55 protein-coding genes, 1 tRNA gene and 1 pseudogene (2 of these 57 only partly in view) are annotated in these 57671 nt (G+C 42.1%); 25 read left to right on the top strand and 32 right to left on the bottom strand.

What is annotated here, in order from left to right:
- Window positions 1-393, top strand: partial view of a bifunctional glutamate N-acetyltransferase/amino-acid acetyltransferase ArgJ gene (argJ, locus tag ID165_RS19445; protein ID WP_192347088.1) — the 3' portion only. 819 nt of this gene lie to the left of the window's left edge; 393 of the gene's 1212 nt are visible here — the last part of the coding sequence; its start codon lies off the left edge, out of view; the stop codon is at window positions 391-393.
- 108 nt (window positions 394-501) lie between these two features.
- On the opposite strand, the gene ID165_RS19440 is transcribed toward argJ, so the two are convergent.
- The 5 genes from ID165_RS19440 to ID165_RS19420 all read right to left on the bottom strand — a co-directional run bounded on the left by ID165_RS19440 (window position 502) and on the right by ID165_RS19420 (window position 6225).
- Complete coding sequence (locus ID165_RS19440; protein WP_192347087.1) at window positions 502-1110, bottom strand: Uma2 family endonuclease; 609 nt, start codon at window positions 1108-1110, stop codon at window positions 502-504.
- A gap of 192 nt (window positions 1111-1302) precedes the next feature.
- Window positions 1303-2550 carry an FAD-binding oxidoreductase gene (locus tag ID165_RS19435; protein ID WP_192347086.1) on the bottom strand — a complete coding sequence of 416 codons (1248 nt, stop codon included), beginning with the start codon at window positions 2548-2550 and terminating at the stop codon, window positions 1303-1305.
- 81 nt (window positions 2551-2631) lie between these two features.
- Window positions 2632-3636: a 4-hydroxyproline epimerase gene (locus ID165_RS19430; protein ID WP_192347085.1), complete on the bottom strand. Its 1005-nt coding sequence runs from the start codon at window positions 3634-3636 to the stop codon at window positions 2632-2634.
- 170 nt (window positions 3637-3806) lie between these two features.
- Entirely contained in the window at window positions 3807-5258 is a 1452-nt protein-coding gene (locus ID165_RS19425) for an aldehyde dehydrogenase (NADP(+)) (RefSeq protein ID WP_192347084.1), read from the bottom strand.
- Window positions 5259-5334: 76 nt separating this feature from the next.
- Window positions 5335-6225, bottom strand: a complete 891-nt coding sequence (locus tag ID165_RS19420; RefSeq protein ID WP_192347083.1) for a dihydrodipicolinate synthase family protein — start codon at window positions 6223-6225, stop codon at window positions 5335-5337.
- A 131-nt stretch (window positions 6226-6356) separates the two neighbouring features.
- On the opposite strand from ID165_RS19420, the gene ID165_RS19415 reads away from it, so the two are divergent.
- From ID165_RS19415 to ID165_RS19400, 4 genes are all read left to right on the top strand, one after another.
- Window positions 6357-7223 carry an AraC family transcriptional regulator gene (locus ID165_RS19415; RefSeq protein ID WP_192347082.1) on the top strand — a complete coding sequence of 289 codons (867 nt, stop codon included), beginning with the start codon at window positions 6357-6359 and terminating at the stop codon, window positions 7221-7223.
- Window positions 7224-7431: 208 nt separating this feature from the next.
- On the top strand, window positions 7432-7956 hold the full coding sequence (locus ID165_RS19410) for a hypothetical protein (protein ID WP_192347081.1): 525 nt from the start codon (window positions 7432-7434) through the stop codon (window positions 7954-7956).
- 13 nt (window positions 7957-7969) lie between these two features.
- Window positions 7970-8179: a hypothetical protein gene (locus ID165_RS19405; protein WP_192347080.1), complete on the top strand. Its 210-nt coding sequence runs from the start codon at window positions 7970-7972 to the stop codon at window positions 8177-8179.
- A gap of 376 nt (window positions 8180-8555) precedes the next feature.
- Window positions 8556-9116, top strand: coding sequence for a type 1 glutamine amidotransferase domain-containing protein (locus ID165_RS19400; protein ID WP_192347079.1), 561 nt, complete (start codon window positions 8556-8558; stop codon window positions 9114-9116).
- An 84-nt stretch (window positions 9117-9200) separates the two neighbouring features.
- Here ID165_RS19400 and ID165_RS19395 read toward each other — a convergent pair whose 3' ends face one another.
- The gene (locus tag ID165_RS19395; protein ID WP_192347078.1) at window positions 9201-9983 is read right to left on the bottom strand and encodes an undecaprenyl-diphosphate phosphatase; all 783 of its coding nucleotides are present in this window, start codon (window positions 9981-9983) and stop codon (window positions 9201-9203) included.
- A gap of 412 nt (window positions 9984-10395) precedes the next feature.
- On the opposite strand from ID165_RS19395, the gene ID165_RS19390 reads away from it, so the two are divergent.
- Window positions 10396-12279, top strand: coding sequence for a mucoidy inhibitor MuiA family protein (locus ID165_RS19390; RefSeq protein ID WP_192347077.1), 1884 nt, complete (start codon window positions 10396-10398; stop codon window positions 12277-12279).
- 133 nt (window positions 12280-12412) lie between these two features.
- Entirely contained in the window at window positions 12413-13126 is a 714-nt protein-coding gene (locus ID165_RS19385; protein ID WP_192347076.1) for a DUF4328 domain-containing protein, read from the top strand.
- Window positions 13127-13367: 241 nt separating this feature from the next.
- Here ID165_RS19385 and ID165_RS19380 read toward each other — a convergent pair whose 3' ends face one another.
- The 6 genes and pseudogenes from ID165_RS19380 to ID165_RS19360 form a co-directional block, all read right to left on the bottom strand.
- The gene (locus tag ID165_RS19380) at window positions 13368-14417 is read right to left on the bottom strand and encodes an IS110 family transposase (protein ID WP_192347075.1); all 1050 of its coding nucleotides are present in this window, start codon (window positions 14415-14417) and stop codon (window positions 13368-13370) included.
- A gap of 541 nt (window positions 14418-14958) precedes the next feature.
- Entirely contained in the window at window positions 14959-16185 is a 1227-nt protein-coding gene (locus ID165_RS19375) for an alkaline phosphatase family protein (RefSeq protein WP_192347074.1), read from the bottom strand.
- Window positions 16186-16265: 80 nt separating this feature from the next.
- Window positions 16266-16349: pseudogene (locus ID165_RS27160) on the bottom strand (hypothetical protein); the annotation flags it as partial.
- 189 nt (window positions 16350-16538) lie between these two features.
- On the bottom strand, window positions 16539-17798 hold the full coding sequence (locus tag ID165_RS19370) for a sulfatase-like hydrolase/transferase (RefSeq protein ID WP_192347073.1): 1260 nt from the start codon (window positions 17796-17798) through the stop codon (window positions 16539-16541).
- 535 nt (window positions 17799-18333) lie between these two features.
- A complete protein-coding gene (locus ID165_RS19365) occupies window positions 18334-18933 on the bottom strand; it encodes a hypothetical protein (RefSeq protein ID WP_192347072.1) in 600 nt (199 codons plus the stop codon).
- Window positions 18934-19582: 649 nt separating this feature from the next.
- Complete coding sequence (locus ID165_RS19360; RefSeq protein ID WP_192347071.1) at window positions 19583-19804, bottom strand: hypothetical protein; 222 nt, start codon at window positions 19802-19804, stop codon at window positions 19583-19585.
- Between the two features lie 368 nt (window positions 19805-20172).
- On the opposite strand from ID165_RS19360, the gene ID165_RS19355 reads away from it, so the two are divergent.
- The gene (locus tag ID165_RS19355) at window positions 20173-20775 is read left to right on the top strand and encodes a TetR family transcriptional regulator (protein ID WP_192347070.1); all 603 of its coding nucleotides are present in this window, start codon (window positions 20173-20175) and stop codon (window positions 20773-20775) included.
- Window positions 20776-21263: 488 nt separating this feature from the next.
- On the opposite strand, the gene ID165_RS19350 is transcribed toward ID165_RS19355, so the two are convergent.
- The 3 genes from ID165_RS19350 to ID165_RS19340 are packed head-to-tail and all read right to left on the bottom strand — an operon-like array spanning window position 21264 to window position 22661.
- Window positions 21264-21767: a hypothetical protein gene (locus tag ID165_RS19350; protein WP_192347069.1), complete on the bottom strand. Its 504-nt coding sequence runs from the start codon at window positions 21765-21767 to the stop codon at window positions 21264-21266.
- 44 nt (window positions 21768-21811) lie between these two features.
- The gene (locus ID165_RS19345; RefSeq protein WP_192347068.1) at window positions 21812-22099 is read right to left on the bottom strand and encodes a transcriptional regulator; all 288 of its coding nucleotides are present in this window, start codon (window positions 22097-22099) and stop codon (window positions 21812-21814) included.
- A complete protein-coding gene (locus ID165_RS19340) occupies window positions 22086-22661 on the bottom strand; it encodes a hypothetical protein (protein ID WP_192347067.1) in 576 nt (191 codons plus the stop codon). Before ID165_RS19340 ends, ID165_RS19345 begins: the two co-directional genes overlap by 14 nt.
- A gap of 119 nt (window positions 22662-22780) precedes the next feature.
- Here ID165_RS19340 and ID165_RS19335 point away from each other — a divergent pair, with 119 nt between their 5' ends.
- From ID165_RS19335 to ID165_RS19320, 4 genes are all read left to right on the top strand, one after another.
- Window positions 22781-23233, top strand: a complete 453-nt coding sequence (locus ID165_RS19335) for a DUF1569 domain-containing protein (RefSeq protein ID WP_192347066.1) — start codon at window positions 22781-22783, stop codon at window positions 23231-23233.
- Window positions 23230-23598 (top strand): glyoxalase, encoded by a 369-nt coding sequence (locus ID165_RS19330; protein WP_192347065.1) that lies wholly within the window; start codon window positions 23230-23232, stop codon window positions 23596-23598. Before ID165_RS19335 ends, ID165_RS19330 begins: the two co-directional genes overlap by 4 nt.
- Window positions 23599-23708: 110 nt before the next feature.
- Window positions 23709-24323: an energy transducer TonB gene (locus ID165_RS19325; RefSeq protein ID WP_192347064.1), complete on the top strand. Its 615-nt coding sequence runs from the start codon at window positions 23709-23711 to the stop codon at window positions 24321-24323.
- 168 nt (window positions 24324-24491) lie between these two features.
- On the top strand, window positions 24492-24950 hold the full coding sequence (locus ID165_RS19320) for a copper resistance protein NlpE (protein WP_192347063.1): 459 nt from the start codon (window positions 24492-24494) through the stop codon (window positions 24948-24950).
- A gap of 2 nt (window positions 24951-24952) precedes the next feature.
- Here the strand turns inward: ID165_RS19320 and ID165_RS19315 are convergent, their stop codons facing one another.
- Window positions 24953-25885 (bottom strand): hydrogen peroxide-inducible genes activator, encoded by a 933-nt coding sequence (locus tag ID165_RS19315; RefSeq protein WP_192347062.1) that lies wholly within the window; start codon window positions 25883-25885, stop codon window positions 24953-24955.
- 265 nt (window positions 25886-26150) lie between these two features.
- Here ID165_RS19315 and ID165_RS19310 point away from each other — a divergent pair, with 265 nt between their 5' ends.
- The 5 genes from ID165_RS19310 to ID165_RS19290 all read left to right on the top strand — a co-directional run bounded on the left by ID165_RS19310 (window position 26151) and on the right by ID165_RS19290 (window position 32177).
- Window positions 26151-27368: a redoxin domain-containing protein gene (locus ID165_RS19310; RefSeq protein WP_192347061.1), complete on the top strand. Its 1218-nt coding sequence runs from the start codon at window positions 26151-26153 to the stop codon at window positions 27366-27368.
- A 62-nt stretch (window positions 27369-27430) separates the two neighbouring features.
- Window positions 27431-27865: a MarR family winged helix-turn-helix transcriptional regulator gene (locus tag ID165_RS19305; protein ID WP_192347060.1), complete on the top strand. Its 435-nt coding sequence runs from the start codon at window positions 27431-27433 to the stop codon at window positions 27863-27865.
- Window position 27866: 1 nt separating this feature from the next.
- Window positions 27867-28289, top strand: coding sequence for an organic hydroperoxide resistance protein (locus ID165_RS19300; RefSeq protein ID WP_192347059.1), 423 nt, complete (start codon window positions 27867-27869; stop codon window positions 28287-28289).
- Between the two features lie 309 nt (window positions 28290-28598).
- Window positions 28599-29987, top strand: a complete 1389-nt coding sequence (locus tag ID165_RS19295) for a dipeptidase (protein WP_192347058.1) — start codon at window positions 28599-28601, stop codon at window positions 29985-29987.
- A 42-nt stretch (window positions 29988-30029) separates the two neighbouring features.
- Complete coding sequence (locus tag ID165_RS19290; protein WP_192347057.1) at window positions 30030-32177, top strand: protein-disulfide reductase DsbD; 2148 nt, start codon at window positions 30030-30032, stop codon at window positions 32175-32177.
- Here ID165_RS19290 and ID165_RS19285 read toward each other — a convergent pair.
- From ID165_RS19285 to ID165_RS19240, 11 genes are all read right to left on the bottom strand, one after another.
- The gene (locus ID165_RS19285; RefSeq protein ID WP_192347056.1) at window positions 32174-33451 is read right to left on the bottom strand and encodes an alginate export family protein; all 1278 of its coding nucleotides are present in this window, start codon (window positions 33449-33451) and stop codon (window positions 32174-32176) included. The genes ID165_RS19290 and ID165_RS19285 overlap by 4 nt on opposite strands.
- Before the next feature lie 104 nt (window positions 33452-33555).
- The gene (locus tag ID165_RS26960) at window positions 33556-33690 is read right to left on the bottom strand and encodes a hypothetical protein (protein ID WP_255505061.1); all 135 of its coding nucleotides are present in this window, start codon (window positions 33688-33690) and stop codon (window positions 33556-33558) included.
- A 140-nt stretch (window positions 33691-33830) separates the two neighbouring features.
- A complete protein-coding gene (locus ID165_RS19280) occupies window positions 33831-35273 on the bottom strand; it encodes a rubredoxin (protein WP_192347055.1) in 1443 nt (480 codons plus the stop codon).
- Between the two features lie 61 nt (window positions 35274-35334).
- Window positions 35335-38865 (bottom strand): molybdopterin-dependent oxidoreductase, encoded by a 3531-nt coding sequence (locus ID165_RS19275; protein ID WP_370539764.1) that lies wholly within the window; start codon window positions 38863-38865, stop codon window positions 35335-35337.
- A 95-nt stretch (window positions 38866-38960) separates the two neighbouring features.
- Window positions 38961-40385, bottom strand: coding sequence for an MFS transporter (locus ID165_RS19270; RefSeq protein ID WP_192347054.1), 1425 nt, complete (start codon window positions 40383-40385; stop codon window positions 38961-38963).
- A 256-nt stretch (window positions 40386-40641) separates the two neighbouring features.
- Window positions 40642-41304 (bottom strand): response regulator transcription factor, encoded by a 663-nt coding sequence (locus ID165_RS19265; protein ID WP_192347053.1) that lies wholly within the window; start codon window positions 41302-41304, stop codon window positions 40642-40644.
- A 59-nt stretch (window positions 41305-41363) separates the two neighbouring features.
- Window positions 41364-43175, bottom strand: a complete 1812-nt coding sequence (locus ID165_RS19260) for an ATP-binding protein (protein ID WP_192347052.1) — start codon at window positions 43173-43175, stop codon at window positions 41364-41366.
- Between the two features lie 4 nt (window positions 43176-43179).
- The gene (locus tag ID165_RS19255) at window positions 43180-43758 is read right to left on the bottom strand and encodes a DUF4202 domain-containing protein (RefSeq protein ID WP_225586839.1); all 579 of its coding nucleotides are present in this window, start codon (window positions 43756-43758) and stop codon (window positions 43180-43182) included.
- A 13-nt stretch (window positions 43759-43771) separates the two neighbouring features.
- Entirely contained in the window at window positions 43772-44149 is a 378-nt protein-coding gene (gene nirD / locus ID165_RS19250; RefSeq protein WP_192347051.1) for a nitrite reductase small subunit NirD, read from the bottom strand.
- Between the two features lie 18 nt (window positions 44150-44167).
- Window positions 44168-46678 carry a nitrite reductase large subunit NirB gene (nirB, locus tag ID165_RS19245; protein ID WP_192347050.1) on the bottom strand — a complete coding sequence of 837 codons (2511 nt, stop codon included), beginning with the start codon at window positions 46676-46678 and terminating at the stop codon, window positions 44168-44170.
- Between the two features lie 502 nt (window positions 46679-47180).
- Entirely contained in the window at window positions 47181-47603 is a 423-nt protein-coding gene (locus ID165_RS19240; protein ID WP_192347049.1) for a nucleoside-diphosphate kinase, read from the bottom strand.
- Between the two features lie 183 nt (window positions 47604-47786).
- Between ID165_RS19240 and ID165_RS19235 the strand changes: the two genes are divergently transcribed.
- The 4 genes from ID165_RS19235 to ID165_RS19220 all read left to right on the top strand — a co-directional run bounded on the left by ID165_RS19235 (window position 47787) and on the right by ID165_RS19220 (window position 51086).
- A complete protein-coding gene (locus tag ID165_RS19235) occupies window positions 47787-48821 on the top strand; it encodes a bifunctional oligoribonuclease/PAP phosphatase NrnA (protein WP_192351671.1) in 1035 nt (344 codons plus the stop codon).
- A 182-nt stretch (window positions 48822-49003) separates the two neighbouring features.
- Window positions 49004-49927: an FKBP-type peptidyl-prolyl cis-trans isomerase gene (locus ID165_RS19230; RefSeq protein ID WP_192347048.1), complete on the top strand. Its 924-nt coding sequence runs from the start codon at window positions 49004-49006 to the stop codon at window positions 49925-49927.
- Window positions 49928-49975: 48 nt separating this feature from the next.
- Window positions 49976-50533, top strand: a complete 558-nt coding sequence (locus ID165_RS19225; protein ID WP_192347047.1) for an FKBP-type peptidyl-prolyl cis-trans isomerase — start codon at window positions 49976-49978, stop codon at window positions 50531-50533.
- Between the two features lies 1 nt (window position 50534).
- Complete coding sequence (locus tag ID165_RS19220; protein ID WP_225586837.1) at window positions 50535-51086, top strand: FKBP-type peptidyl-prolyl cis-trans isomerase; 552 nt, start codon at window positions 50535-50537, stop codon at window positions 51084-51086.
- Between the two features lie 387 nt (window positions 51087-51473).
- On the opposite strand, the gene ID165_RS19215 is transcribed toward ID165_RS19220, so the two are convergent.
- The 5 genes from ID165_RS19215 to ID165_RS19195 form a co-directional block, all read right to left on the bottom strand.
- Window positions 51474-51788, bottom strand: a complete 315-nt coding sequence (locus ID165_RS19215) for a hypothetical protein (RefSeq protein WP_192347046.1) — start codon at window positions 51786-51788, stop codon at window positions 51474-51476.
- A 257-nt stretch (window positions 51789-52045) separates the two neighbouring features.
- On the bottom strand, window positions 52046-52411 hold the full coding sequence (gene rplS / locus ID165_RS19210; protein ID WP_091692379.1) for a 50S ribosomal protein L19: 366 nt from the start codon (window positions 52409-52411) through the stop codon (window positions 52046-52048).
- A gap of 50 nt (window positions 52412-52461) precedes the next feature.
- On the bottom strand, window positions 52462-53178 hold the full coding sequence (gene trmD / locus ID165_RS19205; RefSeq protein ID WP_192347045.1) for a tRNA (guanosine(37)-N1)-methyltransferase TrmD: 717 nt from the start codon (window positions 53176-53178) through the stop codon (window positions 52462-52464).
- 3 nt (window positions 53179-53181) lie between these two features.
- Window positions 53182-53712, bottom strand: a complete 531-nt coding sequence (gene rimM, locus ID165_RS19200; protein WP_192347044.1) for a ribosome maturation factor RimM — start codon at window positions 53710-53712, stop codon at window positions 53182-53184.
- Window positions 53713-53723: 11 nt separating this feature from the next.
- Complete coding sequence (locus ID165_RS19195; RefSeq protein ID WP_192347043.1) at window positions 53724-54326, bottom strand: 30S ribosomal protein S16; 603 nt, start codon at window positions 54324-54326, stop codon at window positions 53724-53726.
- A gap of 151 nt (window positions 54327-54477) precedes the next feature.
- Here ID165_RS19195 and ID165_RS19190 point away from each other — a divergent pair.
- From ID165_RS19190 to ID165_RS19175, 4 genes are all read left to right on the top strand, one after another.
- Window positions 54478-54549, top strand: a tRNA-Arg gene (locus ID165_RS19190).
- An 881-nt stretch (window positions 54550-55430) separates the two neighbouring features.
- On the top strand, window positions 55431-56162 hold the full coding sequence (locus tag ID165_RS19185) for a hypothetical protein (protein ID WP_192347042.1): 732 nt from the start codon (window positions 55431-55433) through the stop codon (window positions 56160-56162).
- A gap of 449 nt (window positions 56163-56611) precedes the next feature.
- Window positions 56612-57436 carry a helix-turn-helix domain-containing protein gene (locus tag ID165_RS19180; RefSeq protein ID WP_192347041.1) on the top strand — a complete coding sequence of 275 codons (825 nt, stop codon included), beginning with the start codon at window positions 56612-56614 and terminating at the stop codon, window positions 57434-57436.
- A 208-nt stretch (window positions 57437-57644) separates the two neighbouring features.
- Window positions 57645-57671, top strand: the 5' end (the start) of a protein-coding gene (locus ID165_RS19175; RefSeq protein ID WP_192347040.1) for an alpha/beta fold hydrolase. It continues 795 nt past the right edge of the window; the window shows 27 of its 822 coding nt (coding positions 1-27); it begins with the start codon at window positions 57645-57647; the stop codon falls past the right edge of the window.

The raw sequence follows: 57671 nt of genomic DNA, 5'->3' as shown, positions 1-57671 counted from the left end.
GCGTCAAAGTTTATAGAATACAGAGTAACCAATGCGAGGACGGAGGCCATTGCAAGAACACTTATCCGTGCGATTTCGGATTCTACACTAGTGAAAACAGCTATGTTTGGCCGTGATCCAAATTGGGGACGGATTATCGCTGCGGCAGGTAATGCAGGGGTTTCTTTTAATTATAAGAAAGTCAACCTTTTTATTGGGGATCAGAAACATCTTGTTCAGGTTTTAGAAAAAGGAAATCCGGTGGAATTCGAGAAGTCTTACATGAAAAAATTACTTCGAGAATCCCATATCAGGGTAAAACTCGAACTCAATACAGGAGATGAAGAAGGCGTAGGTTGGGGATCGGATCTAACTACGGATTATGTGATGTTCAATTCGGTCTATACGACTTAGCCGATTGGGATTTTGTGCCGAACTGTTATCCTGCTTCTCCTGAAGCGGGATTTTTTTATCTCTGGATTGATTTGTTTTCTGCTTAGAACCAACACTATGGAACTGCACTCAATCTATTTTCTCAAAAAATTCTTCCAGATCAATCTCAAAACCGGCGATACAATCTGACTTTACAATGTCACCGTGTGTGAAAAGCCGGGAGGGAACATAGTTGCCATCTATCAGTTTATTGATAACCAACGTTTCCTCATCCGGGTGAATTACCCAATATTCGGTTACTCCGGACTCTTCATAAACTTCATATTTGTTCCTTAATTCCTTCTTATTGTTCCCGGGAGAAAGCACTTCTACTATTAAATCCGGTGCTCCGACGCATCCGGCATCATCCAATTTGGACCGGTCACAAACTACGCAGATATCCGGCTGAACGACTGTGAATATCTCTTCGTTCTTTTTGGATTTAATTGGTAACCTCACATCAAACGGAGCGATAAATACCTTGCAGTTTTTTCCTTCCAGATGAATCAAAAATCTAGAATATAGTAATCCGCCTACTTCCTGATGCTTTCTTCTAGGGGCAGCTGCGGCAGAACGAAACACTTTGCCCTTGATTAGCTCGACCATTTCATCGATCTCCCAAGTCAGATAGTCCGCATAAGAATACATCCCATATTCTGTAAATGGCTCTTGTACAGTGTCTTTATCTTCAGGTTTCATCTGTTTATAATTTGACTTTCAATGGCCACATGGAATCTCGCATATATTAATTATTCCAGTGTGTGACTTTTGAGTCATGCTCGATTTCATAATAGCAATTTAATGAAATGGTTTAGGATTTATACAAAAAAATAAGTCCTTCAAGGTTTTCTAAACCTCGAAGGACTCAATTTCAGATGTCCTAGTTTATGCTCAGTTATATCGGCCTACTTCAAATCCGGTCAATTCCAATGTAGTGTCTTTTTGCCGGTGCAGTTCACTGATGATTTTGCCGGAGGCAGGAGCAAGACTGATCCCCATCATGGAATGCCCGCTGTTTACCAACACATTGGAATAACCGGGAGCAAATCCAATGTAAGGAAGACCATCTGGGGAGCAGGGTCTCAAGCCTTTCCAGATGTTTTTTTCTTCAGGGAATTTGGCTTCAAATTCCGGGTAATAGCGGTTGATAGCTTCGAAAATCCCTTTTACGCGATTAATATTTACCCTTTGATTGACCCCTGCAATTTCCATTGTTCCTCCAAAGCGGATTTGCGGGCCATATGGGCTTACGGCCACCTTCATTTCTGTCAGAATCGAGGATTGCATAATTTCAGGATTATTTTCCTGAAGAAATGAATAGCCCTTTCCCCCCATCATAGGAAGTGAGAAATTCAGCATTTCAGCCAATTCCCCAGACCAAGATCCTCCACATAGAATGACCTTGTCCACATCGATTTTCTGCTTGTCCGTGATTACGGCATTTACTACGCTTCCTTTTTTCTCAAAGCCAGTCACTTGGGTATTTGGATGGAATTTCACTCCTTTTTCCAGTAAGTAGCTCTTCAGAAAAGCGTATAGTTTTCCCGGGTCCAAGTGCGCATCTCCCGGGAATCTTACCGCTCCACGGGCTTTCACTTCCAGATTTGGCTCGAAGGTGCGGATATCATTGGGAGTAAGAATATCCGCCTGTAGGCCGTTTGTATTAGCAAGATGAGCGAATTCGATTTCTTCCTTTTCCACTGCCTCCGTCTGATAGATCATCATCAGTCCTTTTTCTTGAAGCGTGATAAGAGATTCCGGATGCTCATCCCTGAATTCCGTATAAAGAGCTTTACTTAGCAAACTCAGATTTTTCAATACGGGCACACTTCGCTTCACATGGGCAGGGGTGGCGGCTTTATAGAATTGGTAGCACCATTTCAACAGCTTGGCATCCAATCGGGGATGGATGTAAAAAGGACTTTTGGACGAAAACATCCAAGAAATCCCTTTGCTGATCATGCCGGGAGCTGCCAGGGGGATAATGTGGCTGGGCACAATCATGCCGGCATTGCCCGTGGAGCAATTTATCTGCATATCGCCTTGATCGATTACCTGAACTTCTATCCCTTCTTTTTGAAGAAAATATGCGGAAAACAGGCCGATTATTCCGCCGCCGATGATGAGGGTTGGTTTCATGAATAAGTATCAAGTAGCTAGTATCAAGATGCAAGACAATGCACTTAGTCTTGATACTTATGTCTTGTGTCTAAAGTCTTTTTAAATCACTTGGAATCCATGCACATACGGATCGTCGTCGTCGAGAATTATTGTATTGTAGCCGTAGACTTTTGCCCAACCTTCTATACTTGGAATGATGGCAGGTTTGCCGGCTATCTCTGTTTCTTTTACTATCCTGCCGACGAATTTAGACCCGATGAAGCTCTCATGGATGAAGTCTTCTCCCGGTTTCAACAGCCCTTTGGCATACCACTGTGCAAGTCTGGCCGAAGTTCCTGTTCCGCAGGGAGACCGGTCGATTGCCTTGTCACCATAGAATACTGCATTTCTGGCAGTGCTGGTAGGATCAAGCGTTTTACCTGTCCAAAGTACATGTGAAAGTCCTTTGATCTCAGGATGCTCAGGATGCACAAACTCATATTTCTCGTTCATTTTTTGACGAAGCGAACGGGCCATGGTAATTAATTGCTCAGCTTTATAATGCTCTAACCCTGGAAAATTTTCCTGTGGGTCAACGATGCAATAGAAGTTGCCACCATAGGCCACGTCCACTGTCAGTTTTCCCAATTCATCAGATTCTATTTCCAATCCTTCCTCAGCCAGAAAGCTTTTTACATTCGTCAGCTTTACGGATTTCACCTTTTTTCCTTCTTGTTTGTATTCCACTAGAACCAATCCGGCCGGCGTCTCCAGTCTCAGCTTTCCGGGAACCTTTGGGTATATCAATCCTTCCTCGATTGCTATGGTTACTGTTCCAATCGTCCCATGTCCACACATAGCCAAGCATCCGCTGGTTTCGATAAACAGCACCGCCACATCATTCTCAGGATTATGTGGGGGAAAAAGCATTGAGCCGGACATCATATCGTGACCCCGTGGCTCAAACATCAATCCCGTCCTAATCCAGTCTAAATTGTCCAAGAAGTATTGGCGCTTTTCCAGCATGTTTTTTCCCTGTAAAAAGGGAACTCCGCCCGAAACTACCCGCACAGGATTGCCACAAGTATGGGCATCAATGCAGGAGAAAGTGTGTCTTGTTGACATAAACTAATTCAAGATTGGAATTACTTGTCCGCCGTGGCGGATTGAAATATTGGAAAATTAAGTTCTACCGTGGCAGATTATCCGCCGTTTGAAACTGGGACGTATTCTTGATCAATTGTGATTAAAGTGCATTAAAATCCCGTAAATCGCCATTTGTAAACCGTACATCACTAGATTTTATCTGCAGTAAACTTTCCGTTTACCTGTCTTACAATCTTCATTGGGTTTTCATTCTTCAAAGCGTCCGGAAGTAAATCAGGGTGCATGTCTTGAAAGGCAATTGGACGGGCAAAGCGCTTGATTGCACCTGCACCCACTGAAGTGGATTTGGAGTCTGTAGTAGACGGATATGGCCCGCCATGCTGCATGGCATAGCCCACCTCTACACCGGTAGGTACTCCTTGGAAAAGCAGTCTGCCACATTTTTCTTCCAGAAGATTGATCAGCGCTGCGTTTTTCTTAAGTTCGGGGACATCCCCCCAGATTGTGATTGTCAATTGACCATGAAGTTTTTTGGCGACCTCGACCAATTCATTGGGGGAATCATATACTACCATCAGGGCAAATGCACCGAAGACCTCTTTTTGGAATATGTCATCAGCAAGCCAATCCGAGGCTTTGATCTCTGCCAAGGCAGGACTGCCATTGATCAGATGCTTAGGGTCGGCCACTTTGATCCACTTTAGCTCTTCACGTGTCTGATAGTATTCGACAGATTCATAGTAAGCCTTGGCAATGCCGGGATGCAGCATTGGAGAGCCTGCGATGTCCTTGATTTCTTGAGTTATTGCTGTTTCAAATGCTTTAGCGTGCGTGCTTGGCACAAAGATCAACCCCGGATTGGTGCAGAACTGGCCTGCTCCCATGGTAAGAGAACTTACATAAGATTGGGCTAGTGGTACCAATTCATTTTCAAGTTTGGCAGGGAATGTAAACACTGGATTTACTGAACCCATTTCTGCGTATACAGGGATAGGTTCTTCGCGCTTGCTTGCAAGATCGAAAAGCGCTTTTCCTCCGGCATGAGAACCGGTGAATGCTACGGCTTTTGCCAAAGGATGCTTAACTAATGCTTGACCTATTTCGATTCCTCCTTCTACGTGGATGAACACTCCTTCGGGCAAATCTGAACTGATCACAGCTTTATGAATACATTCTGCCACCAATCTTGAAGTTTCCGGATGGGCAGGATGACCTTTATAGACAACAGGACAGCCTGCAGCCAAAGCCGAAATCGTATCCCCTCCAGCGGTAGAAAATGCCAGGGGGAAATTGCTTGCACCGAATACAACTACAGGCCCTATGGGAATCAGCATTTTTCTGATATCTGCTTTTGGTAAAGGTGATCTTTGAGGATCTCCCGGATCTATAGTCGCTTCCAGCCAGCTGCCCTCTCTTACCATAGTGGCGAAAAGTTTGATCTGGCCGGTTGTTCTTCCTAATTCCCCATTGATTCTTCCTTCGGGAAGATTTGATTCTCTTACAGCCACAGGTACTATTTGAGATCTATTTGTTTCCAGTATCTCCGCGATTTTATCTAAAAAGTCTGCTTTGAGATTTGCAGGCATATTTTTGTACTGAAGGAAAGCCTCGGTTGCTGCAGTGAAAATTTGATCTATCATAGGATATGTGAGTTTAAAAGGTTTATAATATGAATATAGGAAAAAGGTGCAAGACCGATGCCATTAGTCCCAATTCTTACAGTTTAGGCCTATTGGCAATTCCCTCGGTAATGATTTTCTCAACACGGTCGCGCTCTTCCCCAATCAAAGTAAGTCGCGGAGCTCTCACGTGCTCAGACCCAATACCGCAGTGTTGCTCGGCAAGTTTGATGTATTGAACCAACTTAGGGTGAATATCAAGTTCCAAAAGTGGTAAGAACCAGCGATAGATCTCTCTAGCTTCTTCGTTTTTGCCTTCATTCACTAAGTTGAAAATTGTAACGGTTTCCTTAGGGAAAGCACATACCAACCCAGCTACCCAGCCATCTGCACCCATTACCAATTCTTCCATGGCCAGAGTGTCTACACCGCAAAGAAGTTTGAATCGATCGCCAAATCGATTGCGCATACGGGTCACATTAGATATATCACGGGTTGATTCTTTGATCGCTTGGATATTTTCACATTCTACCAGCTCGGCAAACATGTCCAACGTCACCAATGTCTTGTAGTCAATAGGATTGTTGTAGATCATGATTGGAAGATCAGTGCTATTGGCGACAGTTTTGAAGTAAGCGACCACTTCTCTGGCATCAGCGGCATATCTCATTGGAGGCAAAATCATCAAGCCTGCAGCTCCGAGTTCCTTGGCCTTGGCAGCCCAAAATAATGCGTCTTGAGTGGCTCCTTCAGCGATATTCAAAATCACAGGAACTTTACCGTCCAGATACTTCACAGTTTCACGGGTCAAAGTGATTTTTTCTTCCTGGGAAAGTACAGAGCTTTCGCCTAGCGTACCGCCCAAGATTATCCCGTGAACTCCGGATTCCAATTGGAAGTCAATGTTTTTGAAAAATAGATCCATGTCCAAACTTCCGTCAGCATGGAATTTAGTTGTCACAGCGGGGAATACACCTTTCCAGTTCATAGTTTTTTTTCTTTCAAAATTAGACGATGGATCAGGCGCATGAAAGTTTTCTTTTAGTAAATAGTGACTGTATTTTGACCATAAAATGATAATAATTGGGTTTATTTAATAATTCTAGCCTATTTTAATCTATGAGTAAAGTAATATCGTTTCAGATCCCCAAATCTGAAAAAACGTTCATTCAGTACCAAGAGGATAAAGGGAGGCATTTTTACAATAAGCTTCATCAGCATCCTCAGGCTCAGCTGACGCTGATTAAGGAAGGTAGGGGACAAATTCTCGTGGGAGATTATGTAGGTAGATTTGAGCCCGGTGAGGTATATCTTTTAGGCGAAAATATTCCGCATGTTTTTCGTAGCGATGGTGACTACTTCAAGGAGGAAAGTGGACTGAATGTCATGGGGAAAACCATATTCTTTGATTTTCAGGCGTTGGGGAGCGCACTTGAAGAGGTGGAGGAATTTCACGAACTGGCAAAGATCAGTGAGAAAATCAATGGATGCTTTCAGTTGAAGGGATGCCTTAGGGAGGAAATTGCCGATTTGATTAGTGGGTTTGAGGATTCTTCAGGAATAACTAAACTTCAGCAAAGTTTGGCTATTTTGAGTTTGCTGGATTTTAGCTCAGAAGAATTGCAAGGATTGAATCGGATTCCTGTGAACCGGACGATGACTGAGCGGGATGGGCGAAGAATGGATCAGGTGATGCGATTTATCCTTGACAATAGTACTCGACAGATTACTTTAGAGGAAGTAGCAGCCCAAGCATTTATGAGCAAAGAGGCCTTTTGCAGATTTTTTAAGTTGAGGACTAGAAGGACTTTTACCCAGTATGTACAGCAATTGAGAATCACCGAAGCAAAGAAACTACTTCTGGAGACTGATATGGGAATATCCGAGATTTCTTACCAAGTGGGGTTCCAAACCCTATCGCATTTCAACAAAACGTTTAAAAGCCTGACTGAAATGACTCCAAAAGATTGGAGGAAATTAGAGTAAGTGGCCGGCGTGCTTGGCTGCATTGGGGATAATGTTCCCCGGGATCGGGTACCGTTGGAGTTCTTGTTTGGTTTTTGGATCTCAGGCTAGCGGATGTGAAAAGCTGTTAAAATGCATTCTGGTAGTGGTTTGGGTAAGCCAATAGCGAGTAGGCACTTCGTGGCATTGGCTTTGGCTGTGGTAGACGAATATAAAAACCAATTATGACATGAAAAAACTACTCGTATCACTAACTTTAATGATGGCAGTTTTTGCCTCTTATGCTCAGGCCACCCGGGATATTGAGGATATTAACGAAGACAATTCGTGGTTGAAGCTAGGTCTTAACTTGGGAGTTCCTATGGGAGACATCGGGGATTATTCATCTTTTGCAGTTGGACTGGATGCCGCAGGACAGTTTATGAGGACTGATAATTTCGGTCTGGGTGTAGCGACAGGTTATACACAGTATTTTGGGAAAGACGGATTTGAAAATTTCGGTGCAATACCCTTGGGTTTAATGCTTAGATATTATCCTGAGCCTTCAGGGTTCTTTGTGGGAACTGATGTGGGGTACACTTTTCTGACAGGCGATATTGGAGGTAACGGAGGATTTTATATCCGTCCGCAAGTAGGTTATCACAATTATGACTGGAATATTTTCGCTTTTTACAACCAAGTCTTCACTTCTGACAACGCGGCAGATATTCAGACTGTTGGTGTAGCGGCGACTTATAATATCAGATTCAAATAAAAACAAACTAATTATGAAAGATCAACTGAAAAAGTATCGGCAAAGTGTATTTTTATTTTTAATGACTATGTTTTTTTCAGTCTCCGCTTTTGCGCAAGATGGAGGATTGGATATAGATGTCAATATCGGTAAAAAAGAATGGTATCAGCAACCATGGGCTTGGGTAGTCGGAGGAGCATTGTTTGTCCTGATCTTGGTAGCGTTATTGCGCAAAAAAAAGTAATACATCAACTTAAAAGTATAAGGCCGTTTCTGAAAGGAGCGGCTTTTTTTATTTTCTAACCTGCTTGTCGAGTGTAGGGAACAAAAGTAAGTGTACTACTTATAAGGCATCGAAGGGGTATCCTTGTCTTCTTCCGTGTTGATCTGTCAGCGGTCTACTCAAGAGCCTTTCAAAAGAACCGCTTTCCTTTTCCCGATATCGAGCGCAGAATTCTCATATTGTGGAAATAATGTAGACCACCTAAGGCTTCAATGCTGTTATATCGGTATTGTGGTAGGTTTTATTGTTTGGAATAGAGTTGGTGAATTAATCAGTGCTTCCGGAGTGAAGCTGCTTTCTTACTGGGAGAGCAATAACCAACTTAACCACTAGTATCATGAGTTTATTAAAAGATGTTCGTGTAGCTATACTTGCTACCAATGGATTTGAGGAATCGGAACTTGTAGAACCAAGACGGGCACTTGAAAAAGAAGGTGCAGAAGTCTTTGTAATCTCTCCGGAGAATGATCATATCAAAGGCTGGAAGAGCGGTGATTGGAGTGAAGAAATCAAAGTGGACGCACGTGTAGATCAAGTGAGTCCCAAAGATTTTGATTCTTTATTATTGCCGGGTGGGGTGATCAACCCTGACCTATTGAGGAGAGATCTGGCTTCGGTGGATTTTGTACGGAGTTTTTTCGAAGACCACAAGCCTGTTGCGGCGATTTGTCATGGACCTCAGATGCTGATAGAAGCGGAAGTCACTAAGGGGCGTACTATGACTTCATTTGCATCAATAAGGAAAGATCTGGAAAATTCCGGAGCGCATTGGGTGGATGAAGAGGTCGTCGTAGACAGTGGATTGGTCACTTCCCGAAGTCCCAAAGACTTGCCCGCATTCAATAAGAAGATGGTAGAAGAGTTCAGGGAAGGAAAACATGCTGGTCAAACGGCATAGTCTTAAAGCACAAAAAGCCTGATTACTAATCGGGCTTTTTGTTTTTAAATACATTTTATCAACCAACCAGTACTGATTGGTTGATTATCCCAAGTCCGTCCCCCACATAAAGATTAGAAACAGGATGCCGATCACAATCCTGTAGTAACCAAAAGCGGTGAATCCGTGGTTTGAGACAAATTTTAAGAATACTTTCACGGCAAACCAAGCAGAGACAAATGCCACCAATGTCCCAATTCCCAAAAGAGATAATTGATGGTTGGTGAAAGCTAGTTCGGTTTTCAATAAATCATAACCTGAAGCTGCCATCATGGTAGGTACGGCCAAAAGAAAGGAAAATTCAGTTGCCTGTTTTTTGTCCAGGCCATTGAACACCCCTCCAATGATAGTCGCTGCTGCCCTGGAAGTACCGGGAACCATGGAAAGACACTGGAAAAGCCCGATAAAAAAAGCGTTTTTATAAGTCATTTCTTCTACTTCGACCACCTCAGTTTTGGAATTAACCACTTTTTTGTCAATAAAAATCAAAATTATACCCCCTACAATCAGGGACACGGATACGACAATTGGGTTGAATAAATAAGCTTTGATGTAATCGTAAGCCAGCAATCCAATGAGTGCAGTCGGAACAAAGGCTGTGAATAATTTGAGGTAGATATTGATACCTTGAAAAAACCGTTTGATATACATCAGCGCGATTGCCAGTATAGCGCCAAGTTGGATGAAGATTTCGAAGGTTTTTACAAATTCATCGTCATGGATATTCATGGCAGCAGATGCCAAAATCATATGGCCTGTGGAAGAAACCGGCAAAAATTCAGTTAAGCCTTCGATGATAGCAATAATTATACTTTGTGTAATCGTCATTCAGCAAATGGGAAGAAGCAGTTGATACCTAAGCGTGCAAAGTTAATAATGCTGCTTACACTCATGCGAAAAAAATGAATCCCGCAGGAAAATCGCGTTTAAAATTTATTTCACCTCACGATTCTCTTGACAGGTTCTTTGGGGCTTACTTGAAACCAAAATCCAACATTTTCTATAGCTATCTCAGAATTTCAGGCTTTTAAATCCCGAAGAGCTTGCACGCCGTGGGGGATAATAAGATTATAGCTTAAAACGTCTTTATCTTGTTTAATAACGGCATTATTTCTATCTAGAAAGTTAAAAGTGATTTCCCCGGCGAATCCCGTAGAAAAATTTCAAATTTTAGATTCTTTAAGAACAAGTCATTTTCTTAGACGTTAAATTTTTTACTTATCGACCTAGCTCTCAATACATGGAAAAATGTTCTCTTTTACTCACTTTATTTTTGGTTTCTTTTTTCAGCTTTTCCCAAGAAATCAAAGAGTCCACTTTCAAGTCAGAGATCCAAGAAGTAACAGTTTTTCTCTCCGGAGCTCAAGTCTTTGAAACTTCCACGGGGCAAATATCGGCGGGGGAGTCATTTATCGTAATCAAAGGACTTTCACCTTATGTCGATGAAAAGAGCATTCAGGTGAAAGGAATGGGTGATTTTACAATCCAGGCGGTAAATAAGCGCTTGGACTATCTGTCTGAGCAGAAGTATGGAGAAAAAGTCAAAGCACTGCAGGATTCTATTTTGGCTATTCAGCATAATCAACAAAAAGAATCTGCCAGACTCGAAGTGTTGAAGGAAAAGACAGGCTTGCTGAATGCGAATAAAAATATAGGAGGAACTCAGAATGGCTCAAGTCTCACAGAATTGAAGCAGGCTATGGATTTTTACGATGCTGAACTGATGAAGATCAAAGCAGAAGAGTTGAAAATCCAGGCGAATATGCAGGAGGAAAATAGCGAAATGAATAAGCTAAGCAATCAAATCACTGCGATGCAAGCCTCTTCCAATGAATCTACCTCTGAAATCCGGATCCGGGTGAAGGCAGACCGGACGGGCAGTGCAAATTTTGAAATCAACTACCTAGTCGCCAATGCAGGCTGGTATCCCAAATATGACGTTAGAGTGAAAGATGTGAGTTCTCCACTTTCCTTGACTTATAAGGCAGAAGTCTACCAGAACACGGGCGTGGATTGGACGAATGTCAAACTGAGATTTTCCAATGGAAATCCCAATCAGGGAGGACAGATTCCTGATCTGGAAAAGTGGGAGTTGAATTTTGCCAGATTGACCACCTTCAATCCCAGAACCCAAGCTTTTGGATCGGTTTCCGGTCGTGTTACGGGCAGTTCTGATGGCACTCCTATTCCGGGAGCTAATATTATGGTAGTGGGAACCACTATAGGAACGGTGTCTGATATGGAAGGGAATTATTCCCTGACGTTGCCCTCCGGCGCTAGCCGATTGAGCGCATCCTTCATTGGTTTTCAACCTAAAGATGTTGCCATTAATTCACCCAAAGTAAATATTTCACTTGACGAGGACAATCAGGCTCTAGAAGAGGTTGCAGTGGTAGCGTATGGAGTACAAACAAAAAATGCTTTGCAGGGAAGGATGCCTGGAATTAATGTAAGAGGAAAAAGCTCGTTGGATGCTGTGGCAGCAAGCCCCTTGCAAACAACGCTGGTAGAAAACCAAACTACCGTGGAAATCGAAGTTGCCGAACCCTATTCAATCAAATCCAACGGTGAGAAAACCTTGGTAGATCTGAAAAACTATCAGGTGGAAGCTTCCTACAGGTATTCGGTTGTTCCCAAACTTGACAATGATGCGTTTTTGATAGCTGAAATAGCGGATTGGAGTCAATACAGTTTGCTGGAAGGAGAGAGCAATTTGTACTTTGAAGACGGTTTTGTCGGCAGATCAATTTTGAATGCATCTTCCTTTCAAGACACACTGGGGATTTCTATGGGGAGAGACAGAAGCATAGTGATCAAGCGGGAGAAAAATGATGAATTCTCAAAAAAACGGGCAATCGGCTCAAATATCACAGAAAGCCGAGAGTATAAGATCACAGTGAAAAACAACAAGTCTCAGGCAGTCATGGTCAATGTAGAGGATCAGATCCCTGTTTCGGTGAATTCCGAAATCACTGTAGGGGCATTGGCGCTTTCCGGAGGGAAACTGGACCCACAAACAGGAAAAGTAACTTGGACCATAACACTACAGCCCGGTGCCCAGCAAGAACTCAAACTCCAGTATGAGGTGAAGTATCCGAAGCGGGAAAAAGTGATTTTGGATTAGTTAACGCTACACTTTTTTTAATGGGAATTTTCTGATTAATTACAGCTGATTTCTTATTGGGAATAATGAATATTTTTTCCGTACATAAAATTTTGACTAGGCAAAAACAATCACTTTTATTAGAGGTAACAGAATGAAAAAATTTCGTGACAACCAAGAGCGTGGCAAATGGGCTAAAATAGGACTATCGCTAGCAATTACTCTTACCGTTATTTTGACTGTCTCAAATATATTCCAGCTGGAGTTACTATTGAGATGGAGTAGTGGAGCAGAGGTGGATATGTTTGAAGCAGAGATGAATGACACCAGACAAGAAATTATTGTCATAGTGTATTTTTTATGCATGATACTGGCTGCTATCTCATTTTTGTTTTGGTTTAGAAGGGCTTATTTTAATCTCCATCAGAAACTAAAAACTCTAGAATTTAATGAAGGATGGGCAGTTGGTTCTTGGTTTGTTCCTTTCTTGAATCTAGTTAGACCTTATAAGATCATGAAGGAACTCTACTCAGAGAGTGCATTCTGGTTGAAAATGAAAGGTATAGATGTGGAAAGAGATCATGATAGATACTTGCTTGCGTGGTGGATCCTTTGGATTATTTCCACAGTTGTTGGAAGAATCGTCAGTAAAATGGCAGAGGATACGTTAGATGATATGATAGAACTGACTCAGGTGGCTATTGGCGCAGGAATATTGGAAATCATTGTAGGGTTGTTGGCATTCAAGGTCATTAGCGATTACTTTAAAAGAGAGCAGATTATGATGGAAGTCGAAAATAGACTTCCCGAAATGTTAGATTTACCAATAACACCAAATTCCAATTTCGACGAGCCACAAGGGATTTAACATTTTTATGGTTTTTTTGATGAAATCGAGCCTGCCTGCCATCAGGCAGGTCAGGAGGCTTGAATTAGGTGGTGTTTTTTTTAACCACAAAGAGTCCACCAAGGAGCACAAAGGTTAGAGTTGGCTTTTCCTTGACCATTAAATTTGAAAATTGATCATTTTTTTGAACCACATAGATTCTGTGTTAAAACCCTATTAGAAATCGATATTTTCTTAAATTTAATTTCCAAGTCAGCATAAGCTAGACTGTTAAAGGAGTAGCAGCATCAGGTTGTTGCTCCTTTTTTAGTTCATACTCCAGCTCAAAGACTGTTTTGGTTTTATACAGGATGTACATCAACTCTAGGATTTTTCGCTGAACAGCCACGACAGCTTTCATTTTTATACCGTGTCTTCCGACTAGTCTCGCAAAGTTATTCTTGTATAACGAACAATTCTTGATGGCACAGAGAGCTGGTAAATGCACTGATTTGCGAAGGTGTCTATTTCCTTTTTTAGAGATTTTGGGTTTCCCTTTGACGGAAGTTCCGGACTGTTTTTCTCTTATATCCAAGCCTGCGTAGCTGACTAGCTGCCGTTTGTTCATGACCAGCTCAAACCCGTTTGTTTCTGCTAAAGCAATTACTGCTGTTAATTCCCCCACACCTGGAATTGAAGTCATATAACTGATGTTCTCCTCCAGATTTGGATCGGACTTAACCAATAAATGGATTTCCTTCTTGATTTCCTTTTCCTGTTTATGAAGTAATGCTTTTCGGGCCTTTAGTCGTTTTAGGCTATTGGCATTCGAAAAAGCCTCTGCATTTTGGGCATGCAGTTGATTGGCGACAACAACCCTTTCACAGACGGTCTGGTCTCTTTCCCGGGTAAGCTGTTTAAGTTTTCTAAAGATGGGTTTTGGTGGAGTCCAGGTCTCTAGTTTACTTTCAAGACCAAACTGGGCGATGGCTTCAGCGGCGGTATTGTCTGTAATGGTCTTGATGGATAACGTCCGCATGTAATTACTGATTTTGTTGGGCAGAACGATGGCAACCTGCTGCTCTTGTCCCACCAACCAGTGGACGAATTTCTCATGGTAAACTCCCGTTGCTTCTAATACTGCTGTTAGGTCTAGGGATGCTTCGGTAAATGACTTTGCCCACTTGAGAAAAGCCTTAAATCCTGACATGTTGTTTGCGAACGCTTTTCTGGCTTTCAGAGATACACTAAAATCATCAAGAAGGACCCCAACTACACAGACCAATTCCTTCTGGGCTACATCTACTCCAACGGTTTGTTTGATCACATTCATAAAATAAATGGTTAGAACTAAAGAAAGTGAAAGTGGATGTCTCCCTTCCGTTTTGTCTCCTTGTCGACATTCAAGCTGTTACCAAACGCAAAAAAGCTTACCGGCACGCTTTACATTCTGTTTAAACTCCAAGAGAAAGAAGAGGATGAGGCAATATCTATGTGCGAATATATCTTGAGATTATTTAGTCACATATAGGCTCTCATCCCCCACCACTTTACAATAAATATAATCAGTTAAAGAGGTGCTTTTTTATACTTTTGCTAACATAGGAGAAGCATAGCAAACATTGAGTTGCCCGTATTTCAACAAGTCCAAGCCTGTCTACCTGTCAGACAGGCATGACGCAAACGACACACACTGGGGTGATTATAACGCATGCGGGATTCCATAGCCTGCTCCGACTAATCGGGATGGCCGTTGAAGAACAAATGTCGTGACAGGCTCTCGCCCTCCGCCGCGGCAGAGGGAATTGCCAAATTTGAACTTCTAGCATTAACTCAAAATACGCACGTACAGTTAAGCGGGTACACGTATAATCTTATTGGTTCACCAGCCAATAGTTTAGATACCCAGACGGAGTTTCCAGCACTACTTTGAAGATTTCGGACTGTGTTCCATTAAGAGAAAATGTCTTGCTCCCATCTGCCAAATCAACTTCGCCTACAAGCCAATAATTGTCCAAGCCCCCGGTTTTGAACTCATTGGTGGTGGATACCCACACTCTTCCAGTCTGACCTTCAGAAAGTGCTTTCCAAGTCACGGAGATCTCTCCGTTTCTTAGTTCGGCTTTAAGATCACTCGCATCCACATGGCCGATGAATGGAGCACCATCAAGCTCCATTGCTATTTTTTTAGGGATTTTCAAGCCTAAGTGGTAAGCGATGGAAGGGAGTATATCCACCATTTCAGGCTCCTGCCTGAAGTGTGTATTTGTCTCTTTTGAATTTGTCACAATCCAAATCCTTCGCTCTCTTTCGGATTGACCGCCATGTCCAAATCCATCATCTTCCCGACCATGATCGGTGGTGATTATGATCAGCCAATCTTCTTTGAAGTTCTTTTCCCGGTACTGAATGGCTTCCCAAACTCTTCCTATCTGAACGTCTGCTTTTTGTACTCCATCACTCATCTGGGGACTATTGCCATAGCTATGCCCCATATCGTCAGTATATTCCAAGTACATCCAAGATAGATCGGGCGCTTCTGCTGAAATATAGCGTGCAGCCTCTTTGGACACCACTTCATCTATTTGATAGATATATAGCCGGTCATCTCCATGTGGGAAGTTCATACTGTCCAGCTCCATTCCATCAAAATAGTAGTCAAAGGTGAAGTTTCCGGTTCCCGGCAAACTTGCTCCCGCCAATTTGGTTCTATTGTCCAGCCACGTAGAATATATCGCTGTTTTCTTGGTAGGGTCTGTTTCCTTCAGCATCCGGAAAATCGTCCAATAATTATAGTTTGGAGCTTCTATGTCATTTCCCCATACATTGTGTTTATTCGCCCAGACTCCGGTAAGCAAGGAATTGTATCCAACGGCTGAGATCGTCGGAGTCTCAGAATATCCTCCAACTTCCCCACCCATAGTGGCTATAGTGTACCCTCCCTCTGCGATGATCTTGTCAATATTGGGAGTCGCTACGGTATCAAGAACATCTGCGGGAATCCCATCCAGAATTACAAACAATGCCTTCTTTGCGTTTTTTTGAGCATATCCCTGCGATAAAAACAAAGACATCACTGCAAGCATTAGTATTCTTTTCATTCTTAGCTAATAATTCGTTATTGTAAAAGTATAAAAGTAGCCCACCGCTCCCGGTAGGCCATGTTGTTCTAAATCCTGTATTAATTCCAACCGAAAATCTGGGTAAGATTGGGATTCAGCGTCACTTGCTGAATGGGAATAGGATGGTAGTAATATTTCGGTTCTTCAAAAGTACGATAGAGATTTCCATCATCCTATTTTGGTCTTTTTAACTGAGTGCTAAGTGGTTCCTAAAAGCTGTTTTACTATCCGGAAAATGTGACGTCCAGATTCGTTAAATTGAATAGCGTCTGCAAAGATAAATTTATAACTTTTACGAAATTCAACACCTAAATTAGATCTAAAAATTATGCCTATTGTAGGCTATCAAATGCATCTCTAAGGCTAGATAAAACAGTATCATTCAAATCTTGTTTTCTAGAAAGTCGATTTCCATTTTCATCTAGAAAATCTATGTATTCGGTTCCTTTGTCCTTCATGATCTTTCTGGAGTATTTAATAAAGAGACTTGAATCAGCTTTTATTATAGAATAATCTCCGTTTCCAATATGATTAGAAAGCTTAGGTTCAAATTCATTCAGGATAGATCTACCCTTCCAAACTGATGGCGGATGAATCCCAATTCTATGAAGAATTGTTGGGGCAATATCAATCTGTGTTAAGTACTTTAAATTCCTATAGGAGTATTGACTATCATCATAAATTAAAAAAGGAATGCTTATTTCATTAATATTCAAGAAATATCCATGACCCAAATAGTTGTTTTCACCCAAAGATTCGCCATGGTCAGAGGTAATAAAGACTGTTGAGTTTTCTAAGTATCCCTTTTGATCTAAAATCTCAAAAATCTTCTTTATGATATAATCCGCTTGCAAAATCCCATTGTCATAATTGTTTGTGTAAGCTTTTAATCTGTCACCTTGATTTTCAAACAAATATTCAAACGAATATGGAGAATACTTTTTGAACTGTTGATTAATAGTTCCGACACTGTGAACACTCATTAAATGTAGATAGAAAAATGATTCCCCACTAGAAGTAAAGTCAGCTATTTTAGATAAATTTTCCAATACTCCTAAATCATTGTTTGGATCATACTTCTTTGAATCAATACCCTCGAAATAAATATCTATACCATTGCCATAATAAGTGCTTAAATTATACCAGTCTTTATGTAGTCCAGACAAAATAAAGTTTACTTTATAGCCATTTTTCTTTAATATGTCATGAATTCTAATTCCTTTTTCTTCATTGTTTATATTAATATCTCCGTATAGAATACTTTCAATGCTTTTTGTAGTATAATTATATGTAGAAGTGGCAAAATCCACTTTCAAAAGCATCTCATTTTTATATAAACTGTCTAGGAAAGGAGTGGTACTCTTGTGATATCCGTAGATATTCAAGTTGGATGCTCTTAAGGCATCTACGATTATTAGAATTATATTTTTTTTACGAAATGAAGGGGTTTTGTAGCTGTCGTCAAAAGTTTCTTTGCGTAAACTTTCGTCATATTCGGTGAGTTCAACCCTCGTCGTTTTGTTTAAATTAAAAAAAGAAATTATTGGATCTTTATATATAATTGTAACTAGCGATTTTTCACCAACTGACAAGCAAAGAACACAGTTGATTACTAGAATATATATAGTTGTTTTAACTTTGTTTGAAAAAAATAGTGGGTTGAATTTTAATATTATATAGCTTACTCGAGTAGAATTTAATAAGATCCAGGCTAAGCTTAGGACGGCAATAAGCAAACTCAAAATATAAAGTATTCCGAAGTCAAAAGGTAGCGATTTGTTTAATTCAGGGACATGTCTTATGGATGATAGAATTATTTTTATGGATATGTGGTCGTTCCAAAAATAATTTCCTATGAAATGTAGAAAATATATAATTATTAACATCCAAATAGATGTCCAGATGAATATTGAACTAAATATAGTTGTTCTTTTTTTGAATAAAATTAGCTCGATTTTAATAATGATTAAATAAAAGATATTAAGCAAAAACAATATGCTAATAAGTATATAAAGGTGTAGAATCAGAACTGTGCCAGTCTGTAGAATACTATGGTCAAATATGTTCATTTATTCTTTAAAAAACCTTTCAAGATTATAATCTTGAAAGGTTTTAATTACGGTGTTTTTAGTCCTTTCCTCCTGAGGAAGTAACTGTATGGTTACATGTACCACCTCCGGAGAAGCAGAGGCAGCCAATAATTCTTCCAATTTGATCACGTTCAAAACCGCAGCTACTGCATGGGGCACCTGTGCATGTATGAGTTTCTTCTGACTGATAAATGACATATGAATCAGGTATATTCTCTATCCGAAGGTTAGGAGATGTTTTGAAATTAACGGCCAAGGAAATTTTTTTATTTTCAGAGTCTAGACCAGTTGCTATTATAGCCATAATACTGTTGTCCTCTCTGTTTATATCAATAGTGAATTCATCATACTTTTTTACTTGCTTTGCAAGCACAGGAAACCTATTGTTAAAGTATTCTTTAACTTTTTCCTTATTTTGAAATTCCCAGTCATTATCATTACTTTCTCTTTGTAAAATAAGTTTGTTTCCGGTGCTTATGTCCACCAATATGCTTTCTTCATAAAGATCAGCAGTATTAGAAAGAACGTCTTCATCATTATTCCCAACACAACTAGTTAGTGAGATAAAAGCACACAAAACAAGCGTCTTACCAAAGGTGAGTAGACTAATTTCATTTTTTTTAGATAATCGTTTCATAAATTACTGATGTTTAAAGAATTATAAATAAGTGCTACAATTATTTGAAATCATATCAGGAAGAAGTGATACTCCTAAACTTTTTTATTCGAGCTATAACCTACTGATTACTAATGTGTTTATTCCATTATCTGACCATTCATGTCTGCCTACCTGTGTGTTTCTGTCATGCGAATACGATAAAAGCCTATGTGAACAGTACAAGACTGGTATATTTGAATACATTTTTAAAGTGTAGTAGGTCTTGTTGAACTTCACCAGTTTCGTGCGACAGCGGTTTCATTGTTGGTGCTACGTACGTAACAAAAACCTAGTTATTAGCGTCATAAATTGAGTTTACATCAAAATTTCAATCGTTCATTTATTGCCAATCTGACTGAGTGGTAATATTTTTTTAGATAAATAATTATCTAATTATATTCTTTTGTTTTGGGGAATCAAAGGAATTATGTTTCAAATAATCTTAATTTAATGATTAAATAACAATGAAATACAAAGCATCACAATTCCATAGACGTATTTTAATAGGACGAGCCCTTCAGAGAATGAATCCTCAACTAGTGACTAAATAGTCTTTATAGGGTATACTGCGTAAGTCAATAAAAAAAACACCTGAAGTGGTGGCTTAGATAAGGGTTTTAATTCGGGGCTAAGTCATGGGGAAATATTCATTTTCTACTCTTCCGTCAGGATAAAGTTTGGGGATTGCGTATCCGGGCAGGGTCTCTAGGTAGTATTGCTTTCCGGCAGATTGCTCATCTCCATCACTCCACCAAAATCCACTTAAAGCCCCATTACAGAAATAGTGCACGTCATTGTACCAGATACGGTCCAATAAATGCTGATGACATACCCGTACCTTGTCTTTCATGTTTATAGAATAGGGCTTTTAGCTCTTTATGATCACTGTGTTGACCTCCTACCAGATCGTTTGTAATGGAGGTGATGGGGAAATGCGACATAATTTTGAAGTTGTTAAAGGCGCTGCGGCCCCTATCGCCAATGTCGAAGTAGTTGCCAAAAATTTTCTTATGTTCATTTATGTGCGTTATTTGGAGGAAGAAAGATTTAAGAGTATCGGCTTTCTTTTCGGGCTATCCTTCATTGAAGGAGTGTTTTGCAAGTGGGAATTAAATTATAAATTGAACGGTCATTCAATATTATGTATTGATTCTCGTGTTTCCAACCGATTTTGCAGTTAGTCAGATCCCTTTAACCTTCTTTTAATACCTTGATAACATGACAAATAAAATTTCTGATGAAAGAAAAAAAGAAATCGTTGAGGGTTTTTATAGACTATCGGTAGAGAATGGGTTGGAAAATACGTCTATAGCCAAAATTGGAAAGCATTTGGGGATGCCGCCTAGCCTCATTATGCATTATTTTCCCACCAGGGAGATTTTGATCTCCAATCTTATCTCATACATTCTGGAGCAATACCTCTTAATCTACCAGCCGGTAATAAAAGAATTGGAGCTCCAAAATTATGTGGATCCGCAGACTTTTGTAAATCGTTTGTTTTCCCGCGATTGGAATTTACTCTTTGATGATGGAGTATTCTATAGTTGCTATAGTTTGATTTTTAGGAATAGTCGAATCAAAAAGGAGTACCGGTTGCTCCACGACAAATTGCGTGAGTCATTGAAAGGGATTTTGGACCGGGATGAAAACTTGTGGGGAAAGGATACGGGCTTACTTTCCGAACAAATCTTTGTTGTGGTCGAAGGAGCGTATTATTACCTATCAATGATTGATGACCAAGAGGTGTATGAGCGAAAATTACAAGCCTACAAAAGTCAGGTTTATGATTTGCTTCGAAAGTACGAGGTTCCCCATTTGTAAAGTGCCATAAGGGCAATTCCCGCCCATACACCATTGACTGCTAGATTTGCGTGATCTGAGAAATGAAGTGCATTAATGACCAAGCATATTGCACCTATCAAGTTAAACAGGTGATACCTCGGTTGCTCTTGTTTCCAGATGCCCCGCGCAAGAAGAAAATAGGAGAGGATAAAGAATAATGCTCCCAACCAGCCGATTATTTGGAATATCATCCCGCAAAGATATTTTTTATACTCGCCCAATCAGGCAGGATTAAAGTTTATCTTTATGTAAATCCACTTTTCTACCAGTAAGGAGGCAAAAGCGACATAAGATTTGGTGAATTCAAGAATTTAGGCCTCTTCGGTCTGCCGCTGTGGCGGGTCATCTGTCACCTGTACTGAGCAAAGTCGAAGTATCGGTCTTCCAACCGGTAAAACAAAGAAAATATGGTTACTGGCATCGTCCGATAGCGGATGCGGATATTATTTTAAGATTTAATCCGAATCCTATTTTTTATTCAGCGTCATCTCAAAAAACTTAAACCATGTGCCACCGGAATTTGCCTCCCCGATTTCATACCATTGGCCATTGTCATTGAGGGTGATTACATACCGGACGTTCTCTACTGGATACCAGTAAAACACATTATCAATTAATTCAGCTTTATATGTTCCCTGCTGATTGCTCTGGAGAAAAGAGTTGAACTTATACTGTCCATTGCCTTCTGCCATCGTGACTATCGCAAGTGCGTTGTGGACAATATTTCCATCTGAAGTGCCTTGCCCCTCAATCAATAACGCAGTGTCATTCAGTTTTAAGCTGACTTTTTCTGTTTGTTCAAAAGTCAATTTCTGCCCGCTTTGATTCATCATCCACCCACTCCCTTCCCATTCTCCTACCAAGAATTCAATTTTTTTTATCTCTTTCCGGGCTTCTAAATTCACTTCAAAATTTTGCGCTTGAGTAAACAGTGGCAGGCATATTAGGCAAATTATAACTAGATTTTTCATAATATAAATTGGTTTATGTTGTAAACTATAATTTCAAATTTTTTTTAAGAAATGTAATTTTTGAGTGCGTGAACGTACTCCTCAAATGCCCTGATCCCATGCATGGTGATTTTGGCTGTAGTTAAAGGCCGCTTTCCCCGGAATGATTTTACGATTTCCAGGTATCCTGCTTTTTCAAGTTTGTCGAGCTGCACACTGAGATTTCCGGCTGTAGACTCGGTTTTCTCCTTTAAGAACGTAAAATCTGCCTCTTCCACACTGATCAGAAGTGACATCACGGCTAGGCGAAGTTGGGAATGTAAAAGAGGATCTAAGGGCTTAAATTCGCTCACGATAGCTGTTTTTCAGATAATATCCCGGAACCAAATAGCCTAGTATGATTGCGATGGCAGCCACTAGGTTCTGTTCTACTACGGGCAATTGGAATGCAATAATAGCCCCAATCCCCAAAACTACCGAACCGTAAGCAAAAGGGGGCACCCGAATAATGCTTCCCGTAGCATACATTCCTATGGCTACCAGAAGGAGAATCACGGGGTTGTGGTTAAATCCAAGTATTGGCATCGCACTGAGCACCACTATAATGGCTGCAAATACCGCAATCCATATGCGGCCGACCATCTTCCCCAAGTGCGATTTGATTTGGCTGTTCTTTGCTTTCATATAGCCCCATCGTGCACTCAGAAAAATAACCGGCACCAATCCCAACCAAATCAAATATGGCCGCTCCATTTCTAATTTATGCAAAATATATTGACCCAGATTGCAAAGGGATACTGCCCATCCCCACAGTAATAGCTGGAAACTGCCGTCACCGGAAGTTTCCCTTTTGGCCTTTGAAATCATCTCGGTGATAATCGCCAGCGATTCGGTGGTTGTTAAGTTTTTTTCCATTTTCATCGAAAGTTTCACAATTATAAATTGGTTTGTATTATAAACCAAATGAATCTATAAAATTTGTGTGATTTACAGGACATTGACTAATTTGGGTTTAATTCAATAAGCTATTAATTATGAAGAATATTTTTCATCCTCAGATTACACAAGAGTTGATAGATCGTATAAATGAGCTTACGCCCGAGACCACACCCCGATGGGGCATCATGCGGGTAGATCAAATGATGGCGCATTGCTCTGTAGCTTATGAGATGGTCTATACAGATAAGCACCCCAAGCCTAATTGGCTTATGAGATTTATATTGAAGACTTTCGTGAAAAATGGAGTGGTAAACGATAAGCCTTATCCAAGAAACGCACGCACAGCTCCTGCTTTTATTATTGAGGAACGCAAAGATTTCGAAACGGAAAAGGCTCGATTGATAGGCTATTTAGAAAAAACACGTGACTTAGGCATTCCGTATTTTGAAGGAAAAGAATCTCTTTCCTTTGGTCCGCTTACAGCTCAGGAGTGGAACAGTCTCTTCTATAAACATCTTGATCACCATCTGACCCAATTTGGCGTATGATACACCCCGCTAAGTCAATCCGAACTTTTATTGGAGCAAAAGATTACGCAGAAAGTATCCGCTTCTACGAGGTGCTGGGCTTTAAGGTGCAATCAGTGGGCGAAAAAATGTCTGTGGTCAAAGTCTCCGAAAAGATTGCTTTCTATTTACAAGATGCTTATTTGAAATCCTGGTGCGAAAATTCCATGATTTTTCTTGAGATAGAAGGTGATCTTGAATCGTATTGGGAGGCAGTTAAAGTTTTGGGACTTCCGGATAAATTTCCAGGCACCAAACTCAGCTCCATCCGATACAACGACTGGGGCAATGAGTTTTTTCTTCACGATCCGGCGGGGAACCTTTGGCATTTTGGGATTTTCAAGTAAGCTGTAATTGATAAAAAATGAATGAAAGCTAATTTTTTGAAACATCTAGTTTGCTTAGTTCGTTCACAATCAATAGATTGATGTCCTAAAACCCTTTAACCAAAAGCTTTATGAAAAAGTCAGCTGCATTATTTTTACTTCTCTTTATTTTTAGCCTGAGCTTTACTCATGCTCAAACTTCCACTCATTCTGGGGAGGACATGAATAGATTTCTTTCCCAAACCCTGAAATATCCTGCGGAACTAAGAGAAGCAGAGACAATGGGGGCAGTAGTGGTTTCTGTTCAAATAGATAAAACCGGCTTTATGATTGGAGATGTAGAATTTCTTTCCGGAGATCCTGAATTTGAAGATGAAATAAATAGAACAATGAATCTTTTGAAGGAAAATTGGAATCCTTCGTTTTTGGAAGGTAAAGCTTACGGTCAAGAATACCTCATGAGTTTTGACTTCAGAATTAACAATGACTCTCAGTTTCCTCCAAATCCTTTTATCACAGCATCTGAAAAAGCGAAGCCAATTACACCGCTTGAGGCTGTTAATAAAGCATTGGAAGAAAATCCGTATTCTCCCAAGCTCCTTAACAACAGAGCTGAGATCTTGGCTCAAGAGGGAAAGAAACTCCTATCCGATTTGGATGTAAATCAAGCTAAATTTCTAGCGGATAAAATGTTGACTGAAGTAATAATTGTCGGTTACTTGCCTACGGGGCCAAAATCACTCTAAGTGTATTCAATTAAGTAAAGTGGAGGAGATGGTGTCCGTCATCTCCTTTTTCTTTAGTAGTTCCATAAATATACTTGGTGAGTTGCTTGAAAAAAGGCTAAAAATTAGCAAAAGTGCTGCAATCAGTCTGATTCTTGATATTTTTGAGCTGAAAAGAACTTCAGTGTCATGATCAAAAACATACTTCTAATCGGTTTTATTACTTCTTTGACAATTCTTACTTCTTGCTCCACTTCACAGGAAAAAACAGAGACTCAGATAGAAACCACGGTAGAGGGAGCTGAACCGTACACTTCAGATAATTCTGCCACCTCGTTGGACTGGAGTGGAACCTACAAGGGTACTGTTCCTTGTGCCAGCTGTGAGGGAATAGAAACTACGCTTACACTTAACTCAGATTTCACTTATAAAATAGTAACCAACTACTTAGGCAGAAATGATGCGTTGGAAGAAGAAAACACAGGTTCATTTACCTGGGATGAAACCGGTTCTATTATTACCCTCGAAAAAGTCTCCCAAGCTCCCTCCCTGTATAAAGTGGGTGAAAATCGGATTTGGCAGCTCGATATGGAGGGAAATATGATTACCGGCGACTTGGCGGATCATTATATTCTCACCAAGAGATAAGCTTACTTGAACCGTACTACTTTGCCGTGGGCCTTGGATGTCATCTCCTGAGGAATAGAAGCGGTGATTTCTTTGTACAACAACTCTACAAGTTTTTGTTTGAGAAAACTTCGGTTTAATATAATGCTCACTTCCCGGGTTGGTGAAACTCCCTCAAACGGCCGTAATCTTGTTTTTTCTTCGTCTGAAAGCTCCATCGTCGCAAGCTCAGGCAGGAGAGTAACTCCTTTGTATCGATTCACCATATTCTTTAGTCCCTCAAGCGACCCACTTTCGTAATGAAAATTTTTGGGGCCACTTAGACTTTGGTCACAGAGATTGATTACCTGATCACGAAAGCAGTGACCTTGCTGTAATACCCAAAAGTCTTCTTTGATCACTTTCTCAGGATGGAAAACGTCCTCTTTAAGCAAAGGGTGGTCTTTGGAGAGGTAGGCTAAAAACTTCTCATAAAACATTGGCTTTTCTACAATACCCGCTTCATGCAGGGGAGTCACTACTATTCCTAGGTCCAGCTCGTCATTTTTTAGTTTTTTTACAACCTCTTCGGTGACCATTTCCTGCACTTCCAACTTCACATGCGGGTATTTCTCCAGAAAATTCCGGATAAATAGATGCAGTAGATAAGGTGCTAGTGTGGGGATGATTCCCAGTTTGATGACACCTGATATGTCTCCTTTCAGGTGGGCTACCAACTCAAAAACTCCCTTGCTCTCGGAAACCACTTTTTTGGCCTGCTCTATGACCTGCACCCCCATTTCTGTGGGGATCACCGGCATTTTACTTCGATCAAAAAGGACAACATCCAAGTCCCGCTCCAACTTACTGAGCTGTGCACTTAAGGTGGGCTGAGTTACAAAGCAGCTTTCTGCGGCATGGCCAAAATGTCGGTACTTGTCGACGGCAAGAAGGTATTCGAGTTGTTGTATAGTCATATGAAAAGGCTTCTTGGCATCTAAAGTAAAAAATCCTGCAGAGAGTTTATTGTCTAACTCTTCCTTACCAAGTACCAATCGTCAAATAGGAGGTTGAATATTTTTGTAAGCATCGAAAAATCAGTATTTTATTCGAGCTTTAAAATAGATCATATTATTTTGTCACACGACAGAACAATGAGTAATTCAGGCTTTACTATTCGGAATCCTGCTTTGCTATTTATTGACAAGCCAATAAACCCGTCAAAGCCTAACACCATAACCTATGAATTCTAAATTGAAATTTATCTTCTTATTTGAGGCTCTCGTGGGAGCGGCTTTTTTACTGATCCAGTGTACAAGTGCTCCCAAGGATAATATAGAGGAAGGAGCTGAAAAAGCTCCCAATGCAGTTTTTGTTGCCAATCCTGTCTTGGTGGAGGAAAAGCCCGTGAGGAAGTTAGCAATTGGTGATGCGGCCCCTCCTTTCAATCTGCCGGGAATAGATGGTAGCTATCATAAGCTGGAGGATTATTCCGATGCAGATGTCCTTGTCATCAACTTTACCTGCAATCACTGTCCTACCGCCCAAGCTTATGAGGATAGATTTATCGATGTAGTAAATGATTATAGGGAGAAAAAAGTGGCTTTTGTAGCGATTTCCTCCAATAGTCCCATAGGAATTCTTCCGGAAGAATTAGGCTATACTGATCTCAGTGACACATTTGAGGAGATGAAAATCCGGGCTGATGATAAGTCTTACAATTTTCCTTACCTCTACGATGGAGACACACATGAATTCTCATTGGCATATGGTCCTACAGCCACGCCGCATGTATTTGTATTTGATAAAGAGAGAAAACTCAGCTATTCGGGAAGAATAGATGCTTCTGAAAAGCCGGGCTCTGCCAATGCTGAAGATCTGAGAAAAGCAATTGATATGACGTTGGAAGGAAAGAGTCTTCCCGAGGCTGAAGCACAAACCCCGGCTTTCGGATGCTCAATGAAGTGGGCTTGGAAAAATGAGTACACCATCAAAACCAATAAGGAGTGGAAAGAGAAAGAGGTGACAATTGAAAAGCTAACGCCTGACGGTTTGGCTGATCTTCTGAAAAACGATACTGACGAATTGCTTTTAGTCAATTTCTGGGCTACCTGGTGTGGGCCATGTATTATAGAATATCCGGAATTTGTAACCATTCAGCGCATGTATGGGGAGCGGGATTTTCAGTTTGTCTCCATCAGCATGGATAGCCCGGGTCAATCAGACAAAGCACTGAAATTTCTAAAGGGAAAGTCCTCTGCTCTTCCAAACTATATTATGGATACTGAAGACAAGTATAAGGTAATCGAAGTAGTAGGAAAGGAATGGGATGGAAGTCTGCCGATTACTTTGCTCATAGAGCCCGGAGGAGAAATTGCCTACCGGGTTCCAGGCACCATTGATGCCGATAAATTGAAGAAAGAAATCGTAGATCATCCGCTGATCGGCAGATATTATTGATTACTATGGGGGTATAGCTAAGTTTATACAGTTAAATTGTATAAAATCTTAAAAGCGGTCTTATGTTGCAAATCCACCAACTTTCCCAGAATCTCTATTCAAGTTCCAGATTATTGATCCAGCTTATCCAGCTTTCTTTGAAAGAGCTGAATTTGACTTATCCGCAGTTTCTTGTCCTTTTTGTGTTGTGGGAAGAAGATGGGCTGAAAGTGAATGAAATAGGGAAGAGACTTTATCTTGATTCCGGTACGCTGACTCCCCTGTTGAAAAAACTCGAAGCTATGAATTATGTAAAAAGACAAAGAGGAGAAGCCGACGAAAGAACTGTCCATGTGGAGTTGACCTACCCCGGCAAATCCCTTCAATCAAAAGTAAAAGATGTCCTAGACTCTTTAAATGATAAGTTTGTTGAAACCTCCGAATTACACTTGCCTGAATTAAACCATTCTCTTTCAAATTTGTTAGCAGGTATTGAAACACTTAAAAAATCTAACTAGAATGGAAAAGCTAAAAATCGACTATACAGCGACAGCAATAAATACAGGAGGAAGAAAAGGTCATGTGAAAACAGATGACGGTCTGCTGGATTTTGATGTTGCCATGCCGCATGAAATAGGGGGAGAAGGAGGAAAGACCAATCCTGAGCAACTTTTTGCAGCTGGATATGCAGCTTGTTTCGGAGGAGCGTTGGGAGCCGTGGCAGGCAAAACCAGCCTACGCGACTCGGAGATTACCACCAAAGTACATCTGGGAAACTATGGCCCGGGTAATTTCGGTTTGGCTGTGGATATTTTTGTGAAAATCCCACATGCTTCTTCATTGGAAGAAGCTCAAAAACTCGTGGATGCAGCGCATGAAGTTTGCCCTTATTCTAAGGCTACCCGAGGCAATGTTGAAGTGAACGTGAAAGCAGTTTCTTGATCACCAAAACACTCAAAGACTAGGCTTGATACTTAGTCTTTGATTTTTATCCTGATTTTGTATTAGGTTACGAATAGCCTATAACTTTTTTTAGCGTGAAGGGATATAGTTACAGGTAAATTAGGCTGTTTTCTACCCGCCATGGCAGAAATGGCTGTGGGATTTGTGCGCTACGGCATAGAATTGCTAATAAATGATGCATTTAAGCAGTTATTTCATGCCTTTGGGTTCTAATTAACCTTCCTCAAAATAGGCATTTCATACTGAAAAGGATAATTTTGGACTCTTTACCAAATAATCCCCAGATATATGGCTGTTAATGATTTTATCCGCGATAACAAAGATCGCTTTCTCAATGAATTATTGGATTTGCTCAGAATTCCATCGGTAAGTGCTGATCCGAAATTCAAAGATGATGTCTTTGCAGCAGCCAATTTTGTAAAAGAAAGTTTGGAAAAAGCAGGTGCCGATGTAGTGGAAATCTGCCAGACCAAAGGCTATCCGATTGTTTATGGAGAGAAAATCGTCGACCCTATTTTAAAAACAGTTTTGGTGTATGGGCATTATGATGTGCAGCCTGCCGATCCTTATGAACTGTGGGATTCACCACCCTTTGAACCGGTGATCAAAAAGACTAAAATCCATCCTGAAGGAGCTATTTTCGCTCGCGGATCTGCAGATGACAAAGGACAATTCTACATGTATGTGAAGGCTTTTGAAGCAATGATGGCTTCAGGAGATTTGCCTTGTAACGTCAAATTCATGATCGAAGGGGAAGAGGAAGTCGGTTCTGACAACCTGGATAAGTTTCTCATCGAAAACAAAGAGAAACTCAAGGCTGATGTCATTCTGATTTCTGATACCCATATGATTTCTATGCAAGATCCTTCCATTACGGTTGGTCTTCGCGGCATGGCTTATATGGAAGTGGAGGTCACAGGTTCTAACCGGGATCTGCACTCAGGCACCTACGGTGGAGCTGTAGCCAATCCGATCAATGTGCTTTGTGACATGATCGCATCCATGAAAGATGAGAACGATCACATTACTATTCCTGGATTCTATGACAAAGTGCAGGAGCTTACCGCAGCGCAAAGAGAGCGACTGAACGAAGCTCCATTTGATCTCAATGAATACCAAGATAAACTGGATATAGCTGCGGTGCATGGAGAAAAAGGCTACACAACCATCGAACGGGTTGGTATTCGTCCAACGCTTGATGTGAACGGCATCTGGGGCGGATATATAGGAGAAGGAGCGAAGACTGTTTTGCCTTCCAAAGCCCATGCAAAAATTTCCATGAGACTTGTTCCGGATCAGGACTGGCATGAGATCTCAGAATTGTTTGAAAATTACTTCAAGTCTATCGCTCCGGAATCCGTAAAGGTGAAAGTCCGTGCACATCATGGCGGAGCGCCAGCCGTAGTTTCTGACTCCTCTGTTGGGTACAGAGCCGCTGAAGCTGCAATGGAGGAGACTTTTGGCAAAAGACCAATTCCTACGCGTGAAGGCGGATCTATTCCTATTGTAGCATTGTTTCAGAAAGAATTGGGTTCTGACCCGATTTTATTCGGTTTTGGATTGGATACTGATGCCTTACATTCGCCCAATGAGCATTATGGCGTGAAAAATTACTTTATTGGAATAGAAACCATTGCGGCTTTCTTTCGTCACTTCAAAAAGCTCACAGACAAGTAAACAATTGGTACACTTAGTAAGCCGCCCAGCAATCAAACCTTCATGACAAATTTCTTCAGAAAATCAGGACAATTTCTACTTCTGGCACTGCTTTTCTTCAGTTTCTACGCACAGGCACAAATTATAGCTCCTCCCAAATGGACAACTTCTATAGACCGGGAAAATCTCAAAGTAGGTGAAGAAGCTAAAGTTATTTTCGAAGCCCAGATCCCGGCAGGGTGGTACATCTATGCCAATGATTTTGATCCGGATCTTGGGCCTATTTTGACTACTTTGGAACTGGAGCAATCGGAAGATTACCGGCTGAAAGGTGAATTTGCGGCCATTGCTTCCAAAAAGAAGTATGAGGATATCTGGGAAGGCGAGGTCAAGTATTTTGTTAAGCAAGGGAGATTCGAACAAACCTTTATCCCAAATACAGCTCAGGGAAGAATTACAGGCTTAGTAAAATACCAGATGTGCTCTGACTTGACCGGTCAATGTGTCAATTATGAGGAGGAAATAGACCTTAGGTTTACAGCAAGTGAGAGTAAAACAACAGAACCTTTCACTGAATTTGAATCATCAAGTAAAGCGGAAATAGGGGCCGACCCGTCATTGCGAGAAGGAGGAACGACGACGAAGCAATCTGTATACGATAAAGAGATTGCCACACCTCGTGCCTCGGCTCGCAATGACGATAATCCGTCTAGGGAAGTTGGAGAATCCGCAACAACTTCATCAATTGAGATTATTCCGGATCAGGAGAAGGAGTCTCTTATGGGGTTCATGGTGTTGGCTTTCTTGGCGGGATTGGCGGCGTTGCTGACTCCATGCGTTTTCCCGATGATTCCTATGACCGTGAGTTTCTTCACCGGGCGGGCTACAAACAAAGCGACCGGAATAAGAAATGCTATCATTTATGGTTTTTCCATCATTGCAATATATACCATAGCAGGCACGGCGGTAGCAGCTATCCAGGGGCCTGAATTTGCTAACTGGCTGGCAACACACTGGCTTCCAAATCTCTTTTTCTTTGGAATATTTATTTTCTTCGCACTCGCTTTTCTGGGGATGTTTGAGATTACACTGCCTTCAGGATTGGTCAATAAAGTGGACGAAAAGGCCGATAAGGGTGGTATGATGGGGATTTTCTTTATGGCTTTTACACTGGTTTTGGTGTCTTTTTCCTGTACCGGGCCTATCGTTGGATCTATTTTGATTTCTTCTGCAGGCGGAGAGTTAGTGAAACCTATCTTGGGGATGTTTGCCTTTTCCCTGGCGTTTGCTATTCCATTTACCCTGTTTGCCATTTTTCCGGAATGGATGAATCGCCTGCCGAAATCCGGTGGATGGCTGAACTCTGTGAAAGTGGTTTTGGGTTTCCTAGAGCTTGCGCTGGCATTCAAATTCTTGTCCATGGCGGATTTGGTTTATCACTGGGGAATCTTAGACCGTGATATTTTCTTGATTATCTGGATTGTGATTTTCAGTGTACTTGGGCTTTATCTTCTTGGGAAAATCCGTCTTCCGCACGATTCTCCATCCGATAGCATAGGTGTGCCTAGATTGCTTTTGGCCTTAGTCACGTTCATGTTTGTGGTCTACATGATTCCGGGGCTTTTTGGTGCTCCGCTGAAATACCTAAGCGGTTTTCTTCCGCCTATGTCTACACAGCAATTTAGGCTGACTGGCGGTCTTAGTATGACAGAAGTGGGGGAGAATATCTTGGATGAACCTGTGAAATATGCAGAGATCCCATTGGAAATTCCCCACGGGATCCAAGGGTATTTTGATTACAAACAAGCAATGAGGGCTGCCAAAAAGGCTAATAAGCCGCTTTTCATTGATTTTACCGGGCATGGCTGTGTGAATTGCCGAAAAATGGAAGAGAACGTCTGGGTGGATCCACAGGTGTTGAAAAGACTGAAGGAGGACTTCGTGATGGTAGCCCTGTATGTCGATGAGCGATTGGAGCTTCCGGAAAGTGAATGGTACACTTCGGAATACGACTCCAAAGTCAAAAAAACGCTTGGAAAACAAAATGCAGATTTCCAGATCACACGATTCCAAAACAATGCCCAGCCTTACTATGTGATCTTGGATCATAATGAAAATCTTCTCGCTCCTCCCAAAGCATACGATACCGATATTCAGGCATTCACTGAGTTTTTGGATGGAGCGAAGGAGAGATTTGAGGATGGGAATTAATTCTGTTTAAAATTGTAAGTAAGTAATCTAGGATTTACAATCAGCTGGACCCATCCCCAGTTATTAGTATTGTCTGAGGATGTTCCTCCTTTCACCGAACTCATACTTTCGGTGGCAAACAGCTGAGAATAACCCACATTCATTTTGATGTAGTTGGCGATGCTTTTAGAGAAAACAAGGTCCACTTCTGTGCCCAGCTTTTGGCTTAGATCATTTGCCATTTCAGCGTTGGCAAAGAATAAATGTGTATTTAACCCGAGCATGGATTTTTCGCCAAGGGTTAAGGCAATTTTCCCATACACATCATTCAGCCCGACGTTATTTGCATGATTTCCCACGTAGAAATAGTCCATGTATCCATTGAATTTATGATTTGTTCCATACAGGGGAAAGAAGGATTTGTTCTTTTCTTCACCGCCTTGATCAGTTCCGCTCAAAGACTCAAAGCCGGCAATTAATGTCACCTTTCCGGGATTGTATTTCGCTTCCACCATATACTGGTAGGCACTAAGATCGGTGGAAGCATTAGCCTTTCCTGTTTGCAAGTAGGCGGATCCTGCGATAGTGAGTGCTGAGATCGGAAAGGTGAAGTAGGTGCCGGTGGTTTGTCGGTTATAAACACCATCCGTGAGCGGCACAGGATCGCCGGTATATTTTTGGAAACCGTTGTTCATCAAGAGAAAGCTAACCGAAGCTTTGTCCCAAACCTTCGTCAAATGTGCCATTTGCATGGTCTTATAAGAAAATGCACCTGTAATCGTGTAGTCAGTACCGAATGTGTTCTGTGTCTCCTGATTGTATGCAAATGCCAAGTCCAACTTGAATTTGTTTTTGGAATATTGAATCATAGCCGCATCATGAAACCTTCCCTGCATCGCCCAATCCACTTCTCCCAGTATTCGCTGGTCATCGTAAGAGATCGTCTGCCTTCCAAGCTTCATTGCCCAATTTTCGGTGAATGCATAGCGGATCCATGCCTGGAATAAAGAAAAGGACTTGTTGTCGTCCAGTGCGCTAAGCTGCTGGGTGTCTCCCCAGGTGCTTACATCCTGAACGCTGAAATAAAGACTTAGCTTTTCATCTTTAAAACCCAAATTAAGCCTAGAGCGTTGGGTGACAAATGCTGCCGCCTCGGCATTGTCAGCAAATAGACTTCCAAATCCGTGACGATATTCAAATCGTGGACGGATATCTGCATCTAATGTAAATTCTTGTGCTTTCAGTTGGCTGCTAAGACATAACGAAAGTAAAACGAGCGTAAAAATTCTTTTCATAGTTCGAGTGTGGTAAAGTTAAACTCAAACGAATATAAGTATAAATACTTAATTATATGTAAATAAATACGTAAAAAAATAAGTATTTTTTTTAATCTTATTATTTACTTATTTCCCTTTTTTTGACGCTTCATGACTGCGATCGCAAACCGTCTACGTGTTGTATGCTCAACTACAGCAGGAATTGTAAATAAAGCCGTTCGTGAGGCAGACACGGTATTTCTAAGTATTTTATGCATGTACTTTAGTTAATGTAAATTCTGAAAGCTGAGACTGATCACTGCGTACCCGATCCCGGTTTGTAGTCCTCTATTTAAAGGGCGTTCCTCTGACTGATCAGTAAGACCAGGTTCCAATCCTGATACTTTCTGCCCACTAATTATTCTATCTGTTTCTCAAAAATTTTCTTTAAAAATTTCGACTTAGGAGCTTCACACAGCGAGCAACGATAGTCCTCCGGCAAGTCCTCAAAAGGGGTTAGAGGAGCAATTGCTTGGCTGAGATCTCCATACCGCGGATCATAAACAGTCAGGCAATCGGAGCACTGATAAGCTTCTGTTTTTATGGTTTCTTTTGGCTTGGATAGTTTTTTGGATTCTTCCTGTTTTTTTCCAAGTTGCTCGAAATATAACTTGCTTAGCTCAATCAAAAGACCGGGCAATTCGACCTTGTCCACCTCCTGTACATAGACTATGTATTGTTGTGTGTTAGGGTCGAAGTTTTTGGCATAAAGCAGATTATACGTATTGCGGATTTTAATTCCCTCCAAGCCTAAGTGAGGCAGGTTTTTTTCTATAATAATAGAAGTAAAATAATATGCTTTTCTGGTGTAATCTGTGATTCCAAAAGTCAACCCATAGGTACTGATGTCTCTTTTGTCAAAGTTGTCCACCAGATACTCTTTGAGCTTAAGCGCTGATTTGTTGCTAACAGGAAGATGCCAGTTTAGTTCAAGCATGGAGTGGCGCACGTTGATCCCGTATCGGCCTAGAAGCCGTTCCCATTCAATCTTTGAGTTCTCGGGAATTCCTTTGATAATAATGGATTTCCAGGGGGTGATCGAGATTTTTCCGATTTTACTGTCTGCACAGAGATCACAAAGTACTTTCAGAAAGTCTATATAGTATTTGTTGTTTCTCCAATACAAGCCCAGCCAATAACGGTCGTCGCCTACGCGATTGATTCCTTCATAATATGGGAAAGGATAAAATGGCACTTCCAGCGGATTGTCCACAGTCCTGTTATTGGAGTCCACTGCATCATTGACAAGCTCAAAAAGAAATTCCACTGTCTCGGGTTCTTCCCGCAGTATATCCTCGATGGCCGAAGCTATCTTCGCCATATCCCAACTGTAAATCAGTGCGGGATACATCATCGTATTTTCCCAATGGGGCAGGCGCACGTACAAATACCAATAGTCTTCATGGGCAGAAGCAATGAAGTTAAGATGACCTGTGAAAAGTGGAACCAAACGCTGCTTGGGATCAGTAATATTTATTTTCAGATTTGGCTGAACTCTGAACTGCTCCAGTATATACAGGTATCGGTCACCGGTGAGCCAGGGCGTACTTGGAAAAATATCCGAACATACGTAAGAGGAAACGATGTTTTCTGCTCCTATTTCCTCAGGAGATACTAGCTGAAATTTATCTTGAGCATCTATTTGAAGTGTATCATCCTCTTTGATAAACAGGATGTCTTGACGTGAACCCAAAGAAATAGTATCCAAGCCTGCGCTCTCAGCCAATTCCAAAATCTGCTTAAGTTCGGCCGGAGATAGCACCCCGCCCTTGACCACTACTCTTGAATACGTCTGTTTCATCTTTATAATTTTTTCTTAAAGGCCCCATGGAATCTCGCACTTGTCTGTAACATGCTCGATTTCACGCCGGGACTTTTGATTGGTGAAGAATTTCTCTAACCTCCGTTTTGCAGCTTCCGCATCCCAATCCTGCACCCGTTTGCTGACAAAGCGCAGTAAAATCCGAACATCCGCCTGCAATGGCTTCGGTGATATTCCCTTCTCCTACACGACTACAGCTACAGACTAATTTTCCGACGACCGGACGGGTGTCCGAGGAGCCCATCAGCAGGGATTTTCTTTTTTCGGAAAGCTCTATTTTGTTTTCAATCAGGGATTTGAATTCAGCGAATTCATTTTTGTCTCCCATCAATACTGCCCCAATAAGCAGGTCATCCTTCACAATACATTTCTTATAGTAACGACGGCTCATATCCGTAAAAATGATTTCCTCGTACGAGTCGTCATTTTCGGGGATTAGAATATCTCCTATACTGCAAAGCTCCAAGTCTTTAAATTTCAAGATGTTCATCAGTACGGAGCCACTGTAAATACTACTCACATCACCTGCAATGTAATTGGCCAAGACCATGGCCTGCTCCTCAGCAGCTGAGGTGATCCCGAAAAGCTGATTTTGAAATTCTGCGATCTCCCCTATGGCAAAAATATTCTGGTAATTCGTCTGTAAATGCTGGTTTACCTTGATGCCCCGGCCACATAGAATGCCATTGTCACGGGCGATTTTGATATTAGGTTGGGTCCCGATGGCATACACCACGGCGTTGGCATAAATGATTTTTCCACTTTTTAGGGTGATGGACAGTGATTTATGTTCTTCATCATCGAAGACAGTACTTACTTCATTGTCGAAATAGACGTGAATTCCCCGCTCTTGCACGTCGAGAGAAAGCAACTTACTCGATACTTCATCCAGCTGTCGTTCCATAAGTCGGGAGGCCCGCTGTATGATCGTCACTTTCACCAGGTTGTGCTGCAAGGCTGCGGCAAGCTCAAGTCCAAGCAATCCGCCGCCTATGATCACGACATGCTGATTTTCAGGCGGTAAATTTGTGGATTCCAAGTATTCCTTAAATCCATCTGCATCGGTTTTGCTTCGCATGGTAAAGCGGCCCGGAAGATCCAGTTGCGCATCTTTCGGGACAAAAGCCCGGCTTCCCGTCGCCAAGATCAGTTTGTCAAATTGGTATTCCTGTCCATGGTTATCTACCACTAGCTGCTTCTCTGGATCAATTTTTTCTATGGAAAGCCCGGTATGAAGGGTGATTTTAAGCTTTTTGAGCTCATGTTCTTTAATCTTCTGCAACTGCTCCCAAGTCAATTCTTCTGTGACATATTCCGGTAGAAGAACCCTGTTATAAAAAGGGTGCGGCTCTTTGGAGAATACATGGATTTGGTCGGATTCATTGTGCTCGCGGTAGTTTTGGATAAAGCGAAACGCTGCTGCTCCGGCTCCTACGACCACGATTTTTTCAGGTGCTTTTTGGTATTTGGAAACTGAGACGGTAGTGAATTTGAAGTCGGGTTCTTTGGATTGGGGATCCACTACAGTTTTTGTCAGGTTGTTTGCCCTATTTAGATCACTTTGCAGTTGCTTGCCCCAATGCATGGGAAGAAACACAACGCCTTCACGAATACTTGTAGAAAGCTTCGCCTTGACCCGAACTACACCGTTTTTGCTCTTTACTTCCACCACATCACCATCTTTTACCTTATCCAGATAGGCATCGATGGGATTGATTTCAAGAACGGGACTTGGATAGTGCGTACGGAGTCGGGATACTTTCCCTGTCTTAGTCATCGTGTGCCATTGATCCCTCACACGTCCTGTGGTAAGAACCAACGGATATTCCTTGCTGGTTTTTTCGGAGGTGTTGGTGATCTGTGCTGGAATATTGAACACCGCTTTTTGACTTGGCGTATAGAATTTTTTGTTGGCAAAAAGCCTGGGAGTTCCTCCATGTCTGTACTCCGGAACAGGCCATTGAAAGGAACCCTCGCTTTTCAGTCTATCGTAATTAAGGAAAGAAATATCGATGTTTGTGCCCTTAGTCATCGCACAATACTCTTCGTAGATTTCCTCAGAATTGTTGTAATTGAAGCCACGGAAGCCCATTCTTCTGGCAAAATCACAGAGAATCTCCACGTCAGGCCTTGCTTCGCCGGGAGGATTGATTCCTTTGTTGAGATAGGAAATCCTACGCTCGGAATTGGTCATGGTTCCTTCCTTCTCCAGCCATCCGGCTGCGGGAAGCACCAAATCGGCATATTCCACCGTGTCGGCTTTGTGCGAGATATCCTGCACGATGACAAATTTGGCGTTTTGAAGTGCTTTCTCAATTTTCTTAGAGTTGGGCAAGCTTACCATCGGATTGGTACAAATGATCCAAACAGCCTTCATCTCTCCACTTTCGAGTGCATCAAACATCTCGGTGGCAGAGTATCCCGGGTCTGGGGAAATCTCATTTACTCCCCAAAAATTTGCCACCTCTTGCCTGTGCACAGGATTGTTCAGCTCTTTGTGAACGGCCAACAAATTTGCCATTCCGCCGACTTCTCTTCCGCCCATCGCATTTGGCTGGCCCGTGAGAGAGAAAGGACCATTGCCTGGCTTGCCTATTCTGCCGGTTACTAAGGACAGGTTTAGGAGTGAAAAGTTCTTATCTGTGCCTATTGCGCTTTGGTTCAGCCCCATTGCCCACATGCTGATAAATCCTTTGGATTCGCCGATGATCTCGGCTACTCTTTTGATCTCGGCTATAGGAATACCACAGAGTTTAGCCGCCTCTTTCAGAGAAGTTGCCATAACCTGTTTGCGGTATTTTAGGTAGTTCTCGGTGTGTTTTTCTATAAATTCTTTGTCGGCCAGGCCGATATCGATGATTCTTCTGCCAATGGCATTGTAGAGAATAATATCTGATCCGGGGATGATTTGCAGGTGTATATCTGCGAACGAGGCAGAGTCTGTTTTACGTGGATCGACTACGATAATCTTTACATTTGGATTCTTTTCCTTGTGCTTTTCCAGTCTGCGAAAGAGAATAGGGTGACACCATGCAGGGTTTGCGCCGGCAATCAAAAAGGCATCCGCAAGCTCGATATCTTCATAAGAGATGGGAACTGAATCTTCTCCGAAGGTTTTTTTATATGCCACTACAGCTGAACTCATGCACAGGCGGCTGTTGGTATCGATGTTGTTGGTGCCGAGAAAGCCCTTTGTAAGCTTATTTGCAATGTAATATTCTTCCGTCAGGCATTGTCCCGAAATATAGAACCCTACACTTTTGGGGCCATATTTCTGGATCAGGGATTTGAAAACCCCCGCAGCCCTGTCCAATCCTTCATCCCAGCTTACCCGTTCCCGGGGATGGGACCGACTCCAGCGCATTTCAGGATACAGAATTCTGTCAGAAGTATCGTTGACTACGTAGTGAAGGTTCATACCTTTTGAGCAAAGCATGCCTTGGTTGACAGGGTGGTCTTTATCGCCTTCTACTTGTACTTTGTTTTGAGAATCCACACCGGCGACTATGCCGCAGCCGACGCCGCAGTAGGAACAGGTGGTTTTGACTTTTTTATCCGGGATCACTATCAGAAATTACAATTGGAAATTGATTAAGAACAAAATAGCTCATCCGAATGACAGACGGTCAATCATGGAAGAGCTATTTTGGGTACTATTACTACAAGTTAATTATCTATTCTCATTAATTCAGGCTGCAGCTTGTTTAATTCCACTTCTGCTACTTTCTCATCTTCGGTGCTGAATCGGATGGCTAGGGCGACCATGCCGGATACGACGATTAAGCCGCCAATGACCAAATAGCCGGTTGACACGGCTCCTGCCGCGGCGGCTGATTGGGCTGCTGTAGCAGCTTCAGACCCCAAGCCTTCACTTGCGATAAGTGCGGTTTTCTCTGCTATCGCTGATTTGGAACTTAGGAACAGTGCTGCCAAAAAAGCTCCGAAATTCCCGCCGGCACCCACAATTCCCGAAATGGAGCCAATTGCCTTTCTATTTACAAAAGGGACTACAGAGAATGTCGCTCCCTCTGCCATCTGCACGGTGAGGCTGAAGGCAACCAAAAGCACAAAACCTACTGCCAAGCTCGTGGCTAGAGAAAACAGGCTTAGTGTCAGACCCTCGGCAATTAAGATGGCTGCCAAAAACCAAACTCTTCCTTTCAGTCCTTTTGTTTTTCCGAATTTGTCACCGAAAAATCCTCCCAGTGTTCTGGCGAAAATATTCATTAGGGCAAACGAAAGCACAATATTTCCGGCAGTGATCCGCTCTAGCTGAAAGGTATTTTGAAGATAGTCATCCATGGTGCCATACACAGTCAGCTCAATCCCAAAGCAGGCGGCGTAAACAATAAAAAGTAACCAAACACGGTAGTCTTTCACTGCCTCCCCAAAACCGACTTTGTCCTTCTTGGTGCTGGGGATTTTTATTCCTCTTGCTTCTAATTCTTTGAAGTTGCCCTCAGGAGTATCCTTTGTAAAAAAGTAATAGACCAATCCCATGGCAAAGCAGACTATGCCGGCAATTACCATAGCATACCTCCACGCATCAGCCTCCGCTACCCCCAGCCCTATGACTATCGCAGCAATGATAGGCATTCCAAGTCTGTTTGCTCCACCACCTAGATTTCCCCAGCCTGCTGAAGTTGCATTGGCAGTGCCCACTACATTGGAAGCAAACATAAGGGAGGTATGTACCTGAGTGATCACAAAGGATGCCCCGATAAATCCGGTCAATAGGCGGCAAATGTAAAACTGCATCGGTGTCTGAACCAGACCGCTTGCTATTACGGGGATGGATCCTAAGATCAAAAGCCAAGTATAGCACAGTCTCGGTCCATACTTATCGCATAGTTTACCGATCAATAATCTGGCAAAAATTGTTCCCGCTACGGCAAGAACTGTTGCGTTCCACTTTTGCGCCGGAGTAAGGCCCAGGTCTTTGACCACATCCGGCATGAAGGGAACGATACCGAACCATGCGAAAAAACAAATAAAGAATGCGATAGAAGTGATCCAAAAGGTGCGGATTGGGACAGCTTTAAAATCCAGGAGGTTCAATCGTGTTGCCTTGTGTGTAAGTAGTGGTTTCATGTGTTTGTAATTTATTTTATATGGTCAGCCTGATTAGTCGGGGCAGGCTATGGAATCTCGTACGGGGCATAATCCACGCAGTGCTTTGCGTTATCCCAATACTCGATTTCATAATACTTATTTTATCTTGCTTAAAATTACGTATTAATACGTAATTTCAATACATGATACGTATTTTTTTTAGATAAAAAATAAAAAATCCACTTGGAGTGGCTCCAAATGGATTTATAACTACGTATAAAATTGATTGTCCTACTTAGATCAGGTTTAATTCTCTGGATTTTGTAGTCAGCTCCACAAGATTCTTGACATTCATCTTTTTCATCAAATTAAACCGGTGTACCTCTGCCGTTCTTTTACTGATTTCCAGTGTATCAGCGATTTCATTATTCCCTTTCCCTTCTAGAATCAATTCAAGAATCTGTTTTTCCCTATTGGTCAGGTTTGCCAATTCCTCCGGAATTGCATCAGATCTGGAAGGGGTTTTGGCTTTTCCGTTGACGAAGTTATTAATGATATAGGCGGATACATCTCCGGCAAAAAACTTACCGCCGACAGAAATCGTGTGTAAGGCCTTCAAAAACTCACTTTTAGAAGATCCTTTGAGCAAGTATCCATCAGCTCCTGCCTGAATAGCCTCTACTACGTACTCCTCCGAGTCGTGCATGGAAAGGACAAGTTTCTTGACGTGAGGGAAGCGTTTGCTCATCTCCTTCACCACTTCCAGTCCGTTCATTCGCGGCATGCGGATATCCACAATCAGTAAATCCGGGTTCTGTAGTGCGATTACTTCCAGTGCTTCTATGCCGTCCGATGCTTCATCAATTACTTGGAATTCCTTTTCACTTTCCAGCAAAGACTTGATTCCGTCCCGTACAAGTTCGTGATCATCTGCTAAAACTATTTTGATTGGGTTCATATGTGCTTAGGTAAATACGTAGTAAAGAAAGAGAATTTACGTATAAAAATCTAGAAAATCTAAGCTAAAGGTACGTTGAGAGTGACCTTGGTGCCTTCATTAGGAGAAGAATTGATGAATAACCGGCCATTGATGTATTTCACCCTTTCTTTCATAAAGGTAAGCCCCATTCCGCCTTCCTCATCAGGTTTGGATTTTAGCTTTGATTGATCAAATCCCCTTCCGTTGTCATCCACAATGATGCTGAGAATATTCTGACTGTGCGAGACCGTGACGATGATGTGGGAGGAATCTGCGTATTTAATCGCATTGTTGATTGCTTCCTGTGTGATACGGTAGAGGTTGATCTCTACCAGAGAATCCAGTCGCTGGGAGAATTCTGATTTATTGAAAAGAACAATCTTCTTCCCTGTAAGCTTGGAGAGTTCCTGTGTCAGTTCCGTAAGCGCCGGCACAATCCCATAGTCTTTCAATTCCGGAGGGGTGAGATTGAACGTTGCTGTTCTTACCCCTTTGATAATATTAGAAGTAAGTTCTTTGAGTTTGATGATCTTCACCTCGGCTTTCTCGGGGTCAGAAGAGTCCACGCTTTCCAGCAGGTATTTCAATCCGGTGAGCATTTGACCGATTCCGTCATGGATGTCCTTTGCTATCCGGTTTTGCTCATTTTCCTGATTCTCGATGATTTGTCTCGAAATCACCTTCTGCTGATGCATTTTTTCCTCAAAACTCTCCTTGGTCAGCTGCTCCACCTGATGCATAAACTCCTTGCGCTTGGTGATATCCAGACAAATCAAAATCAATTCAGACTTGTCCTCAGAAGAATTAAATGGAATCATGGACACATCCAGCCAGATGTCTTCGCCGGTTTGGGAGGTGGTTTTTAATTCGCCTTCCCAGCCTGCTTTTTTATTTTCGGCAACGATGCGGTCTATAGTGAGCCGTTCATTTTCCAAAGGGGAGAGCAGATCCGATATCTTGGCATTGACGTTGAATTTCTGTGTCTTATAAAGTCTGCTGAAGCGCTCACCTATGTGGGTGATGTATCCTTCGGGTGTGATTCGGGCAAAAAGAAGGATCTGATCCATGGCTTTGCTAAGGGCTTGTAGCTCCCTGACCGATTTTTCTTTAGATTGACTGAGAATATCCGCATTCTTGGCCATTTGGATAGCTTTTTTTTCTGCAGCCAACAATTCGTGGATACTGGCTTTCATGGCTTTGGCCGAAGGCCAAAAGATAATCAGAAACTCACCCACCAGAACCAGCAGTGTGAAAAGTGTGATGAGCAACTCCACCCGCTGTAGGTTGGACACTTTATCCTTGGCTTCGTGATCGTATTGATTTACGATCCCATCCATTTTGATCAGAAAATTATTTGCATTGGTTTCAATAATCCGTAATTGCTCCGCAATGGCTATTGAATCCTGAACATTGTCTGATTTGAGAAAAAGAAAATTTTGTGCAGCAGTGACTACTTTCTCGAATTCCGGATTGATTTTCTCAAACATTTGCTTGATTTCCGGACTGTTGTCTACGATGAAATCCTGCTCTTCATCGCCCAGTTGTAAAAGTTGATGGGCATTTTTCCAGCGGCTCAAGGTGCTTTGTATCGAGTCTGTCAGCACGTGTGAAGTTTCGGGAGAGTGACTGTGTGGCAGCAAGAGCACTTCCTTGTTCAGTTTCTGACTCAGCATTCGCTGCCGGCCGGCTACATTGACTAGACGGCTGTCGTTTTCCTGATCATTCAGGTGTTTTCTGATGAGAATCTGGCTTGCGATCAAGGAGATGGCAATGGCTCCCAACGCAATAATATAAAGTCTTCGGAGACGATTAAAAGTATCTTGATCCAGCGATCGCGGTGTACCGGTCATTTGATTAGGTGATGGCTTCTTTGACTAATTGAAGGCTTGAAGGTGAAAATGGTAACTGTAAAGCGGCCCGGTGTCCTTTCTCTGACATTTTAGCCCAGGTTTTTTGAAGGATATCGATGATTTTGGCGGACTCATGTTTGGCGGCGAATTCTTCGAAATAATATTCCAGGAAAACCAGACAAATCACATCTTCCATGGTTTGGGTGTCCGGATCAGTTTTCAGCTGCTTCTTTCTGATCAGGAATTTTGTCTTTTCTATCGTCTCCTCATCGTACCCCGCCTCTTGGAGAATCTCTCCGGCCATATCGGCATGCATCTTTTTCAGTTCCTCCCTCCACCGGAGATACCCGACTCTATCCATTGGATAGTCTGATCTCGGTATCTTCCATCTTCCGATATGCTGTGCCCTGACGGCGAGCTGCATAGCTTCCGGTGATTCGGGGGCAAATTGGTTGAGTTTGTCTGTCATACGCATAGAGTACAACAGTTCTTTTGCAATCTCTTTTCCTGATATTTCTTCTTTGGTGGGGTCTTCCCCGTTGACCTGATCGATCAACGAGATTGCTTTCTGGAGTCTGTTCATTTGTAAAATTGGATTAATCTGCGAATCCAATATATACATTTCCCTCCTGAATCCTGACCGGATAGGTTGCAATACTATACTCTTCTCCATTCAAATTGCTGCCATCTTCCAGTGAAAAGGTCTTCTTATGAAGCGGACAGGCCACTTTTGGGATCCCTTTCGCATCACCTGTCATGCCACGGGAAAGCACCATTTCCATCTTATGTGGACACAGGTTCTGGCAGGCATACCAAGAGTTGGTTCTGGTGAAATGGAAAACGGCAATTTGCCTGGCATTGTATTTCACGCAGGCTCCGGCATTCTCGGGAAAGTCATCTGTCTGACCTACTTTGATCCAGTTGATGGCGTGCTGCTCTGCTACGGATTGATAGTTTTTTAATAGTTCTTCCATGATCTTATACGTATTGGATTACCAAGGTCTAGGCATCTTTTGTTCTCTCATTGGCACAAAGACCAAGTTGTCGTCTGGCTCGTCGGAGTTGACAAAGGGCTTGAATCTTTTCATCATTTGTGGATCTTCGATGGCTTCCTTCCATTCACAGGCATAGCGCTGTACCAGTTCTTCCATTTCTACTTCCAATTCTTCGGCTATTCCCAGACTATCTTCCACGACTACTTTTTTCAAGTACTCTATTCCGCCTTCCAGCTTTTCCAGCCATGGCGCAGTACGCTGCAACGGAGCGGCTGTTCTGATGTAGTAGACCAAGAATCTGTCGAGATATTTGATGCAGGTTTCGTCGTCTAGTTTTTCGGCAAGAAGAATAGCGTGCTTCGGCGTAGCTCCTCCATTACCACAGACGAAGAGATTCCAGCCCCCTTCTACTGCGATGACCCCAAAATCCTTTCCACGGGCTTCAGCACATTCGCGGATACAGCCGGAGACACCGCCTTTTAGTTTGTGGGGAGAACGTAACCCTTTGTAGCGCTCTTCGATTCTGATGGCAAAGCTCACGCTGTCATGCAAACCGAACCGGCACCAGGTAGATCCTACACAGCTTTTTACTGTTCTAAGTGATTTGCCGTAGGCGTGTCCGCTCTCAAATCCTGCATCGATGAGCTCTTTCCAGATCATCGGTAGCTCATGAAGCTGGGCACCGAAGAGGTCAATTCGCTGACCTCCGGTGATTTTGGTGTACAGATCGTATTTCTTTGCCACTTGTCCGAGTACCATTAGCTTCTCCGGTGTGATTTCCCCTCCCGGCACCCTTGGAACTACAGAGTAAGTACCGTTTCTCTGGATATTTGCAAGAAAGCGGTCATTCGAATCCTGTATTGGAGCCTGACGATTGGCGGTTTCCATGTAGATACTGGCGAAAATAGAAGCCAACACCGGCTTGCAAGTTTCGCAACCATGGCCTTTGCCATGTCGGTCCAGCGCTTCGTCAAAATCCATAATGTTGTGAAGCTTTACCAAATCGTACATTTCCTGGCGGCTATATTCGAAGTGCTCACAGATCGTTTCTTTCACTTCCTGTCCCATGGATTTCAGCGTAGCCGTAACCAGGTCCGTCACCATGGGCTTACATCCACCACAGGAGCCGGAAGCTTTTGTTTGCTTTACTACATCTGAAAAAGTACAGCAGATACCGCTGGTGATCGAGTCACAGATCGTCCCTTTACTCACTGCCTCGCAAGAACAGATCTGCGCGGTGTCAGGCAAGTCGAGCACTGAGCCCAATGCGCTTTTGTTTTCGCCCCCTCTGGAACCCAAGATCAGGTCTTCAGGATTCTCGGGAAGTTTCATCGCATTGATGTACAACTGGAAAAGTGTATTGTAATCCGAGGAGTCACCGACCATGATTCCGCCGAGTAACTTAGAACCGTCTTTGGCGATGTTGATTCTCTTGTAGACTCCGCGCTGCTTGTTTTCATAGACGATTGCGGTGATTTCTTCATTTTCGATGAAAGGATCGCCGAAGGAAGCTACTTCCGTGCCCACCAATTTGAGTTGCGTGGACATATCGATGGAAGGGCTCATCAGCTTTTCGCCTCCCGTAATTTGATCTACAGCCACTCCCGCCATCTCATATCCCGGAGCTACCAGTCCGTAGATCCCATTATTATAAAGTGCTACTTCTCCGATGGCATAAATGGCCGGATCGGAAGTTTCCATTTTATTATTCACATATACTCCGCCCCTTTCACCTGTTTTCAGGCCACATTTCACCGCCAATTCGTCTCTGGGACGTATACCTGCGGAAATAATCAGCATGTCGGTTTGGAGGGAAGTTTCGTCTGTAAATTCTATTTTTTCGACACCTTCTTCCCCTGTGATTTCTTTGGAGTTTTTGCCCAGGTGAATGTTCATGCCAAGGCTCTCTATCTTGTTCTGAAGCATGTCACTGGCGGCTTTGTCCAATTGACGCGGCATCAGACGCGGGGCAAATTCGATTACATCGGTTTGAAGTCCGAGTTCTTTGGCCGCATTTGCCGCTTCCAGACCAAGAAGACCTCCTCCAAGTACAGATGCTTTGAATTTTCCTTCAAGCTTGAGTTTTTGCGCATAATCCTTGATTGCATCGAGATCTTCTATGGTTCTGTATATGAATACACCGGGCTTGTCCACTCCTTTGATATTCGGGACAAAGCAGGAAGAGCCGGTAGCCAGAACTAGATAGTCATATTCGAAATAGTCGTGCTTATGTGTAAAGACACGCTTGGTTTCCACCTCAATAGAAGTGATCATTTCTCCTGTACGTAGCGTGATGTTATTCTCAGCATACCAGTTACGGGGCGCTAAAAGCAGCTTATCCGCCGAATCCAGTGAGAAGTATTCGCTTAGGTGGACACGATCATAAGCCGGCCTGGACTCTTCCCCGAATACTACAACTTTAAATTGATCGCGAAGTGGGTGGGCGGCCAGTTTTTCGCAAAACTTGTACCCCACCATTCCATTTCCTATGACAATAACTTTTTTCATGGCTACGTATTTTAGAACTCAAATATAAGTATAAATACGTAATTAAAAGCAAAAACATAAAGAAATACTTATTATAAATAAGTATAAGAAAGTAAGCTGGAAAGGAGAAAAGGGTGTCAATAGGCTTTAAAATCGACTTATCACTGGATTAAGTATCTAGATATTGGATGAATTTTGCTTCTACGTAAGTGGTCTAATTAGAGGAAAATTTTATTTGGTTCTCCCGACTGCCCTATCAAAACCTTGATTAAGGCGGGCTTCCCTCAGGGGATGAGAGTGTAAAGTAGATCCGGCTTCTGGAGAAGCAGGATAACAGAATCGGGATAACACAGAGATTGCTTTTACGGTACATCGGGACAGGCTGTTCCCCACAATGACGGAGTGTATTTATTGCTAACTGTGTCCTCCGCGTAAACCTCTGTGCTCTGCGGTTATTTTGTCTTCAAATAAAAAAAGCATCCCAAAACGGAATGCTTTCAAAATTTATTTTTTTCGATTAGAATTAACCTACTCTTTCGATCTGGGAGAAGTAGAAAGATCCTTCGATAGCGGCATTTTCGTCAGAGTCAGAACCGTGTACGGCATTAGCTTCTATAGACTTGGCGAAGATCTTACGGATAGTTCCCTCACCTGCATCAGCCGGGTTGGTAGCACCTATCAATTTTCTGAAATCTTCCACTGCATTTTCTTTCTCCAGGATAGCTGCGATGATAGGTCCGGAAGACATATATGCGCAAAGATCAGCGTAGAATGGTCTTTCTGAGTGAACTTCGTAGAATTTGCCTGCGATCTCTTTTGTCAATCGGGTTGCCTTCATGGCCACGATTTTGAAGCCTGCTTCTTCGATCATTTTCAAAATTGCTCCTGAGTTTCCATCTGCGAAAGCATCAGGTTTGATCATAGTGAATGTTCTGTTAGTTGCCATGTTTTATGTTTTTCATTGGTTTAATTCGGGCGCAAAAATAGACTTTTTCGCAGCATTCACCATAAAAACTTTAGCATTTTCCGTGTAGTTTATTCATTATCAGTGAGCTGGGATAATTGGGAATTGTCGAAAATTTCCTGACCTTTGCGTACTACAGAGCCAAAAAGCAGCTAAATGTATAAAATTGAAGCTTTAGCCTCGTTTAAGAGAGAGATAGCCTCACCCAAAAAAATATTTATCACTACTCACGTCAAACCCGATGCCGATGCATTGGGTTCTTCATTGGGGTTGGCTAACTACCTGCTCAAGAAGGGGCATGAGGTGACGGTGGTGACCCCGTCGGATTATCCTTCATTTCTGGACTGGATGAAAGGCAATGACGCAGTGCTGGATTTCAGTAATCCCAAGCACACTGATCTTGCCACCAAGAAATTAAATGAAGCGGATGTTATTTTTTGTTTGGACTTCTCTGTTTTAAAAAGGGTAAACGAATTAGGCGAAATGATCCGCAAGTCGGAAGCATATACCGTCAATATTGATCATCATCAGGATCCTGAGGATTTTGCTGATTTCCGTATCTGGAGCACTGAAGCCGCCGCTACCTGCGAACTGGTCTATGAAATGATCGTGCAGTTGGGGGATGAGAAGCTTTTGGATAAAGACATCGCTGAATGCCTCTATGCCGGGATTATGACTGACACGGGAGGGTTTAGACATCCCAATACCACCAAGAATGTACATCTCGTAGTGGCGGAATTGGTAGATTTGGGAGCCGATATTTCACAAATCGCCAATTGGATCTATGATTCCAATTCGGTCAATAGACTGAAATTTATCGGTTTTGCGATCAGCCGCCGGCTGGTAGTACATGAAAATCTTCATATGGCCTATTTTGCGATCAGCAAAAAAGATCTTAAAAAATATCAAAGTCGTACAGGCGATACAGAAGGTTTGGTCAATTATGCATTATCTTTGGACGGGATAAAGCTGGCTGCCTTATTTTCGGAACGTGAAGACGGTGTCAAAATTTCTTTCAGATCATCCAGTGAAGTAGCCATCAATAAATTTGCGGCAGAGTATTTTGATGGTGGTGGACATAAAAATGCCTCGGGAGGAAAGTCTACGTTGAGTCTTAAAGACACTGTAGAGCGATTTGAGACCTTGGTGGAAGAGCACCAGGACGAATTATTCCGCGTTGTTCCTCTTGCAACAGATTGATTGGCTTGAACTCCCCTTTATTACCTTGAAAAATCACTTATCCTTTACGAAATCGGACATGACCCAGACGTTACACACTGGGATGATTGTAGTGCCTGCGAGATTCCCTGTCCGTACAGGCGGGCATTCCGTTACCTTCGTAACGGGACAAGTTATGACCATTGAAAAACAATTATAATCAGATGAAAAATTCAAAAAGCCTTTTGGCAATCCTTGTTCTCTTGGTGGGAGCGAGTACCCTGACTTCATGTAAAAAAACCAAAGTCACAGAAAAAGACGGCATAGAATATACCTATGTGAAAGAAGGAAATGAAAAAGCACCAAACGGTGAGTTTTTGCTTTACAATCTTCAGATCACCACAGGATCTGATTCTGTGATCTATTCTACCGCTGAGCAGCCTTTTCCGGGATATATGCAGGCAAATGATTCTATGCCAATAAATAACGGGATGGATGAAATCTTCCTTAGCCTCAGAAAGGGAGACAGCATCGCCTTTGAATCTACTGCAAAAACAATCTTTGGCAACAATTTTCCTCCATTTATGAAGGAAGAAGATGTAGTAAAAGTACGTTTGGGTGCCTTCGAAATCATGAATGAAGAAGCTATTCAGGCGTATTTTGAGAAAGTAATGGCAGCTGAAGAAGTGAAAAGAGAAGAGAGAGCCAAAGAAAGACTAATAGAAGAAGATAAGATTATCCAAGATTTTATCAAGGAAAAAGGTCTTGAAGCACAAAAGACTGAAAGTGGTCTTTACTATGTGATCGAGGAAGAGGGAACGGGTGAACCGGTCTCCGCAGGTACTACTATGCATGTGAACTATGCGGGTTATCTGATAGACGGAACATTGTTTGACACGTCCATCGAATCTTTGGCCAAGGAAAACAATGCGTTTAGCGAAGGACGTCCTTACGAAGCACTTCCTGTGACTGTTGGCATGGGTCAGGTGATTCCTGGCTGGGATGAAGGATTGTTGCTTTTGAAAAAAGGTTCTAAAGCAAAATTCATCATTCCTTCTCCATTGGGCTATGGCGAAAATGCCATGGGTGCAAAAATTCCTGCCAATTCCGTACTTGTTTTTGATGTGGATGTAGCGGATGTGCAATAAGCAACGTATTGTAGGCATATCTAAGTAAACAATACTAAAACCAGCACAATGAAAATTAGAGTATTTGCCCTTTTAAGCCTGATAGCAGGTAGTTTCGCTTTTGCGTCTTGTATTGATGATGATGCTACCAATGAAGTGATCTTCAATGAAGACTTAGCAGAGATTCAGGCTTACCTTGACACCACTACTATTGTAAATGTCAAAGAAGTTTACGACGCAAATAGAGGGATTACAGTAATCTGGCAAGAATTATCCGGAAGCAGAGACACAGTTAGTCTTGGGGATACATTAAAGGTGAATTATGTGGGAAGATTACTTAGTAATAAAGTATTCGATACTTCCTTTGAAGATATTGCTAAAGAGGCAGGGATTTTTAATTCCCAAAGAGATTATGAGCCCCTTGTTTTTCGATTGGGTATTGGCCAATTGATTCCGGGCTTTGAGCTTGGAGCCTTGCAAATGGAGGTAGGGGACAAAGCCACTGTGTTTATGCCATCTGAGTTTGCATATGGCAGACAAGGTAGTTCAGATGGACGGATTCCTTCAAATACTCCTATTATGTTTGAACTAGAATTAGTAAGTGTAACTCCTGGACCAGAGCAATAATATGATTTTAAGACAAGCTAGTATTTTCTTCTTTCTGGCTATAGCAGTGATATTTATGAGCTGTGAGCCCAATAATCCCTACGATACAGGACCGACGTATGATATAGCGGGCAATCTGGCAAAGGACAGTGTTATTATTGCCGATTATCTGGAAACTGCCGAGATTGATAGCTTATACCGTATCCACGATCGCGGAGTGATAATTATCGTACAAGAAGAGGGTACAGGTTCTAGACCGATTAATGGAAACTCAGTCTATACTAACTACATCGGCTCACTGATGAGTGATGGGTCTGTATTTGATACGAATATTGAACAAGTGGCAAAAGATAATGATATCTATGATGAGAAAGTGGTATATGCGCCCTTCCCCTTCACAGTGGGAGGAAGTGTTATACCTGGGTGGAGCATTGGATTTAGTCGACTTAGGCCAGGTTCCAAGGCTAAATTAATTATTCCTGCCGCATGGGCTTATCAGAATGTAGGTAAAGGTGAAGCAGTTCCACCCGATGCTATTCTAATATTCGATGTGGAGTTCTTGGGAATGGACTAAACTATATCAGAGGGCTTCGGCCCTCTTTTTTTTGATTTTTCGGAAAGTCTTTTTTTGCTGCGGTTGCTGCAGAGGGTTGCACAGAGGACACCAGAGTTAAAAGTGACTTTCCCGTAGCCTGCCACCGTTTGTGTCACGCACTGTTTTATCACTTATTCCCCCTCCATGTTATCCTGCTTCTCCAGAAGCCGGATCCAATTTACACTTTCATCCACCTGTACTAGTGACTGCGGTTCGATGCCATTAGTGTCCTGGTTGAAGGTTAAGCCTGGATTTTGAATTAGACCGAAATAGAAATGCATAATGCGGCTTAAAACAAACCAATACCGAGGTTCAGCTCCACGAACTGCTGTATTACTTACTCACCATTCTTTTTAATAAAGCCTGTTACGATACCAGTTTCTGGGTTTTATCTTCCAGTTGAATTCTTTTTCCCAACCAGCCCAACACAAAAAAGCTTGCAATAAATCCAATAACCGGAATGGAGAGGGCGGCCATTTGCCAAATGAATGGAGATGTATCCACTGGAAAATCACTAAAAGTTGAATGGATTTCCATCTCCCATTCTTGAAAAATCCCCAGTGATGCCAGGTAAATCAAGTAGCTAAACAGTGCTACCATGGCAGCAGAGAAAATCATGCCCAGACGGATAAATACTTTGGCAATCTGAAAGCTTGGATCGAAGGAAAAGGAATTGTTCATAGCCGATATGTTTTAATAAAAATGATGCTCAAATTATTGTTAGCCAATTATTTAACGTTAAATGAACAAAAAATTATCCCAGGAATCATTTTTTGTTCACCGGTTTGTGCCCTACGTGAAAACTTGAGCGTTTTCAGGGGTTAAAAAAACAGGACGCTTGATAGCTTAGCTAGCCTCCGTGTCATCACGACCGGCCTCAAGACATAAAAAAAGGAACCCATTGCCGGGTTCCTTTTTGATTTCAAGCGTGTGAAATCTTACTTTCTCACTCTTATCTTTTCCTTGATACGTGCAGCTTTACCCTGACGTCCTCTTAGGTAGAATAGACGGGCTCTTCTTACCTTACCTTGTCTCAATAGATCGATTTGCTCGATAGCAGGAGAGATAATAGGGAAGATTCTTTCTACACCTATTCCATTGGATATTTTTCTTACAGTGAAAGTCTCACCGTTAGAGTTAGGGTTTCTACGCTGGATCACAGTTCCTTGGAACTGCTGGATACGCTCCTTGCTACCTTCTTTGATACGTACGTGTACGTTGATGGTATCGCCAGCTTTGAATGAAGGGAATTTAGCTCTTACTTCGCTGTATTCCGCTTCTACTATTTTCATTAGATCGCTCATAGCTTTATGTTTTTTTGCTTTCGCTGTTTGCCAACGCGTGGCTTATTTAATTACTTCTTATACGATTCTGCATCGCTTTCCCCAGTTCCTTTTTCGCTGAGCAAATCAGGTCTTCTTTCTTGGGTTCGGCGAACCGATGCTTCAAATCTCCATTCGTTTATCTTGGCTTCATGTCCCGAAAGCAATACCTCAGGTACCTTCATCCCTTCATAATCTGCGGGGCGGGTATACACCGGAGGTGCCAGCAGTCCATCTTGGAAAGAATCTGTCAATGCAGAGGTCTCATCATTCAATACTCCCGGGATCAGGCGAATCACCGCATCAGCCACTACAGCGGCTGCCAATTCTCCTCCGGAAAGCACATAGTCACCAATACTGATTTCCTTGGTGATGAAGCACTCTCTTACCCGCTCATCCACACCCTTGTAGTGACCGCAAAGGATCAGCAGGTTTTGATGGAGCGAAAGTGCATTTGCCATAGGCTGGTCGAACCTGGCTCCATCAGGCGTCATGTAGATGATCTCATCATACGTGCGTTCCTTCTGAAGTGCTTCTATACATCGGGCGATAGGCTCGATGGACATTACCATCCCTGCACCCCCTCCAAAGGCGTAGTCATCGACCTGCTTTTGCTTGCCCGTTGAATAATCCCGTAGATTGATCACGCGAATACCGGCCAGTCCTTTGTCCTCCGCCCTTTTTAGAATGGAGTGTGCAAACGGTCCTTCCAGCAATCCCGGTACTACAGTGATGATATCAATGTGCATGGGTTAGTCTTCCAGATAAATTTCAAGTAAACCTTCGGGCAATCTGCAGTAAACTTTTTTAGCTGCCTTGTCCACTTTTTGGATAATTCCATCCTGAATGGGTATCAGTACTTCTTTTTCCTTGTGTGTAACCCCGAGGAGATTCTGAGTCTCCAGATCGTAGACGATCCGGATAGATCCAATCAGACCTTTGGTCTCGTCAAAGACTTCAAATCCGACCAACTCATGGAAGAAATACTGATCTTCTTTCAGTTCAGGCAGTGCAGTCAAGGGAAGAAACACTCCCAGTCCAACCAACTCTTCTACCTGGCTGAGTGAGTCCAAATCCTCGAATTTTGCCAGTGCTTTATTTCCGGGTTGGAGTACAAAGTGCTCCAGGAAAAACGGTACCAGCCGGGATTTTTGCTCTAAGAATACATGCTCCAATGTCTCATAATCCTCAGGATAATCGACATCCAACATGATCATTACCTCACCACGAAGTCCATGAACTTTAGACACGTAGCCCAACTGAAAGCTTTGGTCCTTATTCATGGGGATTTATATTATGCTTTTGCTTCGTCTTCTCCTGATTCAGGGGCGTTCTCTTCTGCAGGAGCCTCAGCAGCAGGAGTTTCTTCAGCGGCAGCCTCTTCTACAGCAGGAGCAGGGTTGTTAGCAGCTTCAGCAGCAGCTAGCAATGCTTTTTGCTCATCTTCTCTTGCTTTGATCGCGTCAAGTCTAGCCTGATTCTTAGCTGTCTCAGCATCCAATGCTTTCTTACGTGCATCCGCTTTAGCAGCAGAGATACCTTCCGCTTTGCCTGCAATCTTCGTGTCTTTCTCGTTTAGCCACGCTTCGAATTTTGCATCTGCTTGTTCTTGCGTGATTGCACCTTTCAATACACCAATCTGAAGGTGTTTTTTCAGCATCACACCTCTGTAAGAAAGCATTGCTTTCACAGTGTCTGTTGGCTGAGCTCCGTTCAACAACCATTTAAGAGCGCGCTCATTGTTGATGTTGATAGAAGCAGGATTCGTGTTTGGATTGTAAGATCCAATTTTCTCGATGAAGCGTCCATCACGTGGAGCTCTTGCATCAGCTACAACCACGTCGTAGATAGCCATTTTTCTTCTACCTCTTCGTGCTAATCTGATTTTTACTGACATAAATTTTAAATGTATTTAGTGAGTGGATGGAGCCCGTCCATCCTAATTTTGGAGTGCAAAGATAGGGCAAATCCTTGGAAAGCCATAAGTTGGCTAAAGAATATTTGTCTAAAAGGAATGTTTTGGGTTATCTTGCGCCAGAAATCTAAATGGCCCCGTAGTTCAACGGATAGAACAAGCGTTTCCTAAACGCTAGATCTAGGTTCGATTCCTAGCGGGGCTACTATCATAATAAGATGAAGGAAGTTTACTATGCCTATGTGATCAGGAGTATGTCTCATGATTATTTGCATAAGGGGCATTGTAAAGATTTGGAAAAAGACTGAAGCAGCATAATTCTGATCTGACCCGAGCAGCTCAAGTACAATCAAAATCACCCAGTTAAGATTTTGTCCCACCCATCCGGACTTAAATCCATAATAGGCGCAATCGTAAGATTTACGTTTTTTTCACGTCCCAAGACTTGCCTATTTTTCCATTATCCATTATGAAAAACCTCCAATTCTTGGAGCTAATTTTCTGAAAAAAAACGCTAATTCCACCTTACTTTTCTCCCAATTTCACGATAAATACCCTGTATAGGGTATGTTTTGATGTCGTTTTATTTCTCTTATTGCATAAGCCTTTTAGTTTTTGGAAACGGCTAGCCTACTTCTTATCCTTAATCCAAATGTGGGGCAGGATCGAAGTGATACGGGAAAGATAAGCTTTCAAAAACCAAGTCACTGAATTGTTTTGTGACTGAGCAGGCTTATTTAGGGCAGGTGTGTAGGGTGAGGTAGACTATGCCAACTTTATATCCCATCCTTCCGGGTTTACCCCCGGGAAACGACCTCTGGGCTGTTGCAAGTTGTTTGGAACTTGTAAATTGATTTGCAGCTCGTAAAATACTGATCTTGAGGTATGACGGATTTTATGGCTTAGAGAGAATTAACAGCCATAAAAAGCTGGGAATTGAGGCGATAAGCTACTTGGCATCATTAAATGAACTATAGGCAATGAGTTCTACTCACAGCGAACCGGCTATAAAAAGGGACCATATTCTTTACTTCACATAAGAACTAAATAATTTTTATATTGAAATTAACTGTTAAAATTTAAGTTATGTCTAATCAAATTAATCTTCAGGGAAAGTTATCATTTAACCAATCCAATGTTGTTACCGCAACGGTGAAATTGTGGGAGGCGAATAAGAAAGATTCGATTGGTGAGCATGTAGTGACAGCAGAAGCGAAAAGTAATTGCTGGGTAGCCTGTAATACAAGCCCAGACTTCCCTTCTACAACCCCTACAGACGGCGTTTCCATTATTGAGGGGTTTGCACTTGGCTATCCACATCTCGAACAGACACTGGGGCGCAAGCATATAACCGGTTCCGTCTTCATGATTCCTTCCGATGCCAATCCGATCGACACGGTTGACCCGACCACTCACGCATCCAATTTAACAGCTTATGGAGACGGTGAACTGAGTGCTCCTTGGGGCGTATCAGTGGATGGCAATGATGATGTCTGGGTTGCCAACTTTATGGGTAGGGGAGTTTCGTTCATGGCAGGTGCTTCACCAAGCGGACGTACCGAGACTTTTAAGACAGGAGATTTGATTCACACCATTCATTCCGGCAGTATTCAGATGCTGACCGATGTAGTCGTTGATCAGGCAGGCAATCTCTGGTGTGCCAATAACTGGAACTTGCCTCAGACCGTAATGGAATCGCAACCCGACCGGACCTCTTCGACATGGGGTGGAGGCTCCGGTGTAGTAGTCATCTATGGAATAGCTAATCCGGCTCAGACTCCCCTTATTGGTCCTGTAAGCAGTGTTGAAAGTCTATGACAATACTAAACTAAACACCGTAAATCATGGGTTTATTCAAATCGCCGGGTGTCGTACAAGCAGAACGAAAATCGAGAATGATTGAAAAAATGTGTGAAATCTATAAAAGTTATGGAATGAGATCGTCGAAATCTCCATCACTCTCAATAGGAACGTGGCTTTAGCCAAATCCATCAGACAATGGATGGAATTCTCCAATTACCGGTTGACTGTGTTGGGGGTGGGAGAATCTATCCCAATATTTCAACCTGGAGAACAAAGTGATTCGAGCTTAAATCCGGAAATCATCACGAGCATTTCCGTTCTGATAGTAAAATGAGCGTATTAGATGGGAGGAGCTGAACTCATTTACTTCATCAGCTGTCCATAGCAGTGGAAGTTATCATTCAAACCGTACTTTAGATTACAGCATTCATTCGTTAAATCCCTTTTTCATTAAATTTGAAAACATGTTAAAACAATTTTCATATAAACAATTTGGAAATCTGGAATTCAGCAAGATGGCTCTTGCTGAAAACATGCTAGCATCAATAGACGGGCATATCAAAATTGTATTCATTCCGAAAAATGCCATCATCCAAGTAGATTTTCAGGAATTCAAAATGGAATCCGATACACTTTTGTTTATCAATCCAAAAGTGATTGTAAAGCCCTGTGAAACGGTTGACGGCCAATTAATCTATTTTAACAGGGATTTTTACTGTATAGAGATTCACGATCAGGAAGTAGCCTGTGATGGCATATTATACAATAATGTTTTTGAAATACCATTTGTTAATTTGGATGAAACCCAATCGGAGGACATCCAAAAAATTATTCAGGAAATCCAATCAGAAATGAATAATGAGGATGCTAATACAGAAGAAATGCTTCGGGTTTTATTGAAGCTCATCATACTCAAATCTACCCGGATATGGAAACGGCAACATCGGTTGGCTGATGAAAATCAGCAATCGGATGTGCAATTTTTGAGAAGGTTTAGCAAATTAGTTGAAGAATGCTATAAGACCCACCATACCGTCGCGGATTATGCTGAATTATTATTTGTGACACCCAAAAACTTAAGCAAAAAGATTGGATTGGTCAGCAAAAGCACTCCCAATGACATCATCAAAAAACGGATTATACTGGAAAGCAAACGCCTGTTGGCCCATACCACAATGACGGTCAAGGAAATTGCATATAGCCTCAATTATGAAGATGATGCCTATTTTATTCGTTTTTTCACTAAGCACACTGGCCTTTCTCCCGGTTCTTTTAGAAAGCAATTTTAGAGCTTAATTAAATACATAATTATAGGTAAAGCAGGGCATTGTTGCCTTGCTTTTTTTATTGAAACAACCTCTAAACCTATATAAATCTATCTTTTTTTGATTAAGGGGAAAAAGTGCAATGCAAAGCGAAAACCGTCCATTTTTGCGCTTTGACATTTACCGCAAATTTGCTTCATCAAATTATTACTAACATTTAAATATAAAAATCATGAACAAGTTAACAGTAAAAGACGGC

Origin of the sequence: Algoriphagus sp. Y33 (genome assembly GCF_014838715.1) — a bacterium.
Lineage (GTDB): Bacteria > Bacteroidota > Bacteroidia > Cytophagales > Cyclobacteriaceae > Algoriphagus.
The sequence above is the reverse complement of the archived record's forward strand: the minus strand, read 5'-3'. Positions and strand labels throughout refer to the sequence as shown.

Coding starts and splice junctions, on each gene's coding strand:
- ID165_RS19440 (WP_192347087.1), bottom strand. CDS start 1,110: ATGAAACCTGAAGATAAAGACACTGTACAAGAGCCATTTACAGAATAT.
- ID165_RS19435 (WP_192347086.1), bottom strand. CDS start 2,550: ATGAAACCAACCCTCATCATCGGCGGCGGAATAATCGGCCTGTTTTCC.
- ID165_RS19430 (WP_192347085.1), bottom strand. CDS start 3,636: ATGTCAACAAGACACACTTTCTCCTGCATTGATGCCCATACTTGTGGC.
- ID165_RS19425 (WP_192347084.1), bottom strand. CDS start 5,258: ATGATAGATCAAATTTTCACTGCAGCAACCGAGGCTTTCCTTCAGTAC.
- ID165_RS19420 (WP_192347083.1), bottom strand. CDS start 6,225: ATGAACTGGAAAGGTGTATTCCCCGCTGTGACAACTAAATTCCATGCT.
- ID165_RS19415 (WP_192347082.1), top strand. CDS start 6,357: ATGAGTAAAGTAATATCGTTTCAGATCCCCAAATCTGAAAAAACGTTC.
- ID165_RS19410 (WP_192347081.1), top strand. CDS start 7,432: ATGAAAAAACTACTCGTATCACTAACTTTAATGATGGCAGTTTTTGCC.
- ID165_RS19405 (WP_192347080.1), top strand. CDS start 7,970: ATGAAAGATCAACTGAAAAAGTATCGGCAAAGTGTATTTTTATTTTTA.
- ID165_RS19400 (WP_192347079.1), top strand. CDS start 8,556: ATGAGTTTATTAAAAGATGTTCGTGTAGCTATACTTGCTACCAATGGA.
- ID165_RS19395 (WP_192347078.1), bottom strand. CDS start 9,983: ATGACGATTACACAAAGTATAATTATTGCTATCATCGAAGGCTTAACT.
- ID165_RS19390 (WP_192347077.1), top strand. CDS start 10,396: ATGGAAAAATGTTCTCTTTTACTCACTTTATTTTTGGTTTCTTTTTTC.
- ID165_RS19385 (WP_192347076.1), top strand. CDS start 12,413: ATGAAAAAATTTCGTGACAACCAAGAGCGTGGCAAATGGGCTAAAATA.
- ID165_RS19380 (WP_192347075.1), bottom strand. CDS start 14,417: ATGAATGTGATCAAACAAACCGTTGGAGTAGATGTAGCCCAGAAGGAA.
- ID165_RS19375 (WP_192347074.1), bottom strand. CDS start 16,185: ATGAAAAGAATACTAATGCTTGCAGTGATGTCTTTGTTTTTATCGCAG.
- ID165_RS19365 (WP_192347072.1), bottom strand. CDS start 18,933: ATGAAACGATTATCTAAAAAAAATGAAATTAGTCTACTCACCTTTGGT.
- ID165_RS19360 (WP_192347071.1), bottom strand. CDS start 19,804: ATGAAAGACAAGGTACGGGTATGTCATCAGCATTTATTGGACCGTATC.
- ID165_RS19355 (WP_192347070.1), top strand. CDS start 20,173: ATGACAAATAAAATTTCTGATGAAAGAAAAAAAGAAATCGTTGAGGGT.
- ID165_RS19350 (WP_192347069.1), bottom strand. CDS start 21,767: ATGAAAAATCTAGTTATAATTTGCCTAATATGCCTGCCACTGTTTACT.
- ID165_RS19340 (WP_192347067.1), bottom strand. CDS start 22,661: ATGGAAAAAAACTTAACAACCACCGAATCGCTGGCGATTATCACCGAG.
- ID165_RS19335 (WP_192347066.1), top strand. CDS start 22,781: ATGAAGAATATTTTTCATCCTCAGATTACACAAGAGTTGATAGATCGT.
- ID165_RS19330 (WP_192347065.1), top strand. CDS start 23,230: ATGATACACCCCGCTAAGTCAATCCGAACTTTTATTGGAGCAAAAGAT.
- ID165_RS19325 (WP_192347064.1), top strand. CDS start 23,709: ATGAAAAAGTCAGCTGCATTATTTTTACTTCTCTTTATTTTTAGCCTG.
- ID165_RS19320 (WP_192347063.1), top strand. CDS start 24,492: ATGATCAAAAACATACTTCTAATCGGTTTTATTACTTCTTTGACAATT.
- ID165_RS19315 (WP_192347062.1), bottom strand. CDS start 25,885: ATGACTATACAACAACTCGAATACCTTCTTGCCGTCGACAAGTACCGA.
- ID165_RS19310 (WP_192347061.1), top strand. CDS start 26,151: ATGAATTCTAAATTGAAATTTATCTTCTTATTTGAGGCTCTCGTGGGA.
- ID165_RS19305 (WP_192347060.1), top strand. CDS start 27,431: ATGTTGCAAATCCACCAACTTTCCCAGAATCTCTATTCAAGTTCCAGA.
- ID165_RS19300 (WP_192347059.1), top strand. CDS start 27,867: ATGGAAAAGCTAAAAATCGACTATACAGCGACAGCAATAAATACAGGA.
- ID165_RS19295 (WP_192347058.1), top strand. CDS start 28,599: ATGGCTGTTAATGATTTTATCCGCGATAACAAAGATCGCTTTCTCAAT.
- ID165_RS19290 (WP_192347057.1), top strand. CDS start 30,030: ATGACAAATTTCTTCAGAAAATCAGGACAATTTCTACTTCTGGCACTG.
- ID165_RS19285 (WP_192347056.1), bottom strand. CDS start 33,451: ATGAAAAGAATTTTTACGCTCGTTTTACTTTCGTTATGTCTTAGCAGC.
- ID165_RS26960 (WP_255505061.1), bottom strand. CDS start 33,690: ATGCATAAAATACTTAGAAATACCGTGTCTGCCTCACGAACGGCTTTA.
- ID165_RS19280 (WP_192347055.1), bottom strand. CDS start 35,273: ATGAAACAGACGTATTCAAGAGTAGTGGTCAAGGGCGGGGTGCTATCT.
- ID165_RS19270 (WP_192347054.1), bottom strand. CDS start 40,385: ATGAAACCACTACTTACACACAAGGCAACACGATTGAACCTCCTGGAT.
- ID165_RS19265 (WP_192347053.1), bottom strand. CDS start 41,304: ATGAACCCAATCAAAATAGTTTTAGCAGATGATCACGAACTTGTACGG.
- ID165_RS19260 (WP_192347052.1), bottom strand. CDS start 43,175: ATGACCGGTACACCGCGATCGCTGGATCAAGATACTTTTAATCGTCTC.
- ID165_RS19255 (WP_225586839.1), bottom strand. CDS start 43,758: ATGAACAGACTCCAGAAAGCAATCTCGTTGATCGATCAGGTCAACGGG.
- nirD (WP_192347051.1), bottom strand. CDS start 44,149: ATGGAAGAACTATTAAAAAACTATCAATCCGTAGCAGAGCAGCACGCC.
- nirB (WP_192347050.1), bottom strand. CDS start 46,678: ATGAAAAAAGTTATTGTCATAGGAAATGGAATGGTGGGGTACAAGTTT.
- ID165_RS19240 (WP_192347049.1), bottom strand. CDS start 47,603: ATGGCAACTAACAGAACATTCACTATGATCAAACCTGATGCTTTCGCA.
- ID165_RS19230 (WP_192347048.1), top strand. CDS start 49,004: ATGAAAAATTCAAAAAGCCTTTTGGCAATCCTTGTTCTCTTGGTGGGA.
- ID165_RS19225 (WP_192347047.1), top strand. CDS start 49,976: ATGAAAATTAGAGTATTTGCCCTTTTAAGCCTGATAGCAGGTAGTTTC.
- ID165_RS19220 (WP_225586837.1), top strand. CDS start 50,535: ATGATTTTAAGACAAGCTAGTATTTTCTTCTTTCTGGCTATAGCAGTG.
- ID165_RS19215 (WP_192347046.1), bottom strand. CDS start 51,788: ATGAACAATTCCTTTTCCTTCGATCCAAGCTTTCAGATTGCCAAAGTA.
- rplS (WP_091692379.1), bottom strand. CDS start 52,411: ATGAGCGATCTAATGAAAATAGTAGAAGCGGAATACAGCGAAGTAAGA.
- trmD (WP_192347045.1), bottom strand. CDS start 53,178: ATGCACATTGATATCATCACTGTAGTACCGGGATTGCTGGAAGGACCG.
- rimM (WP_192347044.1), bottom strand. CDS start 53,712: ATGAATAAGGACCAAAGCTTTCAGTTGGGCTACGTGTCTAAAGTTCAT.
- ID165_RS19195 (WP_192347043.1), bottom strand. CDS start 54,326: ATGTCAGTAAAAATCAGATTAGCACGAAGAGGTAGAAGAAAAATGGCT.
- ID165_RS19185 (WP_192347042.1), top strand. CDS start 55,431: ATGTCTAATCAAATTAATCTTCAGGGAAAGTTATCATTTAACCAATCC.
- ID165_RS19180 (WP_192347041.1), top strand. CDS start 56,612: ATGTTAAAACAATTTTCATATAAACAATTTGGAAATCTGGAATTCAGC.